The sequence below is a fragment of the Serratia sp. CMO1 genome, from assembly GCF_015689115.1.
Taxonomy (GTDB): Bacteria; Pseudomonadota; Gammaproteobacteria; order Enterobacterales; family Enterobacteriaceae; genus Serratia; species Serratia marcescens.
Window position 1 is genome coordinate 1,366,770 of record NZ_CP065032.1, and the last position, 54,679, is coordinate 1,421,448.

Consider the following 54,679-nt stretch of genomic DNA (forward strand, 5'->3'; position numbering starts at 1 on the left):
CCAGCAACTCGGTCAGCAGCTTCTGGCTGACGCCGAAAGACAGCAACTGGGGCTGCCTGCATGAGATCGCGCACGGCTATCAGGGGCACTTTATGGGCGACAAATATTTCTCCACCGGGGAGATGTGGAACAATATTTATGCCGCTTGCTATCAGGACGTGATGCTGGGGGAACGCAAATACCAGGAGGGGTGGCTGTATAACTACGGCAACGCGGCCGGCGTCGAGAAGAAAATCATCGATTTGATCGCTCAGGGTACGCCGCTCAACCAGTGGGATCTGCGCTCCAAGCTGTTCTTCGCGATGCTGATGGTCGACAAGGCAGGCAAGAACGCCTTCACGCACTTTAATCAGCAATATCGCCAAAGCTGCAACACGACGGGTTTCGTGCCGTCGGAACATGCCTTGCTGGATCTGCTGTCGGCAAGCTTCGCCGCGGCCGGCGAGCAAATCGATGTGACGCCGTTCGTCGAGCTGACCGGCGGCGTGATCACCCAAGCGCAGCGCGACCGCAACGCGTTCAGCCACGCCAAGGCGGTGTATCCGCTGTATCAACTGGTGGACGCGCAGAGTTTGCCGGCGCTGCAGGCGCAGCTGAAACTGGATTCCTCGCTGCGGCTGGTCGATTCTTGTCAGCTCAAGGCGAGCGGGCTGAAAGGCGACGTCACCCTGAGTCTGGATATCGATGATTTTGCGCAGATCTACGGTGAGGATCTTGTTCTGATGGAAGGGGCGCGCTATGCCCACAAAATCCGTATCGACGCGCCAACCCTGGCCCTGACTGCGCTGCCGATCGGCGTGTATACCTTGCGGTTGCCGACCGGCAAAGATCGCAAATATCGGCCGACGGCGGGTTACCTGACGGTGAAGCAGGGGAAAAACGCGGTGACGCTTCGTTTCGAGCGCAAAGCCGCTTCGCCGATCGTTTCGCAGGAGATCAACCTGTTGGGCCTGAGCGATGCGGTCTTCGCCACCGTGGTCGTCGATCGTGCCAAAGGGGCGCTGGTGGTTGACGTGACCAGCACCACGCCGCACGCCTACTTCCCCGGTGAAACCTATGCCCGGGTGACGCTGCGCGATCGGCAGGGCGCGGTGCGCTTCAGCAAGGAGATTCAGGGCACTCAGGCTACGTTAAGTCATGACGAGCTGCCGTTTGCCGAGGGCGATGACATCGAGATTTACCATGTGGAGCCGAGCCGGGTGCGTTTGAATCCGGCGGCGGCCGGCGTCATCGATAACAAAAACAAAACCAACGTACTGCGCATTGAAACAAGCGGGCTGAAAAACCCGGCCTTGCCCGGCGATCCCGAACAGGCGCTGCTGGCGCGCCTGGAACAGGCGGCGCAGCGTTTGCGCCACCTGCTGCCGGCTTACTACGCGCCGTCGTCGTCGTTCAAGGATGATATTTATCTGGCGATCGGCGCCTTTGCCGAGCCGCAGCGCGAGTCATTGTTGGCGACCTATCGGGATTGCCTGCCGGCCGACAATACGCCGCCGGGCGCTCACGTCGGCAATGCGTTTACCGTGGCGTGCAAAGGGATTGGCGATCGCCAGTTCCTGACCGGCGCCATCGATCTGGTGAAGAAAACCGTTACCGTCACGCTGGCGGCGGGGATTGCTCACCACTACTTTGCCGACAGCTACGCCTTCCTCAGCGTGACGGATGCGGACGGCAACGTCTTGCTCAGCTACGACGTCATCGGCAGCCAGAATCAACCGGCGAAAACTTGGGTGTTGCCGTTGTCAGGCTACGGCGGTGAGGTGATCCATCTGCGGCATGAAGAGCCGGACAACCGTCTGGCGATCGTCAACGAAATGCAGCACCTGCGGTTGGCGGAGAAGGGCAAGCAACAGACCTACTGCATTACGCCGGTCGGTTTGAAACGCATCAACGACTGAGCCACATCGGCCCCGGGGCGGCGAGTGTCGTCGCCCCGGTTTTTTCTCTGCGCCATCCCGCCATTGCACTCTTTTTGTTCCCCGCTGCGCGCCGCTGGTGCAGCCCGTTCGCCGCCGTCGTCATAAGTTTTAATTATAATTTATTGAAATCATGAGATTAAAAACTGGCACGCCGGTTGCTCTGTTGAATCCCATCTTGTGTACCAGATGGAATTCAGTCGATGAGCGAACCTGTTGAAGCGTGCGGTTTTACCCTCAGTGAATGGCAGCACCATTATCAAACCCGTCCGGCGGGCGAGCGCCTCGCCTGCGTCAGTGCGACGATCGAAACGTTGGTCGCCGGCCTGAACCCGGACGATAACGCCTGGCTGTATCTCGCCACGCCGGCGCAGCGCGAGCAGCAGTATCAACAGCTGGCGCAACGGCTGGCGGCGGTCGCCGGCGATCTCAGCCGCCTGCCGCTGTTCGGCGTGCCCTTCGCCATCAAAGACAATATCGACGTCGGCGGCTGGCCGACCAGCGCCGCCTGCCCGGCGTTCACCTACCAGGCCGCGGCGGACGCTACCGTGGTCGCCCACCTGCGCGCCGCCGGGGCGATCGCCCTCGGTAAAACCAACCTCGACCAGTTCGCTACCGGGTTGGTGGGCACCCGCTCACCTTATGGCGCGGTGGTCAACAGCTTCGACAGCCGCTACGTCAGCGGCGGTTCCAGTTCCGGCTCCGCCTCGGTGGTGGCGCGCGGCCTGGTGCCGTTTGCGCTGGGCACCGACACCGCCGGTTCGGGACGCGTGCCCGCCGGGTTCAACAACATCGTCGGGCTGAAGCCGACCAAGGGGCGGTTATCCAACCGCGGCGTGGTGCCGGCCTGCCGGTTGAACGATACGGTGTCGGTCTTCGCGCTGACGGTGGCCGACGCCGCGCAGGTGGCGGAACTGGCGAGCGGCTTTGACGCGGCAGACCCGTATTCCCGCCCCGATCCGCATACCGCGCCGGCGGATATCCCCGCCGCGCCGCGTTTCGCCGTTCCCGCCCAGCTGGAGTTTTTCGGCGACGTGCAGGCCGAGCGGGCGTTTCACCAGGCGCTGGCGCAGCTGCGGGCGGGCGGCGCCACGCTGGAACCCCTCGATTTCGCGCCGTTTCGCACCCTGGCGGAACAGCTGTATTACGGCCCCTGGGTGGCGGAGCGCACGGTAGCCATTGAGCAGGTGCTGGAAGCGAACCCGCAGGCCATCGATCCGGTGGTGCGCGGCATCGTCGGCAACGGCCTCGGCTACAGCGCCTGCGACGCCTACAAGGCGGAATACCTGCGCGCCGAGCTGGCGCGGCAAATCGCCCAGCGGCTGGCGCCGTTCGACGCGCTGGTGGTGCCGACCGCGCCCACTATCCGCACCCTGGCGGAGATGGCGCAGGAGCCGGTGCTGTTCAATTCGCAGTTCGGCACTTACACCAATTTCACCAACCTGGCCGATCTGAGCGCGCTGGCGCTGCCGGGGCCGCTGCGCGAAGACGGTCTGCCGGCGGGCATCACTCTGATTGCGCCCGCCTGGCATGACCGGGCGCTGGCGGCGTTTGGCCTGCGTTGGCAACGGCAAAGCGCCTTGCCGCTCGGGGCCATCGGCCGGGCATTGCCGCCGCAGCCTGTGCCTGCGCCGTCCACAGTGCATGTGCGTCTGGCGGTAGTGGGCGCTCACCTCAGCGGCATGCCGCTCAACGTCCAACTGACGCAGCGCGATGCGGTGCGGGTGGAACAAACCGTCACCGCTCCCTGTTACCGCCTGTACGCGTTGGCAGATACCGAGCCGCCGAAGCCGGGGCTGGCGCGCGCGGCGCAGGGGGCGGCGATCCGCGTTGAGCTGTGGGACATCCCGCTGGCCCGTTTCGGCGAGTTTGTGGCGGAAATTCCGGCGCCATTGGGCATCGGCACGCTGCTGCTGGCGGACGGCCGACGGGTGAAGGGGTTTATCTGCGAAGCCTGGGCGCTGGAAGGCGCCACGGATATCACTGAGTTTGGCGGCTGGCGTGATTATCTCGCCAGCGTTGAGGGGGCATGAACATGTTTACTACCGTACTGATCGCTAACCGCGGCGAAATCGCCTGCCGCGCCATTCGCACCCTGAAACGCCTGGGCGTCACCAGCGTGGCGGTCTACTCCGACGCCGACCGCAATGCGCCGCACGTCGCCGAGGCCGACAGGGCGGTGGCGCTCGGCGGCGACAAGGCCGCCGACAGCTACCTGCGCATCGACAAGATCCTCGCGGCGGCCGCCGCCACCGGCGCGCAGGCGATCTACCCCGGCTACGGCTTTTTGTCCGAGAGCGCCGAGTTTGCCGATGCCTGCGAAGCGGCGGGCATCGCCTTTATCGGCCCGACGGCGGCGCAGATGCGCGAGTTCGGCCTCAAGCACCGGGCGCGCGAGCTGGCGGCGTTGGCCGGGGTGCCGATGACGCCGGGCACCGGCTTGCTGGAGAGCGTTGAGCAGGCGGTTACCGCCGCCGCGCGCATCGGCTACCCGGTGATGCTGAAAAGCACCGCCGGCGGCGGCGGCATCGGTCTGACGCGCTGTGACGACGAGGCGGCGCTGCGCGACGCGTACGACAGCGTCAAACGGCTGGGAGAGCAGTTCTTCCGCGACGCCGGCGCCTTTATCGAACGCTTCGTCGATCGGGCGCGCCACGTCGAGGTACAGATTTTCGGTGACGGCCAGGGGCGGGTGGCGGCGCTCGGCGAGCGCGACTGTTCGCTGCAGCGGCGCAACCAAAAGGTGGTGGAGGAAACCCCGGCGCCGCACCTGCCGGCGGCGACTCGCCAGGCGCTGCATCGGGCGGCGGTGGCGCTGGGCGAGTCGGTGAATTACCGCAGCGCCGGCACCGTAGAGTTTATCTATGACGCCGCGCGCGACGAGTTTTACTTTCTGGAAGTGAACACCCGCTTACAGGTCGAGCACCCGGTCACCGAAATGGTCACCGGCCTGGATCTGATCGCATGCATGCTGCAGGTGGCGGCGGGCGACGCGCTGGATTGGGCGGCGCTGCAACGCGCGCCGCAGGGCGCGGCGATCGAAGTGCGTCTCTACGCCGAAGATCCGCTGAAAAACTTCCAGCCCAGCCCTGGCGTGCTGACCGAGGTGCATTTCCCTGACGACGTGCGCCTCGACGGTTGGGTGGCGACCGGCAGCGAAGTGTCGGCGTTTTACGACCCGATGATCGCCAAGCTGATCGTGCACGGCGCCGATCGGGCGCAGGCGCTGGAAAAACTGCGCGTGGCGCTGGCGGCGACCCGTTTGCACGGCATCACCACCAACCTCGACTACCTGCGGCAGGTGATCGCCACGCCGCAATTTCAGCGCGGCGACGTCTGGACGCGCCTGCTGGACGATGTGCGTTTCCAGCCGCACTGCCTCGAAGTGCTGCAACCCGGCACCTACAGCAGCGTGCAGGATTATCCCGGCCGCCTCGGCTATTGGGACATCGGCGTGCCGCCGTCCGGCCCGATGGACGACTTCGCGTTTCGACTGGCCAACCGCATCGTCGGCAACCACCCGGCGGCGGCCGGGCTGGAGTTTACCCTGCAGGGGCCGACGCTGCGCTTTCACTGCGACGCCACCATCGCGCTGACGGGCGCGAGCTGCCCGGCCGAACTGGATGGCGAGGCGGTTGCGTATTGGCGGCCGATCGCGGTGCGGGCCGGGCAGGTATTGACGCTGGGGCGCGCCACACACGGCTGCCGCACTTATCTGGCGGTACGCAACGGCTTTGACGTGCCGGTGTATCTCGGCAGCCGCTCCACCTTCGCGCTGGGCCAGTTCGGCGGCCACGCCGGGCGCACCTTGCGCGTGGCGGACATGCTGGCGATCGCCCAACCGGCGCTGGCGGCCAGCACCACGCCGGCGCCGATCGCCGCGCCGCAGGCGATGGACGACAGCCTGATCCCGCACTACGGCGACCAGTGGCACATCGGCGTGCTGTACGGGCCGCACGGCGCGCCGGACTTTTTCACCGCTGAATCGATAGAGGCCTTCTTCGCCACCGACTGGCAGGTGCATTACAACTCCAACCGCCTCGGAGTGCGCCTGGCGGGGCCGAAGCCCGAGTGGGCGCGGGAGGACGGCGGCGAGGCCGGTTTGCATCCTTCCAACGTGCACGACTGCGAGTACGCCATCGGCGCCATCAACTTCACCGGCGACTTCCCGGTGATCCTGACCCGCGACGGGCCCAGCCTCGGCGGCTTCGTCTGCCCGGTGACCATCGCCAAGGCCGAACTGGGGAAAGTGGGGCAGGTGAAGCCGGGCGACCGCATCCGGTTCCATCCGATCGGCTTCCGGCAGGCGCAGTCGCTGGAGCAGGCGCAGCTCGGCAGCATCGAAGCGCTGGCGGCGGTGAAGGCCATCACCCTGCCGCCGCCGGATCTCGCCCCGGCGGATAGCATTTCCGCCGCGGTGCTGGCGGCGCTGCCGGCGGCGGACGGGCGCCCGGCGGTGGCGTATCGCCAGGCGGGGGACGGCTACATCCTGATGGAGTACGGCGACAACGTGCTCGATCTGGCGCTGCGGCTGCGCATACATCTGCTGATGCAGTCGCTGCGGCAGGAGGCGATCCCGGGTGTAGCGGAGCTGGCGCCGGGCGTGCGTTCGCTGCAGATCCGCTACGACAGCCGGCTGATAAGCCAGGCCGACCTGCTGCAGCGCCTGCTGGCGCGCGAACGGGCGCTGGGGGACGTCAGCCGCCTGAAGGTGCCGACGCGCACCGTCTGGCTGCCGATGGCGTTCGAGGATTCGGCCACGCTGGGGGCGGTGGATCGCTATCAGCAGACGGTGCGCGCCTCGGCGCCCTGGCTGCCGAACAATGTCGATTTCATTCAGCGTATCAACGGTCTGAGCCAACGCGAGCAGGTGCGCGACATTCTGTTCGACGCCAGCTACCTGATCCTCGGGCTGGGAGACGTCTACCTCGGCGCGCCCTGCGCGGTGCCGCTCGATCCGCGCCATCGCCTGCTGAGCTCCAAATATAACCCGGCGCGCACCCACACCGCCGAAGGGACGGTCGGCATCGGCGGCATGTACATGTGCATCTACGGCATGGACTCGCCGGGCGGTTACCAGCTGGTCGGGCGCACGCTGCCGATCTGGAACAAGTTTCTCAAAAACCCGCAGTTCACCGCCGGTGAACCCTGGCTGCTGCGCTTCTTCGATCAGGTGCGCTTCTATCCGGTCAGCGAGCAAGAGTTGGACGAGCAGCGCGAAGCGTTCCGTGAAGGGCGCATGCAGGTGCGCATCGAAGAGAGCGAGTTCGACTTCGCCGCCTACACCCGTTTCCTGGCCGACAACGCCGAGGCGATCGCCGACTTCCAGCATCGCCAGCAACAGGCGTTCAGCGCCGAAGTGGCGCGCTGGCGCAGCGATGACGACGAGGCCGAGGCGCAGCTGTTGCCGCCGGAGGAAGAAGACGCCATCGACGGCGATCTGGTCAGCGCCGATCTGAACGGCAGCGTGTGGAAGATCCTGGTGGAACCGGGGCAGGCGGTGGCGGCCGGGCAGCCGCTGATCGTGGTCGAGGCGATGAAAATGGAGCTGGCGGTCACCGCGCCGCGCGCCGGGATCGTTAAACGCATCAGCTGTCGGCAGGGGCGGCCGGTCGGGCCGGGCGACGCCCTGCTGTGGCTGGAAAAGGCGGTCTGAACGGAGGAGCGATGATGCAAATCACCAACGGAGAGCACAAGGCGCGCCCGGAGGGGCTGGCGGAGCGCATTTATCTGCAGCTCAAGGCCGACATCTTCGAGTTTCGCCTGCTGCCGGGCGATCGCTTCAGCGAAAGCGACGTGGCGCAGCGCATGGCGGCCAGCCGCACGCCGGTGCGTCAGGCGCTGTTTCGGCTGGAGCGCGAAGGCTATGTCGAGGTGCTGTTTCGCAGCGGCTGGCAGGTGCGGCCGTTCGACTTCGCCTACTTCGAAGAGCTGTACGACCTGCGCATCGTGCTGGAACAAGAGGCGGTGAAACGGCTGTGCGAACGCCCGGCCGGGGAAACGCCGGACGCGCTGGCGGCGCTGAGCCATTTTTGGACCGCAGCGCCGCGCCTGGCGGACGGCAAGGCGGTGTCGCAGCACGATGAGCAGTTTCATCAGGCGTTGGTGGCCGCGGCGGGCAACGGCGAAATGGCGCGCATTCACCGCGAACTGACCGAAAAGATCCGCATCATTCGCCGGCTGGATTTCACCCAGCAGGCGCGGGTGGACGCCACCTACCGCGAGCACGCCGCCATTTTGCAGGCGATCCTGCGGCGGCAAAGCGGGGCGGCGCAAACGCTGCTCGGCGAGCACATCGCCGTCAGCAAGGCAGAGGTACGAAAAATAACGCTGCACATGTTGCACCAGGCGCGGGCTCAGCAGCCTGCGCGCTCGGCGCAACAATTTTGATTTCACACACATCGGGAGTTTGAACTATGCAACGTCGTCGTTTTATCAAAGCTTTTGCGCTGTCCGCCGCCGCGATCGGTATGGGCCTGGCCTGGAGCGCGCAGGCCGCCGACACCATCAAGGTCGGCATTCTGAGTTCGCTCTCCGGCACCATGGCGATTTCCGAGACGCCGCTGAAGGATGTGGCGCTGATGACCATCGACGAGATCAACGCCAAAGGCGGGGTGCTCGGCAAAAAGCTGGAGCCGGTGGTGGTGGATCCGGCCTCCAACTGGCCGCTGTTCGCCGAAAAGGCGCGCCAGCTGCTGAGCCAGGACAAGGTGGCGGCGGTGTTTGGCTGCTGGACCTCGGTGTCGCGCAAGTCGGTGCTGCCGGTGTTTGAGGAGCTGAACGGACTGCTGTTCTACCCGGTGCAATACGAAGGCGAAGAGATGTCGCCGAACGTGTTCTACACCGGCGCGGCGCCGAACCAGCAGGCGATCCCGGCGGTGGAATACCTGCTGAGCGAGGACGGCGGCGGCGCCAAGCGCTTCTTCCTGCTGGGCACCGATTACGTCTATCCGCGCACCACCAACAAGATCCTGCGCGCCTTCCTGCACAGCAAAGGCGTGCAGGACAAGGATATCGAAGAGGTCTATACGCCGTTCGGCTACAGCGATTACCAGACCATCGTCGCCAACATCAAGAAATTCGCCGCCGGCGGCAACACCGCGGTGATCTCCACCATCAACGGCGATTCCAACGTGCCGTTCTACAAAGAACTCGCCAACCAGGGCGTCAAGGCCACCGACGTGCCGGTGATCGCCTTCTCGGTCGGCGAGGAAGAGCTGCGCGGCATCGACACCAAACCGCTGGTGGGCAACCTGGCGGCCTGGAACTACTTCGAATCGCTGGATAACCCGACCAACAAACAGTTTGTCAGCCAGTGGAAAGCCTACGCCAAGGCGCACAATCTGCCGAATTACGCCACCGCGGTGACCAACGATCCGATGGAAGCCACCTACGTCGGCCTCCACATGTGGGCGCAGGCGGTGGAAAAGGCCGGCACTACCGACGTCGATAAGGTGCGCGCCGCGATGGCCGGGCAAACCTTCGCCGCGCCGTCGGGCTTCACGCTGACCATGGACAAGACCAATCACCACCTGCACAAACCGGTGATGATTGGCGAGATCGAGGGCAACGGGCAGTTCAACGTGGTGTGGCAGACCGAAGCGCCGGTGCGCGCGCAGCCGTGGAGTCCCTATATCGCCGGCAACGACAAAAAACCGGATTACCCGGTGAAAGGCGGCAAGTAACGTCACTCAGCGCCGGCGCGGCTCGACGCGCGCCGGCCCAACAGAAGAGGCAGCTGATGCAATCTCCGTTTTTATCCTCTCTGCGCGCCGGGCTGTGGCTGTTGTGCGCCTGGCCCCTGCTGGCGCAGGCCAGGCCGGCCGATGAGTTCGCGGCGGCCAATCGCGCGCAGCAGGCCAAACTGCTGCAGGCGTGGGCGGCCGAGCCGGACGCCGCGCGCCTGCCGTTGCTGCAGGGGCTGCAGCAGGAAACCGTGGCGATCGACGAGGCGAAGCGCGCCTTTATCCGCCAGGGCGATCGCTATCTGCCGCTTGAAGGTGAGGCGGCCCCGGTTGGCGAGCCGAAGAAGGTGTGGCTGAACAACCGGCTGCGCATTCTGATCGCCAATGCGTTGTCGGCGCAGCGGCTGGTCAGCGCGGACGCGGCGGTGCGGCTGCAGGCGGCGACCGCGCTGCAGCGCGAAGCGCAGGGCGAGCAGCTGCCGCTGTTGACCCGGCGGCTGGCGCAGGAGAAAGACCCGCAGGTGCGCGACGCGCTGAGCATTGCGCTGGCGAACCTGCAATTGGCCGACGCCAGCCCGCAGGTGCGTTTCAATGCGGTGCGGCTGCTGGGGGAATCGGGCGAGCCGGAAACCCGCGCGCGGCTGCAGGCGTTGACCGACGCGGCCAATGAGCCGGACGCCGCGGTGCGCGCCGAGGCGCAACGCAGCCTGCAGCGCGTGCAGCACCGCCTGATGATCGGCGATCTGCTCGGCCAGGCGTTCAGCGGCCTGTCGCTCGGTTCGATCCTGCTGCTGGCGGCGCTCGGCCTGGCGATCACCTACGGCCTGCTCGGCGTCATCAATATGGCGCACGGCGAAATGCTGATGCTCGGCGCCTATTCGGCCTATCTGGTGCAGGGGGTGTTTCAGCAATTTGCGCCGCAGTGGCTGGCGCTCTATCCGCTGGCGGCGCTGCCGGTGGCGTTCGCCATCACCGCCGGGATCGGCATGGCGCTTGAGCGTACGGTGATCCGCCACCTGTACGGCCGGCCGCTGGAAACCCTGCTGGCCACCTGGGGCATCAGCCTGGTGCTGATCCAACTGGTGCGGGTGCTGTTCGGCGCGCAGAACGTCGAGGTCGCCAACCCGGCGTGGCTGTCGGGCGGCGTGCAGCTGTTGCCGAACCTGGTGTTGCCGTGGAACCGCATCGCGGTGATCGCGTTCGTGCTGCTGGTGCTGGCGTTGACCTGGCTGCTGCTGAACAAGACCCGGCTCGGCATGAACGTGCGCGCGGTGACGCAAAACCGCGCGATGGCGGCCTGCTGCGGCGTGCCCACCGGGCGGGTGGACATGCTGGCCTTCGGGTTGGGATCCGGCATCGCCGGGCTCGGCGGGGTGGCGCTGTCGCAGTTGGGTAACGTCGGGCCGGAGCTGGGGCAAGGTTACATCATCGATTCGTTCCTGGTGGTGGTGCTCGGCGGCGTCGGCCAGCTGGCGGGGACGGTGGCGGCGGCCTTCGGTCTCGGCATCGTCAACAAGATCCTCGAACCGCAGATCGGCGCCGTGCTGGGCAAGATCCTGATCCTGGTGCTGATCGTTCTGTTTATTCAAAAGCGTCCGCAGGGGCTGTTCGCCCTTAAGGGCAGGGTGATTGACTGATGAGCCAACCATTGACCGTAACCGGCGTGCAGAAAGCGCCCCGGCTGGCGTTGAGCATCGGCGGGTTGGCGTTGCTGGCGCTGCTGGTGATGCCGTTCATGACGCTGTTGCCGGCGGATCATCCGCTGGCGGTGTCCACCTATACCCTGACGCTGGCGGGCAAGATCCGGTGCTACGCGGTGGTGGCGGTGGCGCTCGATCTGGTGTGGGGCTATGCCGGGCTGCTGTCGCTCGGCCACGGGCTATTCTTCGCGCTCGGCGGCTACGCCATGGGCATGTACCTGATGCGGCAGGCGGCGGGCGACGGGCTGCCGGCGTTTATGGCGTTCCTCTCCTGGAATGAGCTGCCGTGGTTCTGGAGCGGCACCCAGCATTTCGCCTGGGCGCTGTGCCTGATCGTGCTGGTGCCGGGCCTGTTGGCTTTCCTGTTCGGCTACTTCGCCTTTCGCTCGAAAATCAAAGGGGTGTATTTCTCGATCATGACCCAGGCGCTGACCTATGCCGGCATGCTGCTGTTCTTTCGCAACGAGACCGGTTTCGGCGGCAATAACGGCTTTACCGGTTTCACCACGCTGCTCGGCTTTCCCATCACCGCCGCCGGCACGCGGGTGGCGCTGTTCCTGGCGACGGTGCTGCTGCTGGCCGCCAGCCTGGCCATCGGCTTTGTGCTGGCGCGCAGCAAGTTCGGCCGGGTGCTGACCGCGGTGCGCGATGCGGAAAACCGCCTGACCTTCTGCGGCTACGATCCGAAGGGCTTCAAGCTGTTCGTCTGGACGCTGTCGGCGGTGCTGTGCGGGCTGGCCGGCGCGCTCTATGTGCCGCAGGTCGGCATCATCAACCCCGGCGAAATGTCGCCGACCAACTCGATCGAGGCCGCCATTTGGGTCGCCCTCGGCGGGCGCGGCACCCTGGTGGGGCCGCTGCTCGGCGCCGGCATCGTCAACGGCGCCAAGAGCTGGTTCACCATGGCCATTCCCGAATACTGGCAGTTTTTCCTCGGCCTGATGTTTATCGTCGTCACGCTGTTTCTCCCGAAAGGAGTGATTGGCCTGCTGCGTCGGAGGAAAAGCTCATGAAGGCGATGCAAGTGACCGACGAACTGTTTACCCACCCGCTGCCGGCGGATAAATACCGGCAGCAAACCGATCCGGTGCTGCAGCTCGACAATATCAACGTCAGCTTCGACGGTTTTCGCGCGCTGACCGATCTGTCGCTGCGCATTGGCGTCGGTGAACTGCGCTGCGTGATCGGCCCCAACGGCGCCGGCAAGACCACGCTGATGGATGTGATCACCGGTAAGACCCGGCCGGACAGCGGCAGGGTGTTTTACGATCAGACCGTCGATCTGACCCGGCTGGCGCCGATGCAGATCGCCCACGCCGGCATCGGCCGCAAGTTTCAAAAACCGACGGTGTTCGAGGCGCTGACGGTGTTCGAAAATCTGGAGATCGCCCAGAAAACCCGTAAGTCGGTGTGGGCCTGCCTGCGCGCCCGCCTGAGCAGCGAACAGCGCGACCGCATCGACGAGATGCTGAAGACCCTGCGGCTGGGGCATGAACGCCACCGGCCCGCCGGGCTGCTGTCCCACGGGCAGAAACAGTTTCTCGAGATCGGCATGCTGCTGGTGCAGGAGCCGCACCTGCTGCTGCTCGACGAGCCGGCGGCCGGCATGACCGACGCCGAAACCGACTACACCGCCGAACTGTTCCGCGAGCTGGCGGGCAAGCATTCGCTGATGGTGGTGGAGCACGATATGGGGTTTGTGGAGACCATCGCCGATCGCGTGACGGTGCTGCATCAGGGGCAGGTGCTGGCGGAAGGATCGCTGGCGCAGGTGCAGGCCGATGAGCGAGTTATTGAGGTATATCTGGGGCGCTGAGGAGGCGTAATGATGCTGCAGGTAGAGGAATTGAATCAATATTACGGCGGCAGCCACATTCTGCGCGGCCTGTCGTTCGAGGCGCGCATCGGCGAGGTGACCTGCCTGCTGGGGCGCAACGGCGTGGGCAAGACCACGCTGCTGAAATGCCTGATGGGGCTGGTCCCGGCGCGCAGCGGCAGCGTCCGTTGGCGGGGCGAAGCCATCACCGGTAAAAAGCCGCATCAGCGGGTGCAGGCGGGCATCGCCTATGTGCCGCAGGGGCGGGAAATTTTCCCGCGCCTGACGGTGGAGGAAAATCTGCTGATGGGGCTGGCGCGTTTTTCCGGCGCCGACGCGCGCGCGGTGCCGGATCCGATCTATGAACTGTTTCCGGTGCTGCGTCAAATGAAGGATCGGCGCGGCGGCGATCTCTCTGGCGGGCAGCAACAGCAGCTGGCGATCGGCCGGGCGCTGGCCTGCCGGCCGCAGCTGTTGATCCTCGACGAACCGACGGAAGGGATCCAGCCTTCGGTGATCAAGGAGATCGGCGCGGTGATCAAACAGCTGGCGGCGCGGGGCGATATGGCGATCCTGCTGGTGGAGCAGTTCTATGACTTCGCCGCCGATCTGGCGGACAGCTATCTGGTGATGTCGCGCGGCAGCATCGTGCAGCGCGGCGCCGGCAGCAATATGGAACAGGACGGCGTCCGCGGGCTGGTGGCGATTTAACGTTGGGTCAGCTGAAAAAGGATTGGCTGAGCGGATCGCGGGAATGATGCAGCACTCTGATGATATTCACCTCCCGCCTGTGCTGTCGAAAATAAATCAGGTGGTTGGCGACGGGCAATACCCATAGGCCGGGGCCGATTGCATCGATGTTTTTGCCGAGTTGGTGGTGGCTAAGGTTATCGAAAGCCTGATGCAGGCGGCGCAGATAATCTTCGGCCACCTGCAAGCCAAAGTGCGCCAACCCGTAAAAATAGATCTCTTCCATATCGTCCAACGCTTTTGGACGAACGGTTACTCTCCTGCGCATCCTTTTGCTTTGCCCCGTATTCTTTCCATGAACACATCACGATCCCATTCGACGGCTTCGCCGCTGTTCTCTCCTTCGGCGATCAAGCGCCTAAGCTCTTCCAGTTTTGAGGCGGCGGTACGTTCGCGCAAAGTGCGCACGGATTCGCGGATGACTTCGCTGGGCGTTCGGTAATCGCCGCTGGCCACCAGGTCTTCGACGAAGCTACGCAGTTCGTCACCCAGATCTACCGTTAGTGTTCTGCCCATTGTTCCTCCTCACTTTCGGCTATGCTGCGTCATTGTAAGATTAGTTCTTACATTGTGCACGTCAAACTATCAGGATCTCAATAGCGGTCCCGTCATGAGGACGGGAGCCACCCGTTTATTCATTAAGGATAACCATGAACGAAATCACTGTGTCACGCCTCGGTTGCATCGTCCTGTCTCTGTTTCCGGCCCTGTGGGGGCTGTTTAGCCTGTTGAACAATACGGCGGATTTCGCCGGCACCGCGCGCAATGCGGTGGGGCCGCTGCTCGCCATGCAGGATACTTATCAAACGCCGGGGCTGATGTGGCGCGCGATCCGCGCCGACTGGGCCTGCATGTTGGGGTTGGCGGTCATCACTACGCTGGAAGCGCTGGCCGGCCTATTCGCGGCCGCGGGCGTGGCGCTGATGATCGGGCGATTGAAAGGCCCTTATGCCGCCTTCGCCAAGGGCAAAGCCTGGGCGATGCTGGGGGCGCTTTGCGCAATTGCGGTGTGGGGCGTCGGTTTTATGGTGGTCGCCGGCGACTGGTTCATGGCCTGGCAGGCCAAGAAGGATCCGCTGGCGGTGCAGCTGGGGGCGCTGATCTACCTGGCGCCCAATGCGTTTGCCTTGCTGTTCCTGATGCTGCAGCGGGAGCCGCGCTAAACGACGGCGGAGCGGGGCGCGGTTACAGCGCCTTGCTCATATACCAGATGCCTATCGAGCCCTGGGCGCTGGTGTAGCAGGTCTCGCCACAAATGCTCAATCCCTGACGCTGATAAAAACGTTGGGCGCGGGTGTTGCGTTGCAGCACTTCCAGCCACAGCGTTTTTTGCCGGCGCTCGATGGCCCGCAGCTGCACCTGTTCGTACAGGCGCTGGCCATAGCCATTGCCGGCATGGCCCGGCAGGAAATAGATTTTCTGCAGCTCTGCGCCGCGGGTTTGCGTTGGCGCCAGCAGGCTGTCGACGTTGAGCCGCGCATAGCCGACGAGGGCGTCATTCTCATAGGCCAACAGCCAGCACACGTCGGGATCGCGCAGCGTCCGTTCCAGTGCGGAGACGGAAAAATCCTCCGCCAGAAAGGCTTCCAGCTCGTGCGGGTAGCGCCACAGCTCACCGAAGTGGGCGCGATAGGTGCGGATGCCGATATCGCGCACCAGGGTTAAATCTTCCAGCAATGCCTGACGAACGGTGAACATCAGTGCCCCTTTGAGTAAGAAAAATTACAGCCGTTGTTCCAGATGCCGGTGAGGCACCATCGCCTGATGCAGAATGGCGAGAACGGTGATGCCGGCAGGGCGGTTGCGGTAGTAGATCCTATGGCTGGCGTAAGGAAAACTGCGTATCTCTTCGCCCAGATCGTGGAAGTGAGCTTTACCCGCTTCCGGCATATCTGCCAAATGATGCATGACCTCTCTCAACTGCTCAAGATAGCGGCGAGATTGCGCTTGGCCCCAGTGCTCGATGGTGAAATGACGAATAGCCAGCAGATCTTGTTGGGCCTGCGGGGTGAGGCGAAACGCGGGCATCTCAGTCTGTTTCATCGGTGAGCAGACGGTTGAAGAAGGCATCGCCGTCTACCGCCTTACCGGCGTCTTCCTCGGCGGTAGCCTGCGCGATTTTTTGCTGCAGTGCGCTTAATTTGAGATCTTCCAGCGCCTGGTAATCTTCTACAGACATGACGACGGCGACCGGTTTGCCGTTGCGATTGATTTGCACCGGTTCACGCTGCGCCTTGAGCAGCAAATCGCCGAATTGGGTTTTGGCCTCGTTCGCGGTGAGTGCGTACATTTAATCGCTCCAGTTAATTAAATCGTTCGATTTAACCATTATACGGCGCGATGAAAAAATCACCAATGCTATTCCGGCGGGCAGGTTTCGTTGGACAGATGCCGCGGCGTTTCACGGCGAAAACCGAGGCCGATGATGCGGCCGAACAGGCGCGGCAGCCAGCGGCTGTTGCCGACGCGGGCGATCAGGCGCGAGCCGCCCGCCGCGCGGCGTTCGCCCGGTTTGCGCTGGCTCATTTTGATCTGCAGAAACTGGATGGCCCGGGTGGGAAATTCGCGCCGGCGCTGCACGCTCAGCAGATGCTTCAGCTGCAGCCGATGCTGGCGCAGCGGCGGGATCAGAGCGTTGGCGGCGGCCACCGCGTCCTGAATCGCCAGGTTGACGCCCACGCCGCCGATCGGCGACATGGCGTGCGCGGCGTCGCCGATGCACAGCACCCCCGGTTTGGCCCAGCGATCCAAACGATCGATGCGAATGCTCAGCAGTTTTACCTGATCCCACTCGACGATCTCCTGCAGGCGATCGTCCTGAAATGGCGCCACCTCGGCGAGGTGCAGTAAAAATTTCTCCAGCCCGCTGCGGCGGATCGCGTCGAAGCTGCCTTTGTCGATCGAATAGCCGCACTGCCAGTAGTCGCCGCGATCGATCATGATGAAGTTCTGTTTCGGCCCGGTATGGCCCATCGACCAGGCCGGATCGCCCGGCTGCTTGCTGAGCTTCATCCACACTACGTCGCGCGGCGCGCCGAAGGATCGGCTGCTGAGCGCCGCCTGTTCGCGCACCACCGAGTTGCGGCCGTCGGTGCCGATCACCAACTGGCTGCGCACGCGGATCGGGCCTTCCGGCGTGTCGGCCAGCACGCCGCACACCTGGCCGCGGTCGTACAGCAGCTGGTGAACCTGCGTCGAGGTCAGCAGCCTGAAGTTGGGGAAGGCGGCGGCCTGCTGGGCCAAAAAGTTGAGGAACTCCCACTGCGGCATAAAGGCGATAAATTTGCAGCGCGTCGGCAGGCGGGTGAAATCCGCCAGCTTGATGTCGCGCCCGGCGACTTCGGCGTGCAGGGACTCCGCACGCTGGTGCGGCAACGTCAGCAGTTCGTCGAGCAGACCCAGCTGGTGCATGACTTCCAGCGTCGACGGGTGAATGGTGTCACCGCGAAAATCGCGCAGGAAGTCGGCGTGCTTCTCCAGCACCGTCACATCGATCCCCGCCCGCGCCAGCAGATAGCCGAGCATCAGCCCGGCGGGGCCGCCTCCCACGATGCAGCAGGTGGTGGCGTAAGGTGTGATTGGTGATGACGACATGACGGTTGACCCCGGATAGCGGCCCGCATCCCGCGAGCCGCAAATGAATATGCAATTTTGATAATGATTATCAATATCAAGTTTGACTGTCAACCCGCGGCGCAGTGTGGTCAAAGGGCGCGGACAGATGGCCGACGCGGAACACTTGACCGTTTTGCGGCCGCGCCTGCGGCGGTTCACGCCAGACATCCAGCCGCACTAACCGCCACTCGGCGGGATCGAACGCCACGATGGAGGCCAGCGCGCCGGGCGCCGCCTGCTGTTGCCGACGCAGCGCAGGCAGATCGCTGTAGGGGGCGATGGCCCTTTCCTGACAGGTCGCCCAGGCGGCCTCGGCCAGATGAGGACGATCGAAATGCGCCAGCCACGGCAGCCAGTGATTGACGCGCGGCCAGCCGAACGCCTGGCTGAGGCCCCTGAAACCCTCGCCGATCAGGAAGTCGCTCATGCCGGCGCCGCTGTTCCACAGGTAGAAGGGAGCGTAGAGATTCTCGGCGCTGCCTTCGCTGCGCTGCGCGTACAGATAGGCTTTGACGATCAGCTGCGGGCAGGCGTCGAGCCGGTGGCCGACATCGGCGATGCGGCGGCGGACGATCGCCATGTCGTAATCGGCGGGCAGGGTGAAACGGTATTGCATCGCGAGCATAAGGATTCTCCTGAAAGACATTGACCGGGAGAGCGTGACACGCCATCTTTATTAGTAAAATCGGTATTATTTTGATTGATAGTTCAGAAAATCAGGATGGTCAGCATGGGGCGAATCACGTTCGATCTCGAGGATTTGCGCAGCTTCGTCACCGGCGTCGAGCTGGGCAGCTTCGCGAAGGCGGCTGAACGGCTGGGGCGTTCGACGTCGGCGGTCAGCGCCCACCTGAAAAAGCTGGAGCAGCAGGTCGGCGCGCCGATCCTGCGCAAGGCCGGACGCGGCATGGTGATGACCGAGGCGGGGGAGACCCTGCTCGGTTACGCGCGCCGCCTGCTGGAGCTCAATGACGAAGCCGCCGCCGCGGTGCGCGGGTTGGATCTGCAGGGCACGGTGCGGCTGGGGCTGCAGGAGGATTTCGGCGAGACGTTTCTGCCGCAGGTGTTGGGCAGCTTCGCGCGCGCCAATCCGAAGGTGCGCATCGAGGCGCGCATCGCGCGCAATGCCGAGCTGATCGACTGGGTGCTGAAAGGCCAGCTGGATCTGTCGCTGGCGTGGGACGGCGGTTTGAGCACGCCGTTTCATCAGGCGCTGGGGCAGCGGCAGTTGCACTGGATCGCGTCGCCCGGCTTCGCGCTGGCGCCGTGGCGAGAAGGGGACGAACCCTTGCCGTTGGTGATGTTCGACGCGCCCTGCCTGATGCGCAGCGCGGCGACGCAGGCGCTGGATCGCGCCGGCATTCCCTGGCGCATCGCCTTTAGCAGCCGCAGCCTGAACGGCGTGTGGGCGGCGGTGAGCGCCGGGTTGGGCGTTACGGTGCGCACGGCGGCGGGCTTACCGCCCGGCCTGTCGCCGCTGGCCCCCGATCTGCTGCCCGCTCTCGGCCAGCTCGGCGTGGTGCTGCACCGCGCCGAGGATCAGCCTTCGGCCGCCGTGCAGCGGCTGGCGCAGATCGTGGTCGAGCGGATCGAAACTTAATCTTGGGCGATAGGCTGCTTGCCGCTCAGCTGGCCCCATTCGCTCCAGGCGCCGTCATACAACTTGACCTGCGGCGCGCCGAGCGACAGCAGGCCAAACGCCAGCACCGCCGCCGTCACGCCGGAGCCGCAGCTGGTGATGATTGGGCCGTTGATGTCCACCCCCTTGTCGCTGAAGGTTTGGCGCAGCGCCTCCAATGATTTGAAGCGGCCGTTTTCCAGCAGCTCGCCGTACGGAATGTTGATGCTGCCGGGAATATGGCCGCGGTGCAGGCCGGGGCGCGGCTCTGGCGCTTCGGCATAAAAGCGCGGCGCGGCGCGCGCGTCGAGAATTTGCACCGGCGTGCCTAACGCCTGTTCCACTTGCCGCATATCCACCACCGCGTCGGCGTTGAACCGGGCGTTGAACGTCTGCGGTTCAGGCTGCGCCGGGCCGGTTGCCAGCGCCTGGCCTTGCGCGGTCCAGCCGTTCAGCCCTTCGTCCAGTACGTAAACATGCTGGGCGCCGAAATTGCGGAAGGTCCACCAGCCGCGCGGCGCGGAGAACTGGTTACCCTCATCGTAAATCACCAGGGTATCGCGCTCGCTGATGCCCAGCTTGCCCACCGCCTCGCCAAACTCCGCCGCCGTTGGCAGCATATGCGGCAGCGCGGTGTTTTTGTCCGCCACGTCGTCGATGTCGAAATAGACCGCGCCGGGGATATGGCCGCGTTCGAACTCGGCAAGCATGTCCTTTTTCGGCGTTAGCCCCACCGGCGACATCCGGACGTCGATCACCACCAGATTTTCATCGTTGATATGTTGCGCAAGCCATTGAGGGGTCACCAGAAACGGAGAGTTCATCGTTATTGTTCGCCTGTTGTGAAAACGGATTTTCACTATACACCAGGCCGCGCGGGGATGAAGTATGATGTTCAGTCAAAGGCAATGGGCCGGGAGCGAAGAAATCATGACGGATTGGGCGTTTGGCGGGGCCAAGATCGCACTGTTGTGCGGCGATCTCTTGTTGGTTTACCAACGGGACGACAAACCGGACATTCCGTGGCCCGGCCGGTGGGATCTGCCCGGCGGCGGGCGGGAAAACGGCGAAACGCCGCTGCAGTGCGTGCAGCGGGAGACGCAGGAAGAATTCGGCGTGGCGATCGCCGAACGTCAGGTTGTCTGGCGGCGGCGCTACGACGGCATTCTGCCCGGCTATCCCCCGACCTGGTTCATGGCCGGCGAGATCGCCCCCGCGCAGATCGCCGCCATACGTTTCGGCGACGAGGGACAGCGCTGGCGGATGATGCCGGTGGATCAGTTCATTCATCATCCGCAGGGCATCGACCATCTGCGTCGCCGGGTGGCGGAGTATTGGCGGCGGGGCGGTGGATGACGTTATTTCACCGCGTCGCCAGCCGGTTGATCTGCGCCGGTTCGATGATGCGCAGCGCGCTTTCCCGTCGCGCCACCGCGAGCATCGCCCGCCCGATTCGTTCGGTGCTGCTTACCCGGACGGGAAACAGCCGCAATGCGCCGCGCCACAGCGGCTTGAACAGCCGATAGGCCAGATCGTAGAGGCGGGTTTTGGAGCGAATGCCGTGCAGCGGCACAATGGCGCCGGGACGGAACATCACCGCGTGGAACGGCAGCGCCAGCAGCGCGTTTTCGGTGGCGCCCTTGACCCTGGCCCACATGCTGCGGCCGCGTTCGCTGCTGTCGGTGCCGAGGCCGGAGACGTAGACGAAGACCATCGACGGATTCAGCGTCGCCAGCGGGCGGGCGGCGGCCAGCGTCAGATCGTAAGTCACCGCGCGATATTCAGCTTCACTCAGGCCGGAGGACGAAATCCCCAGGCAGAAGAAACAGGCGTCGTAGCCGGCGAGCTGCGGCGCCAGCGCCGACAGATCACGCAGATCGGGCAGGGAGAGCTGGCGCAGTTTGGCGTGGCTTTGCGCCAGCGGGCGACGGCCGATGCTGAGCACTTCGCTGACTCGCGGATCGCGCAGGCATTCTCGCAGCGCGCCCTGACCCACCATGCCGCTGGCGCCGAAAATAATCACTTTCATGCTCTGTTCTCCCACTGGCCGGCGGCGCGCTGCGTGCGCCAGCGGCTGGGCGTCAGCGCTTCCCACTGAATAAAGGCGCGGCTGAACGAATTCAGCTCTTCGAATCCCAGCACAAAGGCGATTTCGCCCGGTTCAAGGTCGGTTTCCGCCAACAATCGGCAGGCGGTGCGGTGCCGGGTTTTGTCCAACAATTGCTGGTAGCTGTAGCCGTGCTGTTGCAAGCGGCGCTGCAGCGTGCGCGGGCTGAGATAGAGTTCAGCGGCCACGCTGTTGACGCTGGGGCGCTGGCCGCGCATGCTGCGGCCGAGGATCGCCATCACCTGCATCGGTAAGTTTTGCTCGGCGCGCACCTCGGCCAACTCGGCCTCCAGCTCCGGCAGCAGCTGCGCCAACATGTCCTGATCATAAGTGATGAGCGGCTGCCGCATCAGCGCGCGATCGAACACCAGCACGTCCTGCGGCGCATCGAATCGCACCGGGCAGCCGAAGTGGCGCAACAGCGGCGAGTGGGGATCGTGACGGCGTGTCACCTCAAGCGCCTTGGGCTGCAGCGGCAAGCCGGTGCCACGGCGGCACCGGGCGGTGATAGAAGCGAACATTGTATCGATCAATAATTCCGGCGTATGGTCTTCGATCATCGTCCAGCGCGTATGCAGCCGTATACTGTCGCCGTCTTCCTCCAGCATCAGTTCTTCCGGGCACACCAACCGTTTGTAGCGCGCGACTTTGCGCAGCGCTTCGCCCATCGTGGCGGAGTGCAGTGCGGCGACTGACGCGATATCGTAATGCTCCGGCGCGACGTCGCCGCCCAGCCGCAGACCAAAGGCGGGATCGTCGCTCAGTTGGGCGAGGGCGCGCCAGACGGCGAAGAACTGGTGGGAGGTCAGCCGCACTTTTATGCGCCGCTCGCTGAGCAGCCCGGCGGGCAAGCCGGCCAACTGACCGACCCGTTCGAGATCGACACCTAGCGCCGCGAGGCGCACCGCCAGCGCGCTGGAAACCGGAATTTGATCGCTGCTCATGGTTGTTGCCTGCCAGTGGTAAGAGAAGGCATTACTCTAAAACAGCCTGTCCGTGCGCCGATAATCCGATCGCGTCAAGATTTAATCTGATTGCGCCAAACTGTCGGCCGGCATCAGCGCCTGGATGGTGGCGCCGACCCGCTGTACCGCCTGTTCGATCTCCGTCGTCAGCGTCGGCGCATAGTTGATGCGCAGGCAGTTGCGATACTTGCCGGCGGCGGAAAAAATGCTGCCGACGGCGATTTGTACGCCTTGCTGTTCAAGATGGCGGTTCAGCCGCAGGGTGTCGAACGCTTCGTCCAGTTCGATCCACAGCATAAAACCGCCGCGCGGCCGGCTGACGCGGGTGCCGGCCGGGAAGTATTTCAGGATCAGATCGGTCATGCGGTCGCGGTTCTGCTGGTAGCGGGCGCGCATGCGCCGCAGGTGCTGCAGATAGTGCCCCCCGCGGATGAATTCGGCGATCGCCAGCTGCGGCTGGGTGGCGGTGGCGCCGGAGCCGATGAACTTCATGTGCAGCACCCGCTCCAGGTAGCGGCCGGGCGCGATCCAGCCCACGCGCAGCCCCGGCGCCAGCGTTTTGGAAAACGAACTGCACAGCAGCACGCGGCCGTCGTCGTCGAATGACTTGATGGTGCGCGGCCGCGGGTAGTGATAGGCGATGTCGCCGTAGACATCGTCTTCGATGATCGCCGCGTCGTGGCGCTGCGCCAGCGTCAGCAGCCGCTGTTTGTGGGCGTCGGGCATGATGTAGCCCAGCGGATTATTGCAGTTGGGCGTCAGCAGGATGGCCTTGACCGGCCACTGTTCCAGCGCCATCTCCAGCGCCGCCAGGCTGACGCCGGTGAGCGGATCGGTGGGGATTTCCAGCGCCTTGATGCCCAGACCCTTCAGCGTTTGCATGGTGCCGTGGAAGCAGGGCGAATCGACCGCCACGATGTCGCCGGGTTGGCAAACGGCGCGCAGCCCGGCGGAGATTGCTTCCTGACAGCCGGTGGTGATCAGCAACTGATCGGGGCCGATTTGGCAGCCGGAGTCCAGCAGCAGACGGGCGACCTGTTCGCGCAGCGCGGCCACGCCCTGAATGCTGTCGTAATACAGGCTGCGCAGGTCGCCGTGGCGGGCGGCGTTGCGCAGGGCGACGATCAGCGGTTTCATCGTCGGTTCGGCGATATCCGGCATGCCGCGCCCCAGCTGGATCAGGCCTTCGCGCGGCCGGCTGCGCACCAGTTCCAGCACCTGCTCCCATTGCGAAATGTCCACCGGCCGCTGCACCGGCGCCGTCATGGCGGGCAGCTCGGCCTGCGCGCGCCGCGTATGCACGAAGTACCCCGACTTCGGCCGCGCTTCCACCAGGCGCTGTTCCTCGAGCAGCCGGTAGGCTTGCTGCACCGTGCTGATGCTGACGCCGTGCTCCTGGCTCAATGCGCGCACCGAAGGCAGGCGATGGCCGGACGGATACAACCCTTGCTGAATGCGTTGGCTGAGAATGGCGGCCAGCGTGGCGTAGCGTGTCATACAGAGGCCTCTCATCGGGGGTAAGGATTAAAAAACCGGTACAGATACTTTCAAAATAAACCATTCAGCGGGTTTTTTGGCGCAGCTGTATGAAAAAAATAGCGCCAGCGTGAATCTGTATTGTTTTTTGCCTGGCGCGCATCATCACTACCAGGCGAAAACATCAGGGGGGATAATAAGATGGCTCTGTTTGATGGCATGACGATGTGGCGACGGGTAGGCTGGTCACGCTGGCGTTGGTATTTGTTGCGTCGCAGAACGCGCAGAGAGTTACTGCTGCTGAACGACAGGCAGCTGGCGGATATCGGCCTGACGCGGGCGGAGGCCTGGAGGGAAGGGTATAAACCGTTCTGGAGAGAATAAGGAAAGTCAATGCTGAAATTATTGGGTAAAGCCTCATCGATCAACGTGCGCAAGGTGTTATGGACCTGTCAGGAGTTGGGGCTGACGCTGGAACGGGAGGACTGGGGCAGCGGTTTTCGCTCTACGCAGGAGCCGGCGTTTCTGGCGTTGAATCCCAACGGCCTGGTGCCGGTGCTGATCGACGGCGAGCGGGTGCTGTGGGAGTCGAACACCATTTGCCGCTATCTGGCGGGGCGGGAAGGGCGCCGCGATCTGCTGCCGCAGGAACCCGGCGCGCGCGCGGCGGTGGAGATGTGGATGGACTGGCAGGCCACCGATCTGAACGGCGCCTGGCGCTACGTGTTCATGTCGCGGGTGCGTGGGCATGCGGATTATCAGGATGCCGCCAGCCTGGCCGCCGCCGAGCGCGAATGGAACCGGCTGATGGGCCTGTTGGACGCACATTTGGCGCAGCACGGCCCTTATGCCGCCGGCGCCGCCTTCACGCTGGCGGACGTGGTGCTGGGGCTGTCGCTGAACCGTTGGCTGATGACGCCGTTCGAGCGGCCGCATTATGCGGCGCTGGCGGCCTATCAGCAGCGCCTGCTGCAACGCCCTGGCTACGTGCAGCACGGTGCTAACGGTTTACCGTGATATGAAATAAACGGTTCATTTCATCTTGTCCGGATACGCCCCGCCGTGTCCGGGCTTTCCTCATTACATCATCCCGTCAACGTTTCATGAACGGCATCACGAATATGAACTTTATTTTCCTGTGTGCTTGTTATTGAAATTTATATTCCATATAAACCCGTTATCAACCGGCGCGTTTCATTGAGCGACGCCTGGTTCTACGCAGAGTTTTGGTCACGGGAGAAAATGATGAAACAGGTACGCGTTGGGTTAATCGGCACCGGTTATATCGGGCGTTGTCACGCTATCGCCTATGCGCAGGCCGCCACGGTCTTTCCTCTGAAAGGGGACCTGGTGCTGGAGATGCTGGCGGAAGTGACGCCCGAGCTGGCGGCGCAGCGCGCCGCCGAATTCGGCTTTGCGCGCTCGACCGGCGACTGGCGGCAGCTGGTGGCCGATCCGGCGATCGATGTGGTGGACATCTGTGCCCCCAACTTTTTGCACAAAGAGATGGCGCTGGCGGCGATCCGCCACGGCAAGCACGTGTATTCGGAAAAGCCGCTGGCGCTGGACGCCGCCGACGCGGCGGAGATGGTGCAGGCCGCGCGCGCTAAGGGGGTGAAAACGCTGGTCGGTTTTAACTACATGAAAAACCCCACCAGCCAACTGGCGCGCGAAATTATCGCCAACGGCGAAATCGGCGAGGTGGTGCATTTTTACGGTACCCACAATGAGGATTATCTGGCCGATCCGCGCACGCCGATCGACTGGCACTGTCGCCGCGCCAGCGCCGGGCTGGGCGCGCTCGGGGATCTGGCGGCGCACATCGTCAATATGGCGCACTACCTGGTGGGCGATATCGTGGCGGTTTCCGGCGATATGCAGACCGTGATCAAACAGCGCCCGGATCCGCAGGACCCGACGCGCCTGCACCCGGTGGAAAACGAAGATCAGGCCAGTGCGTTGCTGCGTTTCGCCGGCGGCGCGATGGGCACTATCGAAACGTCGCGCATTGCCTGCGGGCGCAAGATGGGGTTGACCTATGTGGTCACCGGCACCAAAGGCACGCTGAGCTATACCCAGGAGCGGATGGCGGAGCTGAAGCTGTATCGGCACGATGAACCGGCGGAGCGGCAGGGGTTCAAGACGCTGCTGGTGGGGCCGAAGCACCCGGACTATGCGGCGTTTTGCATCAGCGCCGGGCACGGCATCGGTTTTAACGATCAGAAGACGGTGGAGATCCGCGATCTGGTCAACGGCATCGCCGCGGGCGATCGCATGTGGCCGGACTTTGAAGAGGGCTGGAAGGTGTCGTGCGTGCTGGACGCGATAGCCGCCTCCGCCGAACAGCGGCGCTGGCTGGAGATCAACCGCGATTGAAAATGAAATGGCGCTCTCCCGTGGACAGCGCCATTAATTTATTATGTTGCCAACTTAATAGCTTATTAAGTTAACTTTATAATAAGTTATTGGCTTGATAACTTAGAACGAGAAACACGAACAGCCGAACGCGCCCCAGAAGGCATTCTCGTCCGACACCGGGATGCTGGAGCGGCGTGCGATGTCATGCTGGTGTGCGTGCACGCCGCACGGGCCGCAGCATTGATGCGCCTGGCTCACTACCCCGACGCGGGCCGCCGCCGACGGCGGTGCGGAGCGGTAATGGCCCGGCACCTGGGTGACCGGCGACCACTCCGGCAGCACCGGCAGCGGCGGCGGCGCCAGCGGTGAGAAGCTGCCGGCGGCGTAGACCACTTTGCCGTCCACCACCGTCATCACCGACTCGATGCCTTTGATCTGCTCTTCCGGCACGCTGAAGTAGTCCTGCGACAGCACCGCCAAATCCGCCAGTTGGCCGACCTTGATCTGGCCTTTCTTGCCCTGCTCGGTGGAGAACCAGGCGCTGCCTTGCGTCCACAGCATCAGCGCCGTTTCGCGATCCAGCCGCGCGCTGTCGTCGTACATCGCCATGCCGCCGACGGTGCGGCCGGAGACCAGCCAGTACAGCGCCGTCCACGGGTTGTAGCTGGCGACGCGGGTGGCGTCGGTGCCCAGCCCGACCGGCAGCTCGGCCGCCAGCATTTTCGCCACCGGCGGCGTATGTTTGGTGGCTTCGATGCCGTAACGGTCGGCGAAATACTCCCCCTGGAACGCCATGCGGTGCTGGACTGCAATGCCGCCGCCCAGCGCCTTGACGCGCTCGATATTGCGCTCGGTAATGGTTTCGGCGTGGTCGAACAGCCAGTGCAGCCCGTTGAACGGAATATCGCGGTTCACCTTCTCGAACACGTCCAGCATGCGGCTGATGGATTCGTCATAGGTGGCGTGCAGGCGGAACGGCCAGCGGTGCTCGACCAGATGGCGCACCACCCGCTCCAGCTCGTCTTCGGTGCCCGGCGGCAGATCCGGGCGCGGCTGCAGGAAGTCTTCGAAGTCGGCGGCGGAAAACACCAGCATCTCGCCGGCGCCGTTGTGGCGATAGAAGTCGGTGCCCTGGCCCGGTTTGAGCATGTCGGTCCACAGCTCGAAGTCTTCCAGTTCCTGCTTCGGCCGCTGGGTGAACAGGTTATAGGCGATGCGGATGGTCAGCTGCTTTTTCTCGTGCAGCTCGGCGATCACCTGATAATCCTCCGGGTAGTTCTGGAAGCCGCCGCCGGCGTCGATGGCGCTGGTGAGACCGAGGCGGTTCAGCTCACGCATAAACTGGCGGGTGGAATTGACCTGCTGCTCCAGCGGCAGCTTCGGCCCTTTCGCCAGCGTGGCGTACAGGATCATGGCGTTGGGTTTGGCGATCAGCATGCCGGTCGGGTTGCCGTTGGCGTCGCGCTGGATCTCGCCGCCCGGCGGGTTCGGCGTGTCTTTGGTGTAGCCGACTACCTTCAGCGCTGCCCGGTTGAGCAGCGCGCGATCGTAGAGATGCAGAATAAACACCGGCGTGTCCGGCGCTGCCTGGTTGATTTCGTCCAGCGTCGGCATGCGGCGTTCGGCAAACTGGAACTCGGTCCAGCCGCCGACCACCCGCACCCATTGCGGGCTCGGGGTGCGCAGCGCCTGTTCTTTCAACATGCGCAGCGCGTCGGCCAGCGAGGGCACGCCTTCCCAGCGCAGCTCCAGGTTATAGTTCAGGCCGCCGCGGATCAGGTGCAGGTGTGAGTCGTTCAGGCCCGGAATGGCGGTGTGGCCGTGCAGATCGATCACCTGGGTCTCCGGCCCGGCGTGCTGCATGACTTCGCTTTCGCTGCCGACCGCCAGAAACTTGCCGTCGCGGATGGCGACCGCCTGTGCGGTAGGATTTTGGCGATCGACGGTGTGAAACTTGCCGTTGGTGATGATCAATGAAGCGTGGTGGTTCATAACATTCTCCCGGCGAACCGCCTAGCGGCGGGTCAGCCATTGATGAAAAACGCGAGTCACGATAGGCATCCACAGGTACACCACCAGGGCGACCACGGTGGCGTCATTGAGAAAATGGCCGAGCAGCGAGCCGTCCAGCTGCGGCAGCACCCGTCCCCAAAACCAGGGCACCAGATTGGTGGATGGAAAGATCACCAGCAGGGTGATGATGAATTGCTTCCACTGGGGCGGCTGGCGCACGCTGGGGTTGGGCGGGGTAAACCAGAACTCTGCGCCGGGGCGGATCTCGATATGGTCGTTCTCCAGCAACAGCGGAGTGACTTCTTCGATGTATTGCTTGCGCTGCGGCGAGTTGAGCCAGCGGTAGAGATTGTCGAGATTATCGAAGCGGACCAGCACCGTATAGGCCTGTTCGTCGCCGGAAGGGCGAATCACGTTGACGCCTAAATGGCCGGTGAAGCCCGCGGCGTCGGGCATGATGCGGTTCAGCCAGGCCTCATAGGCCTGTTCGTTCCCCGGCGCCAAACGGTGGGTGATCACCAGCGTGACATGCTGCGGATGGGCCATAAAACCGACTCCTGAAAATACCCCGGCGCGAGGCCGGGGCAAGGGGAATTATTTCACCGTGCGGGCCGGTGCGTGGTGCACCATGGTGTAAGCGTAGTCGACGCCCATGCCGTACGCGCCGCTGTGTTCGCGCACCAGCGCCATCACCGCGTCGTAGGTGTCTTTGCGCGCCCAGTCGCGTTGGTACTCCAGCAGCACCTGCTGCCAGGTCACCGGTACGGCGCCGGCTTGCACCATGCGGTCGATCGAACGTTCGTGCGCATCGACGGAGGTGCCGCCGGAGGTGTCGGTCACCACATACACTTCATAGCCGGCTTCCAGCGCCATCAGCGCCGGGAAGGTCAGGCAGACTTCGGTCCACAGCGCGGAGATCACCAGCTTTTTGCGGCCGGTGGCTTCCACGGCTTTGACGAAGGCCGCGTCTTCCCAGGAGTTCATCGAGGTGCGTTCAATCGGGGTGATTTCAGGGTGCACCGCCAGCAGTTCCGGCCAGATATAGCCGCTGAAGCTTTCGGTTTCGACCGAGGTGAAAAGGGTAGGGACGTTGAAAATCTTGCCTGCCTTCGCCAAACCAACAACGTTGTTTTTCAGTTGCTGACGATCAATATTAGCCACGCCGAAGGCCATTTGCGGTTGATGGTCGATAAAAATCAGTGCGGAATTGTCTTTATCAAGCAGTTGAAACTTGGACATAATTTACCTTCCCAGTGATATTTCGGTTGAACATCTGATGAGTGTAACGCCGATAAAACCCATGGTAGGCAGAGGGCGATTTCAAAGATACCGCAGAATTTTTGCCGACTTGTTGAGTTTTTTTATACACGGGAGAAAGCATGAGATTAAACCTGGAAGCGCTGCTGATTTTGGACGCGCTGGACCGGCACGGATCTTTCGCCGCCGCGGCCGCCGCACTGTTTAAAACCCCTTCGGCACTGAGCTATATGGTGCAAAAGCTCGAGAACGATCTCGACATCACCCTGCTGGATCGCTCCGGCCATCGGGCGAAGTTCACCGATACCGGCAAGCTGATGCTGGAAAAAGGGCGGGTGCTGCTGCGCGCGGCGCAGGATCTGGAACAGCAGGCGCGCTATGTGGAGAACGGCTGGGAAAGCGAGATTACGCTTGGGATCGACGCCTCCTTCCCGTTTGCCCGCCTGTTGCCGCTGATCAACGAGTTTTATCGGCAGCATCACCATACCCGGCTGCGTTTCAGCCACGAGGTGCTGGCCGGTTCCTGGGAGTCGCTGGTTTACGGTTGCGCCGACATTATCATCGGCGCCATCTGCGAGCCGCCGTCACGGGTAGGCTATGCGTTCAGCAGGCTGGGGCAGCTGGATTACGTGTTCGCCGTCGCGCCGCAGCATCCGCTGGCGGCATTGCCGGAACCGTTGCCGAAGGACGAAATCCGTCAGCACCGGGCGGTGGTGGTGCGCGACACTTCGCGTGTCAACGCGCCGCAGAGCCTGAATCTGCTGGAAGAGCAGGATACGCTGACGGTCTTCGGTTTCGACGCCAAACTGCAGGCGCAGCTGGCCGGGCTGGGCTGCGGCTATCTGCCGCGCGCCTTGGCGGAACCTTACCTGAACAGCGGCGAACTGGTGGCGAAACGCGTCGAATCGGAACGGTGCAGCGATATCGCCTACTTCGGCTGGCGGGAAAGCGCCAGCGGCCTGGCGGCCAAGTGGTGGCGCGAGCGGCTGCAGCGTTACGCGGATGACGGTGAGGCTTACCCAGCGGCGCAGTGAGGGCCGCTCGATAAGGATAAATCCCCCAATAAGGACATAGGGAATGAAAAAGACACTAAGCCTGTTGGCGTTGTTGCTGCTGAGCGGCTGCGGCGCCGGGGCCGGCCATCAGACCGGCACCCCGTTGCCGCAGACCCCGGCACTGGCCGCAACGCAGCTCAGTTACCCGGAGCGGGTGCATAACGCGGTGAGCCGCGAGCTGCGCTCGCCGGAGCACGCGCGCGGCCAACGCTGCACCATCAGCATACGGCTGCGGCCGGACGGCAAGCTGGCGAGCAGCAAGATCGTGAGGGGCGATGCGCCCCTGTGCGCGGCGGCCAGCGCGGCGGTGCAGCACGCGCAGTTTCCGCCGATGGCCAACGCCACCGAGTACGCGCTGTTCAACGCCGTGGTGCTCGATTTCGTTCCCTAAAGGGATGTGACCGACGGGCCGCTTGCGCGGCCCGTTTTTTCTCGTCTCGCCGTTTGCGTATTCACGCTTTTCCGCCAATAGTGTTTTCCGGGCATGCATTAAGATGATTTTTCATTGGCCGGCCAACGGGAGAAAAAGGCATGAAAGGCGAGCATCATTATCAGGTGGCGGTCACCTGGCAAGGGAACCTGGGGGCAGGCACGGAAGATTACCGCGCCTATGGGCGCGATCACCTGATCGGCGCCGCGGGCAAGGCAGACATCGCCGGCTCAGCCGATCCGGCCTTCCGCGGTGACGCGACGCGCTGGAATCCGGAAGATTTGCTGGTGGCATCGCTCAGCGCCTGTCACAAATTATGGTATCTGCATCTGTGCGCCACCTCGGGGATTTCGGTGCTGGCCTATCAGGACGATGCCGTGGGGGTGATGCGCGAAGACGCCGCGCGCGGCGGCTTTTTTACCTCGGTGACGCTGCGGCCGCAGGTCACAGTGCGCGATGGCGACGATCTGCAGCTGGCGCAACAGCTTCACGAGAAGGCGCATCACCTGTGCTTTATCGCCAACTCGGTGAATTTCCCGGTGGCGTGTGAGCCGCATGCCGCGTACGCAACCCGCTGAATTTTCACTTAGCTTTGCCATTTTCGTTATTTTGAACGTCGTTACGGCTCACGGATACTGGGGGGAAACTCCCCAACCGCGAGCCGCAGCATGTCCCACGCCCACTATTTGCACCCCGAACAACGCGACCGCATCCGACGGCTTTATCAGCGTTGGCACTGGCGGCTGGAACTGCCCACCTGGGGGATTATGGCGGCAGTGTACGGCGGCTGGTTCGGCGTGGCGCATTATTGGCAGGCGCTGGGTCCGTGGCTTGGCGCACCGCTGCTGATCCTGCTGACCACCGGGTATATGTCGCTGCAACACGAGCTGATCCACGGCCATCCGACGCGCTGGCCGCGCGTCAATCAGCTGTTCGGCCTGTTGCCGCTGGCGGTGTGGTATCCCTACGGGCTGTATCGGGATTCGCATCTGCGCCATCACCGCAACGACCACCTGACCGATCCGCATGAAGATCCCGAAAGTTACTACTTCAGCGCCGCGCAGTGGCGGCGTTATCCCCGCCTGCTGCCGCTGTTGGCCGCGGTGCGCAATACGCTGATCGGCCGGGTGCTCCTCGGCCCGGCGCTGGACATCGTCACCACGCTGTTCGGCGCAGTGAAGACGCTTGCAGCGGGCGATCTGCGCGCCTGGGCGATGTGGCTGGCGCACCTGTCGCTGTTGGCGGTGCAGCTGTACTGGCTGCAGATGCAGGGCATCGGCGCGGCGTTTTACCTGTTGGCCATCAGCTACCCGGCGCTGGCGCTGACCAAGGTAAGATCGTTTTTTGAGCATCGCGCCGTGGACGCACCGCAGGCACGTTCTATTATTAATGAGGCGGGCTGGCCGTGGCGGCTGCTGTTTCTCAATCTGAACTACCATTTAGTGCATCACGATTTGCCCGGCCTGCCCTGGTATGGCCTGCGCGAAGTCTACCTGGCGGAACGCGAGGCGTATCAGCGCCGCAGCCAGGGATTCGTCGCGCAGGGTTATGGCGAGTGGCTGCGCGATTACGCGCTGACGCCGATCGACGTCGGCGTGCATCCGCTGAGCGCCGGCGAACGGCGGGAGGAACGCGGTGCCCGGCCGAAGAAAAAATTTATTGCGCGCTGGAAGCGCGTTTCTCAGGATTTTCCAACCGAACTGGCCCATGAGCCGGAAAACATATAACCAGAGGAAAAGTATGGCAATCACCTTATCACGCGGACGTTCCTTTGCCGTCGCGCTGGCTCTGCTGGCCGCCAGCGGTCTGGCGCAGGCGGCCGACTCGGTGCGCGTCGGCTCCAAGATCGATACCGAAGGTTCGCTGCTCGGCAACATCATCGTGCAGGTACTGGAAGCCAACGGCATTAAAACCACCAACAAGCTGCAGCTCGGCACCACCAAGGTGCTGCGCGGCGCCATCACCTCCGGCGAGATCGACATCTACCCGGAATACACCGGCAACGGCGCATTTTTCTTCTCCGATGAGAAAGATCCGGCGTGGAAGAACGCCCAGGCCGGCTTCGAGAAGGTGAAGCAGCTCGACTACGACAAAAACAAAATCGTCTGGTTGGACGCCGCGCCGGCCAACAACACCTGGACCATCGCCATTCGTCAGGACGTGGCGGACGCCAACCATCTCAAAACGCTGGCGGATCTCGGCAAGTGGATCAACGGCGGCGGCAAGTTCAAACTGGCGGCCTCGGCGGAATTTATCGAACGGCCGGATGCGCTGCCGGCGTTCCAGAACGCCTACGGCTTCAAACTGAATCAGGATCAGCTGCTGTCCCTGGCCGGCGGCGACACGGCGGTGACCATCAAGGCGGCGGCGGAGCAGACCTCCGGCGTCAATGCGGCGATGGCCTACGGCACCGATGGCCCGGTGGCGGCGCTGGGGCTGCAGACGCTGGCGGACCCGAAAGGCGTACAACCCATCTACGCGCCGGCGCCGATCGTGCGCGAAGCGGCGCTGAAGGCGCACGCCAATCTGCCTGAGCTGCTGAAGCCGGTATTCGCCTCGCTGGACGGGCCGACGCTGCAAAAACTCAACGCGCAGATCGCTGTGGAAGGCCAGGACGCCAAACAGGTGGCGGCCGCTTACCTGAAAGAGAAAGGGTTTGTTAAGGGATAATGCCGAGGTACCCCCTTTGCCGTCGGGAGAGGGGGTAAACCGAGGGAGCCGGAGCGTTTCTTTGACTATCGCCGTAAAACATCGCGTCTTGTTGACGCTGTTCATGCTGTTGCTGCTGGCCACCTTCGGCCTGCCGTTCCTCAGTTATGCCCCCAATCGTCTGCTGTCGGGTAAAAGCCTGTCCTTATTCTCCCTGTTGCACGGCCCGGCGCTGTGGCTGCTGTTGCCGCTGGCGGCGTTGGCGATCCTCAGCCTGTTGCCGCCGACGCGGGGACGGGCGCTGCTGACGGCGCTGGCCGCCTGCGGGGTGCTGACGCTGGCGTTCTGGATCAGCGGGCAGGCCGCCGGGCGTCTGGCGCAGGAGGGATCGCGCCTGGCGCGCACCTCCTGGGGCAGCGGCTGCTGGCTGACCATGGCGCTGAGCCTGCTGATCGCCGCCGACGCCATGACGCGCCTCACCGCGTCGCATCTGCGGCGGATGCTGGGCAACGCGCTGGTGCTGGTGCCGCCGGCGCTGCTGCTGTTCGGCCATCAGCTCGATCAGCTGTCGCTGCTGAAGGAGTACCATAATCGGCAGGAGGTGTTTGACGCCGCGTTGTTCCAGCATCTGACCATTCTGCTGGCGACGATGGCCCCGGCGCTGGCGATCGGCGTGCCGCTCGGGGTGCTGTGCTTTCGTTCCGAACGCTGGCAGCGGCCGATTTTCTCCGCGCTGAACATTATCCAGACTGTGCCGTCCATCGCGCTGTTCGGCCTGCTGATCGCGCCGTTGGCGGGGCTGGCGACGGCGGTGCCCTGGCTGGCGGAGCACGGCGTCAGCGGTATCGGCATGGCGCCGGCGATCGTGGCGCTGGTGCTGTACGCGCTGTTGCCGCTGGTGCGCAGCGTGGTGGCGGGGCTGCAAAGCGTGCCGGCCGGCGTGATTGAGTCCGCCACCGGCATGGGGTTGACGCGCGGGCAGATCTTCCTGCGCGTGCAGCTGCCGTTGGCGCTGCCGCTATTCCTGACCGGCGTGCGCATTCTGGCGGTGCAGACCGTCGGCATGGCGGTGGTGGCGGCGCTGATCGGCGCCGGCGGTTTTGGCGCCATCGTTTTTCAGGGGTTGCTCAGCAGCGCGTTGGATCTGGTTCTGCTGGGGGTGATCCCGGTGGTCATGATGGCGGTCATCGTCGATTCGCTGTTTAAATTTTGGGTTTCAATCCTGGACGTATCGCGCCGATGATTCACTTTGAGCAAGTCAGTAAAATTTTTCAGGGCAAGCCGGCGGTCGACGATCTCACGCTGCACATCGCCGAGGGTGAATTCACCGTGTTGATCGGCACCTCGGGTTCCGGCAAGTCCACGACGTTAAAAATGATCAATCGCCTGATCGAACACGATCGGGGCAAGATCCTCTTTGCCGGCGAAGAGATCCAGTCGTTCAAACCGCAGGATCTGCGGCGGCGCATGGGCTATGCGATCCAATCGATCGGTCTGTTCCCGCACTGGACGGTGGAGGAGAACATCGCCACCGTGCCGCAGCTGCTGAAATGGCCGCGCGCGCGCATTCGCGATCGGGTTACCGAACTGTTGGAGCTGCTGCATCTGGAGCCGGATCTGTTTCGCCGCCGCTATCCGCACCAGCTGTCCGGCGGGCAGCAGCAGCGGGTGGGGGTGGCGCGCGCGCTGGCTGCCGATCCCGAGGTGTTGCTGATGGACGAACCGTTCGGCGCGCTGGATCCGGTCACCCGAGCGGCGCTGCAGGCGGAGATCGCGCGCATCCATCAGCTCTCCGGCCGCACCATTGTGCTGGTGACGCACGACATCGACGAGGCGTTGGGCTTGGCGGATCGCCTGGTGTTGCTCGATCAGGGGCGGGTGGTGCAACAGGGCACGCCGCTGACGCTGTTGACTGCACCGGCCAACGACTTCGTGCGCGATTTCTTCGGGCGCAGCGATCGCGGCATCAAGCTGCTGTCGCTGGGTACGGTGGCGGAGCGGGTGCGGCCCGGCGTCGCCGGGGGCGAGCCGATCGCTGCCGCCATGAGTCTGCGCGAGGCGCTGTCGGTGTTTGTGGCGCGCGGCAGCGACTGCCTGCCGGTGGTTGATGAACGGGGCGAAGCGTTGGGGGTGTTGCATTTCAACGATCTGATCGCCGGGCAGGCGCTGTCATGAGCGGGCGCATCGGGCGCCTGCTGCGCGATCCGTTGCCCTGGACGCTGGCGCTGCTGTTGGCGCTGGTGTTCGGCATGGATCATCTGCGCGGCTTGTTCGCCGCCTGGTTCCCCGATCTGGAGCGGCCCATTTATCAGCAGGACAGCTTTATCGCGCTGGTGGGGGCGCACCTGTCGCTGGTGGCGATCTCCAGCCTGATCGCGGTGGCGATCGGCGTGGCGGCGGGCGTGGCTGTGACCCGACGCAGCGGCCGGGAATTTCGTTCGCTGGTGGAAACGGTGGTGGCGGTGGGGCAGACCTTCCCGCCGGTGGCGGTGTTGGCGGTGGCGGTGCCGGTGATGGGCTTCAGCGAACAGCCGGCGATCATCGCGCTGGTGCTGTACGGCCTGCTGCCGATCCTGCAGGGCACGCTGGCGGGCATCGAATCGGTGCCGCCCGCCACGCGCGAGATCGCCCGCGGCGTGGGGATGAGCGCCTGGCAAATACTGTGGCGGGTTGAACTGCCGCTGGCGGCGCCGGTGATTGTCGCCGGGATCCGCACCTCGGTGATCATCAACATCGGCACGGCGGCCATCGCTTCCACCGTCGGCACCAAGACGCTCGGCTCGCCGATCATCATCGGCCTGAGCGGGTTTAACACCGCCTATGTGATCCAGGGCGCGGCGGTCGTGGCGCTGTTGGCTATTATCACCGATATGCTGTTCGAACGTTGGGTGCGTTATCTCACCGCCTGGCGTCAGCAGACGCTGGCGGCCACTTCGGCGGGGTAAGGGGGAAATGATGCAGGTGTCTCTACCGATGTACGGCGTTGGCCGGGAGCAGGCCGAATCCTTCTGGCAGGTGTTGCGCGACAAGCTGCTGCGGCTGGGGTTGCCGGCGGCGCCGGAACGGCTCAGCTGGCCGGACGATCTGGCGCAGCACTGGCGGCGCGAGGATCTTCTGCTCAGCCAAACCTGCGGTTATCCGTTGGTCAGCACCTTGCCGCAGGTGCAGCTAATCGGCACCTACCACTACCGGGTGGAAGGGTGCGACGGGCCGAATTACCGCAGCTGGCTGGTGGTGCGCGCGGACGATCCCGGCGAGCGGCTGGCGGATTTTCGCGGCCGAACGGCGGCGTATAACAGCACAGATTCCCAGTCCGGCTACAACGGCCTGCGCGCGCTGATCGCGCCGCTGGCGCTGGACGGGAAATTCTTCGGGGCGGCTATCGCCGCCGGCGCGCATTATCAGTCGCTGAAGCTGATCCGCAGCGGGCAGGCGGATATCGCCGCCATCGATTCGATCAGCATGGAACTGCTGCGCCGCGCGCAACCGCAGGCGCTGGAGGGGCTGAAAATCATCGGCCGCACGGCGGCGGTGCCGGGCCTGCCGTTGATCACCGCAGCCGGCACGCCGCCGGAACAGGTGGAAATCCTGCGCGCCGGCGCTCGCGCGATGCTGGATGAGGCGGTCAGCGACCGCCTGCTGATCGGCGATTTCAGCCTGGTGCCGCGTTCGGCCTACCAGATTATCACCGTGCTGGAACAGCAGGCCGCCGCGCAGGGCGTGACGGCGCTCTAGCCGCCGTTACAGCAGGCCGCCGCCGTCGATGTCGATCACGCTGCCGGTGACGAAGCCGTTCTCCATCGCCAGCAGATACCCCGCCGCGACGTCAGCCGCCTGGCCGACCCTGCCGACCGGCAGGCTGACGCTTACGCGCTCGAACAGCGCCTGACGCTGTGCGGCGCTCATGCCGTCGTAGGCTTCGGTGGCGGTGATGCCGGGGCTGACCACGTTCACCCGCCGCGGCGCCAGCTCCTTCGCCAGCTGTTTGCCGACCGCTTCCAGCGCGGCGTTGATGGCGGTTTTGACCAACTGACCGTTGAGGTATTTACGCGACAGCTGGCCGGAGGTCAGGGTGATCGAGCCCTGCGGCGCCAGCGTCGGCAGCGCCGCCTGCACCGCGCGCAAACTGCCCCAGAATTTGACGTTGAAGTCGGCCTGCGCCTGTTCAAGGGCAGTCTCCGCCAGCGGCTTCGCGTCCACCAACGGCCCGGCGGTGATCACCAAATGATCGAAAGCGCCGACGGCGGCGAACAGCGCATGCAGCGACGCGTCATCGGTCAGATCGGCCTGCATCAGGCGCAGCGCGTCGTTCTTCTCCCCGGCGTGAGGGAGACGACGCGAAGCCAGCACCACTTCAGCGCCGCGCGCCGCCGCCGCGTAGGCCACCGCGGCGCCAATGCCGCTGGTGCCGCCCAGGATCACCAGCTTTTGTTGTTTCAGGGGGGAGTCGGGAATCGTCATGTTAAGGCCTCTTTTTAGGTAAGTTTCAACGGGATCTATCTTTCCTGATTGAAAATGAGGAAAAAAGCCCGCCTAATAGCAAACACTTGTAAATTAATATTAATAATTGATTGGGCTAAAAAGAGAGGGAGCAGATGACCTCATTTGTCGATCTCGAGGTGTTTGTCCGCACGGTGGACGGCGGCAGTTTTTCCGCCGCGGCGCGCGCGCTGGACATGACGCCGGCGGCGGCCAGCATCGCGGTGAAAAGGCTGGAGCAGCAGCTGGGCGCGCGGCTGTTGGTGCGTTCCACCCGCAGCCTGAGGTTAACGGAGGAGGGGGCTCGCTATCTCGACAGCGCGCGCCTGGCGCTGGGCGCGTTAGCCGAAGGAGAGCAGGCGATCCGCGAGAAGCATCAGGGGCTGTCCGGGGTGCTGCAGATTTCCGCGCCGTCGGATTTTGGCCGTAATTTGCTGCTCGGCTGGCTGGATGAGTTCCGCTTGCAGCATCCGCATATTCAGCTGCAGCTTCTGATCAACGATCGGCAGGCCGACCTGTTCCGCGAACCGGTGGACGTGGCGTTGCGCTTCGGGCCGCTGGCCGACTCTTCGCTGGTGGCGCTGCCGATCTTGCCGCAGCATCGGCGGTTGATCTGCGCCAGCCCGGATTATCTGCGGCGGCACGGCGCGCCGCAAACGCCGGCCGATCTGCTTCGGCACAGCATTCTGGTGTATCAGCCCAGCGGCAAACGGCAGGTGGAATGGCGACTGTGGCGCGGTGAGGAGCTGGTCGAGCTGCCGCTGAACGGCAGCTATTTTACCGATGACGGCGAGGTAGCGCGGCGCTGGGCGCTGGCCGGGCACGGCGTGGTGCGCAAGTCGGCGATCGACGTGGCGGCGGATATTCGCGCCGGGCGGTTGGTGCAGCTGTTGCCGGAATGGCGCAGCGACGCGGTGCCGATCAATCTGGTCTGCCCGCATCGTTCGCAGGTGTCGGAGCGCGTCAGGCAGCTGCAGCGTTTTTTACAGCAGCGCTGCCAGCGCTGGATGGACGATCACTTGGCCTGAAGGGTTTCGGTTTGCGCCGGCGTAGCGGCGGCATCCCCGGCAGGCGCGCTTTCTTCGTGCGGGGTGGTGGAACGGGTGTAGATGTTCAGCCCGGCGAGGAATACGCCGCCCAGAGAACCGAAGGCGCACAAGGCGATGACGATGACGAACGCTTTTTTCAGCATAGGAATAATTTCGCAGGTTGCTTGGAACAGCGGGAATTATAGCCCCTTCGCCGGGTGAAACAAGAATCGTTTTTAACGGCGGCCCGCAGACCGCCCTTTGTGATCATCGCCGTTCGCAGTCGATGGCCTGCACGTTGGCCGGACGGGCGAACAGGTATTTTCCCAGCGTCACCAGCACCACCGCCGCCACGATGATCACCAGCGCCAGCCACTCGCGCGGCGCCAGCGATTCGCCGGCAAAACCGATGCCGAGCAGCACCGCCACCACCGGGTTGACGTAGGCGTAGCTGGTGGCGACCGCCGGGCGCACGTTCTTCAACAAGAACATATAGGCGCTGATCGCCAGCATCGAACCAAAGACGATCAGATAGCCCAGCGCCAGAAAGCCGCCGGTGCTCGGCATCTGAGTGAGGCGCTCGCCGCTCAGCTGGCTGGCTGCCAATAACACCACGCCGGCGACCAGCATCTCCGCCGCGCCGGCCATCGGCCCGGCCGGCAGCGAGATGCGCGATCCCAAGACCGACCCAAAGGCCCAACTGGCCGACGCCAACAAAATCAGCAGCGCGCCGGTCGGGTTGCCTACCAGGTTGTTGCCGGTGTTGAGCAGCACGATGCCCACCAATCCGAGCACGATGCCGGCCCATTCCAGTTTGGTGTTGCGCATGCCCCACAGCAGGCTGAAGCAGAGGGTGAACAGCGGCACCGTCGCCACCATCACCGCGGCGATGCCGGACGGCACATGTTGGTGTTCCGCCACCGTCACCAGGCCGTTGCCCACCGCCAGCAGCAGAATGCCGATGGCGCCGGCGGCCAGCCACTGCTTCAGCGTCGGCAGCGCGTGGCCGCGCCAGGCCAGGAAACTGAACAGCACGATACCGGCGATCAGAAAACGAATGCCGGCCATCATCAGCGGCGGCCACTGCGCGACGCCGAGGCGAATGACGAAATAGGTGGAACCCCAAACGATATATAACGTGAACAACGCCCCGATCAACGGCAGGACGCTACGGCTTTGTTGGCTAAGCATAGGATTGTATTTTGCGGGAGTGATTATTATTAGAACGCTCAGTAAACCCGATCGGGCAACCGATAAGCAATGGCCTTCGGCATTATTTTTCCGGCGGCTGAAAGCCGTTCAATGGCCTTGCTGTTTCCACTGCAGCCAGCTGACGGCCGGCAGGTAAATCGACCAGCCGACGGCCAGCAGCAGCAGCATGAACTCGGGCGGCACGCCGGGCAACAAGGCGTCCAGCTTCCAGGACACGGCGTAGGCGAAGGGGCCGACGGCGGCGCCCAACACCGCCAGCGGCCAGGGGGCCGCTCTGACGACGTCCAGCAACCAATACCACCAGCAGCCGAAGCCGATCCACAGCGCGATGGTCCAGAGCGGCAGGCCGTGTTGCCCGCTGTAGTGCAGCACGCCGCTGTAGCTCCACAGCCCATCCATGCCGATACCGCCCAGGGCGGCCAGGGCCGCGCCTTTGCGGCGGGCGGCAGGGGTAAAGATCAGCGCCAGCGCCGCGCCGGCCAGCAGTATGCCGTTGAGCCGATCGCGAGTCAGCAGCGCCAGCAGCCAGCAAACGCCCAGTCCCAGCGTCGCCAGCCAGAATCCGGCATGCGGCTTCTTCATCGTTCAACTCCCGTGGGGTTACTCTGCCGCTGCGCTAAGCGCCGACGGATTTGCCAGAGCGGGCGCGAGGCCCGCTGTTTGCCTGAATGTTCGTTAGTTCAACCTTAGAAGGGAAGGTGCGGGGTGCACAAGCAGAATAATCTGTACCGGTTGAAAACGTGGGCAAAAACCGGTGTTACAGGCGTGAAATCCGGTAGGCGCAGCGGCGCGAGCCGGCCAAAATGTGTTCGGCGCGCTCCACCTGCGCCTGCAGCACTTCGGTGAAGATGCTTAATTCCGCCCGGCAGAAACCCTGGCAGACGGTGGCGGCGGCGCAGATCGGGCAGTGGTTTTCCACCAGCAGATAGGAACCGTCCTCCTCCTGGCGCCATTCGGCCATATACCCTTCGCGGCAGCGGATCTCGGTCAGGCGCGCCACGCGTTCGCGCAGTTCGGTGGCGCCGATCATCGCCTGCTTGTAGTTGATGCGGTTTTCCTGCTCGCGGCTCTCGATCAGCACGTCGATCGCCTGTTCGCCCAGCTTGTCGCGCACGGTGCGCAGCAGCTGCACCGTCAGATCCGCATGGGTATCGGGAAAGCGCGCGTTGCCGGCCGAGGTCAAATGCCACAGCTGCACCGGGCGGCCCACGCCGCGCGTTTCCGCCACCGCTTCGACCAACCCCTCTTTCGCCAGCTTGACGAACTGCTGGCGGGCCGCCTCACCGGTGGTGCCGAGCACCTTTCCTGCGTCAGAAGCTAGCTGCGGGCCGCGGGTTTTCAATAACGTCAGCAAGCGGTCACTGACCGATTGTGCGGTGCTGCCGCTATTTTCCAAGTTTATTCTTGACATATTTCTCCGCCTCGCCCTAACTTATTCCAAGATAACTCTTGTTAAATTTAACGCAATCTTATGACCAACTCAATGCCATTCCTCTGAAAACAGGACGACAACCGTGATAACCCATGACGATAGCCGCTGGAGTGACCTTTTCTCCGGCAAAAATGCGGCCAGTGCGATCGCGCTCTCGCTTGGCGTGGCGCTGCATGCCATAAATATTCTGGTCGCCACCACCATTCTGCCCTCGGTGGTGCAGGATATCGGCGGGCTGGATCTCTATGCCTGGAACACCACGCTGTTCGTGGTGGCGTCGATCCTCGGCTCCGCGCTGTCGGCCCGGTTGCTCAGCGGCTATGGCGCACGCAGCGCCTATCTGGTGGCTTCGCTGTTCTTTATCGCCGGGGCGGCGCTGTGCGCGCTGGCGCCGAGCATGCCGGTGATGCTGATCGGCCGCACGGTGCAGGGCTTCGGCGGCGGGCTGATCTTTGCGCTCTCCTACGCGATGATCAACCTGGTGTTCGAGCAGCGATTGTGGCCGCGCGCCATGGCGCTTATCTCGGCGATGTGGGGCATCGCCACCCTGGTGGGGCCGGCGGTGGGCGGCATTTTCGCCGAGCTGCACGCCTGGCGTTGGGCCTTCGGCATTCTGCTGCCGATCATGGCGCTGTACGCTGCGTTTACCTTCCTGATCCTGCCCAAGGGCAAGGCGCAGCAGGCGGCCGCGCCGTTGCCGACTGCGCAACTGCTGTTGCTGACCGTGGCGGTGCTGGTGGTGTCCGCCGGCAGCCTGGCGCACAGCGCCTGGATCAACCTGGCGGGCATCGCGCTTTCGCTGGTGCTGATGGCCTGGCTGATGAAGCGTGAAGCGCACGCGCGCGCCCGCCTGTTGCCGCATGGCGCATTGCGGCGCGGCTCATCGCTGGCGGCGTTGTACATCACGACCGCGTTGCTGGTGATCGGCATGACCAGCGAAATCTTCGTGCCCTATTTCCTGCAGCTGCTGCACGGCCAGTCGCCGCTGATCTCCGGCTATATCGCCGCCGCCATGGCCGCCGGCTGGACGCTGTCCGAGATCCTCAGCTCCGGCTGGCGTGGGGCGGGCATTCGCCGGGCGATCGTCAGCGGGCCGCTGTTTGTGCTGGTAGGCCTGCTGGCGCTGGCGATCCTGATGCCGACGCCGTCCGGCGGCCACTGGCAGGCGCTGGCGCCGATCGTCATTGCGCTATTGCTGGTGGGATTCGGCATCGGCTTCGGTTGGCCGCACCTGCTGACGCGCATTTTGCAGGTGGCGCCTGAAGCGGACAAAGATATCGCCGGCGCTTCAATTACCACGGTGCAGCTGTTCGCCACCGCATTCGGCGCGGCGCTGGCCGGGATGATCGCCAATCTGGCGGGGCTGAACGATCCGGGCGGCGCGACGGGCGCGGCATCGGCGGCGCGTTGGCTGTTCCTGGCGTTCGCGCTGGCGCCGCTGCTGGCGGTATTCAGCGCCTGGCGCTGCGCGGCGATCGCGCCGCCGGGGGCCGAAACGGGCAATTTTGTACAAACCCCGCCCTCGCGCGAGAGCTAGAACGCTTCTCCTCACCTGGTGATGTTCGCGGTGATCCAGGCGTTATTCCTGCGCGACATTTTAAAATCCGCTTGCTATATCTCTAATTTGAGATTATTTCTCTTATATGGGATTTTTAAGCGGAGTATGAACGATGGATAACGGTTTGGAGACGGCCGACCTGAGGTTGGCGCAGCGGCTGGCGGATTTGCGCCAGCAACGGGCGTGGTCGCTGGAGGAGTTGGCGCAGCGCACCGGCCTTAGCCGGGCGACGCTCTCGCGGGTGGAGCGCGCCGAGACCAGCCCGACGGCATCGTTGCTGAACCGGCTGTGCGCCGCCTACGGGTTAACCATGTCGCGCCTGTTGAGCGAAATCGAAGACGAGCCGCCGGAGCTGCTGCGGCCGCCGCAACAGCCGGTGTGGGTCGATCGCGCCAGCGGTTTTCACCGTCGCTCTGTTTCCCCGCCTGCCGCGCTGTATAAGGCCGAGTTTATCGAAGCCCGGCTTGATGCCGGCGCGCAGATCGATTACGACCTGCCGTCGATTCCGGCGCTGGAACATCACCTTTGGTTGCTGTCCGGGCAGTTGGAATTGACCCTGGAAGGGCGCGTTTTCCGGCTGTCGGCCGGCGACTGCCTGCGTTACCGCCTGTTCGGCGCCTCCCGTTTCCATGTCCCCGGCGAGGAGCCGGCCCATTACACCCTCGTTATCTGCAGGCCATAGCCATGATTGAATTGCAACAGTGGGACGCCGGCGCGGCGCAAAGCGCCATTGTCGACTTGGCCGAGATGCTGCACGCCAGCGTGGCGCACGGCGCCAGCATCGGTTTTGTCATGCCCTTTACGCTGACGCAGGCGCAGGCGTTTTGGCAGGGGTTGCTGCCGGCCATCGCGCGGGGAGAGCGTGCGATGCTGGTGGCGCTCGCGAACGGCCGGCCGGTCGGCACCGTGCAGCTGTTACTGGCGATGCCGGACAACGGCCGCCACCGCGCGGAAGTGGTCAAGCTGATGGTGCACCCGCAGGCGCGGCGGCAGGGCGTCGCCCGGCTGTTGATGCAGGAAGTGCAGGCGCTGGCGGCGCGTCATCGCCGCAGCCTGTTGGTGCTGGATACCCTGAGCGGCAGCGCGGCGCAGGGGCTGTACCGTCAATTGGGGTTCGAGGCGGCGGGCGACATCCCGCAATACGCCCGCGCCAGCGACGGCGGGGCGTTGGAGGCCACCTGCTATATGTACAAACTGCTGTGACTCTTCGGATACTATTAAGTGAAGTCGATAGCTTGGACGCACTGACACTGATGGCGGAGTTGTCGGTGCAGCTGGCTGAGATCACAGGCGATAGCGGTACGTCCTCGTTTGATCCTGCTTCTATAGAAGCGGATGGAGGTTGTTTTATGTTGGTACGCAATGCTGCCGATGTGGCCGTAGCTTGTGGGGCGCTGCGTCGATTAACTTCTGGTGTTGCAGAGTTAAAACGAATGTATGTACGTGAGCCTGGCAATGGTATTGGTCGTAAATTATTGCAGGCTCTGGAACAACAGGCTCGATGGTTGGGGTATCGTCAACTGTGGCTGGAAACCCGAAGCGTGAACTTGCGTGCCATCAAGTTTTATCTGGCTCAGGGGTATCGGATACGCGAAAACTATGGCCGTTATCGAGGTAACCCACAGGCGGTCTGTTTCGAGAAAGTTCTGTAATGATGTTGCAAGTTTCTATAGCCATTTGACATTGAAGATCCGTGCCTTGCCTGCTTAGGTTACGTTCAGATTACATCAAAGAGCGGATGCTGCTGCGCTGTTCGGGCGATTAAAATCGAGAGAATTAACGGATTGGCTACTCTGACATTGCTGAAAGTATGTGAAAGTGCTCGTTTCACCGAGAAGCGTTATTGGATTAACTCACAGGGCGGTGCCGATACCGATTTCTCACATTTCTGGTGCCCGCAACCCAGAATTTGAGCATCCGCATTTCTTCATCTTCATGCCGCCGAACTAACGTTCCCATTGGTTCGGCGGCATGCTCCGCTAATCCCTTTTTGACAAAATATTAGGTTATATGGGGCATTTCTCCCTATTCCTGAGTCAGCGCCCGCGCCAGGCCTTGATCGCCTGTTGGCGCACCTGCAGCTTCTGTTGCGGCGTCAGCTTGTTGTAGTCGCGAGCCAGGCCGCTTTCCCAATCGCCGTACAGCGGGTTGGGCAGCACGATGAATTCGGTGCCGAACTTGCCCTGATTCTCGCTGACGAACGCCCGGCGCTGCGCATTGTCCTGGTGGTAAGTCGCGGCGCCGAAGTCGTTCAGGTTGTCGCCTGCGTATACCACGATGTCATAGCCGGCTTGTTTGATGGCGTCGAAGCGCGCCTGCTTATTGGAGGTATCGGTGCTGAGCAGCACGGTTTTTTCCGACATGCCGGTGAATCCGAGCTTCTGCATGTTGGCCACCGTGGCGGCGTATTCGCTCTGCTTGCGGTTCGAGACGTAGAACATCGTCCCCTGGTGGGCGTTAACGTAGCGGGCAAACGACACTGCGCCCGGCACCGCGCCGGCCTGTTCGGCCTGCGTCCATTGGGCCCAGGTGGCGCCGTCGTACGGCTGGCCGTGCTGCGCCTGCCAGCCGGAGTAGGCGCTGTTGTCCAATAGAGTTTCATCCAGATCGACCACCACCGCCTTTTTGCGGCCCGGCGCGGTCTTGGCCTGATCGAAGGCGCGTTGCGCGCTGTTGAATGCCTGATGCGCCAGCGCCTGGTATTCGCCGGACTGTTGGAACCAGTTCACCGCCAGCACCGACTGATCCGCCAGCCGCTGCTGGTCCTGGGCGTCGGTGTGCGGCTGTTGCGCACAACCGGCCAACGTCAGCAGCGCGACGCCAACCGCCGCGCCGAGGGTGAGTTTCCTTGTCTGTTTTCCTGCCATCGTTATCTCTCTCGGTTTTATTTTTGTGGGCTGTCCAGCAGCATATCCATCTCAAACTGGCGCAGGGGATCCTGCCGCCAGCCAAGATGCGTAAAGAAGGGGGCGGCCACCTCGGGCACAAAAACGTTGGCGGTCAGCGGCAAAGGGGCGAACTGCGCTTGCAGGGCGGCCAGCAAGGCGCGGGCATGCCCCTGGCCGCGGTGCTGCGGCGGCACGTAGATCAGGCGCAGCCAGCAGTGCTCGGCGCCGGGCATCACCACGGCGTAGGCCTGACGATTGAGCGTATAGGCTCGCGGTGTGCCCGGCAGCTTGAACAGCGATTCGGGGGCAATCAGCCAGGGCAGGTCGGTGGCGCCTTCCGCCGTCAGGCGGTGGCTGACGGTCAGCGGATCGACCGCCTGCAGCGCCGCCGTGCCTGGCGGCACTTCCGCCGGCGCCTGATGGCCGGTCAGGGTGCGCACGATGCGCAGCCCGGCGCGGTGATACAGCGCCAGCGCGGCGTCGTTGCCTTCGATCACTTCCAGCGACAGCCGATGGTCGCCGCGTTGGCGGGCATCCGCCACCAGCCGCTGCATCAGCGCCTTGCCCAGCCCCTGGCCGCGCATCTCCGGGCGCACGGAAAAAGCCGCAACCCGGCTGTGACGGCCACGGCGGGCGATCAGCGCCACCGCCACCGGTTCATGGCGGTGGGTGACGATCAGGCTGTCGTTCAGGCTGAGATCTTCGGCGCCGAAGCGGGCGGCGAAGGTCGATCCGTCGAGCACGAAACGCACGATGTAGTTTTCAAAACAGTGGTTGAGGATGTTGGCCAGTTCGTCGCTGCTGTAGCGCAAGGCGTTGTGGTAGTCGAAGCGTCCGTCGTTATGCATGGCTGATTCCGCTCGGGGGAAAGCTATACATGTAGACCCGTTTGTTTTGCAAGGCAAGCGGGGGGATTCGCTGGCGGGGCAAATAAAAACAAAAAAGCCGGACGCAGCCGCCCGGCGAAATAAAACTCTGGGTATCAAGTGACGCTAAAGTTTGCAGTGGTGGTTATTCATTCATCACATCAGAACTGGTAGGTCAGGGCGACAACAACGACGTCGTCGTTTTTCAGACCCAGTTTGTTGTCGTCATCAAGCTGGTTGATTTTATATTCGACATAAGTGGACATGTTTTTGTTGAAGTAATAGGTCGCCGCTACGTCGAAATATTTCACCAGATCGACGTCGCCGATGCCTTCAATATCTTTGCCTTTCTGCTGAACGTAACCCAGCGATGGGCGCAGACCGAAGTCGAACTGATATTGCGCGACCAATTCAATCCCTTCCGCTTTATTGGCGAAGCCGCTAACGGAGGTCGAGTTATTATTGATGGTGGCGGTGCCGGAAATAGGCGCGATATTGCGGCTCTGCGAATAAGTCGCGGCCAGGTAGACATTGTTGTTGTCGTATTTCAGACCGCCGGCCCAGATATCGGCCTTGTCGCCTTTACCGAAGGTGCCCGCCTTTTGCGTGGCGGTGCGGTTGGAAGAGGCATAGGCGGCGCCCACGCTCAGACCGTCGATGATTTCATAGCTGGAGGAGAGACCCCAGCCGTCGCCGTTCGCCTTGCTGGCGGAGCGGCCGTCGTTTTCGTTCTTGCCCTGGTACTGCACGGCAAATTTCAGGCCGTCAACCAGACCGAAGAAGTTGTTATTACGGTAGGTGGCGACGCCATTGGTACGGCCGTTCATAAAGTTGTCGGTCTTGATATAAGCATCATCGCCGAATTCAGGGATCATATCCGTCCAGGCGCCAACGTCGTAAATGATGCCGTAGTTGCGACCGTAGTCGAAGGAGCCGAGATCCTTATATTTCAGACCGGCGAAGCCCAGACGCGTTTTGGTGTCTTTGGTGCCGTCGGATTCAGAATGGTTGGCGGCGATCTGATATTCCCACTGGCCATAGCCGGTCAGCATATCGTTAATCTGAGTCGCGCCTTTAAAGCCGATACGGACGTAGGTTTTATCACCATCGTTGCCGGCATCATCAGAGAAATAATGCAGGGCTTTCACACGACCGTAAAAATCGAGCTTGTTGCCGTCTTTATTGTAGATTTCTGCTGCCTGTGCCGCTTGCGCAAGTAAAAGTGCCGGAATAATAACGGCCAGAAGATTACGTTTCATGGGTTACCCTGCTTTATTCGATTGAAAGACGCTTATCATCAGTTGCATTGCTGTTTTACTGTGCCGCCTGATTGTTGGCGGCGGAGAATTTTTACCGTAGTAATGTGATCTATTTATGACAAAAAATTCATTTTCATGTCGAACGATTAAAAAAGTCGCGCAAAGGGTGAATTTTTTCTTCAGCCGATGGTCGGCGGCTGGTCTACAGTTACCGATACCTTGTTCCGCTGCGGGAGGAATCATGCACGATACTTATACTTTGTTCGGTACGCAGGGCTGCGGCTCGACCATCGTGGCCGCCGCGTTGGCGTTGACCGCTTTCCCCTGGGGCTATGAGGAGGTGGATTACACGCAGGACGGCCCGGAGCGCGATCGCCTGCTGGCGCTGAACCCGCTGGGCCAGGTGCCCACCTTAGTGCTGCCCAATGACGAAGTGATGACGGAGAGCGCGGCGATTATCCTGCTGCTGCACGATCGCGCACCGCATGCCGAACTGGCGCCGCCCGGCGGTTCGCCGCTGTTGCCGCGTTTTCTGCGCTGGCTGCTGTTCATCAACGCGGAGATTTACCCCACCTTCACCTATGCCGACCATCCGCAGCGCTGGCAGCCGCAGGCGGCAGGGGCGGAACAGCTGAAAAACGCGGTAATGGATTATCGCGAGCGTTTATTGCGGCAGTTGAACGCCGCCGCAGGAGCGTCTGGCCCGTGGTTTCTCGGCAAGAGCTTCAGCGCGCTGGATCTGTACCTGGCGGTAATGTGCAACTGGCGGCCGGGCCGCGCGTGGTTCCGGCAACACTGCCCGCGACTGTACGCCATTGCCGAACGGGTGGAACAGCGGCCGGAGCTGAATGCGCTGCTGAGCGCCCATTTCGACGGCGTTGCCCCGCTGGAACCGTGACATCGCCCCGCCGCCCGGCGGGGAACCCTCCCGTTTTTCTGAACTGAGACTGCCGAAAATCCCGATTTTCACTCGCCTCGCTGGCGGGTAGCGTAAGGCTATCCGCAACTGACAGGAGAGTGTGATGCCATCAAAATCCCAGGCCGGGCAACAGGCGTTCGGCGATATCGCCCCCAAGCTGGCGCAGCTCAGCGACAGCGTCTTGTTTGACGATGTCTGGCAGCGGCCGGCGCTGAGCCCGCGCGAACGCAGCCTGATCACCGTCGCCGCGCTGGTGGCGCTTAACCGCGTGGAACAACTGCCGTTTCACCTGCAACTGGCTCAGCGCAACGGCGTGGCGCATCAGCAGCTGGCTGAGCTCATCACCCACCTGGCGTTCTATGCCGGCTGGCCCGCGGCGGCGTCGGCCGTGGCGCGCCTGCGCGAGCTGGAACCGGAGGCGCCCCATGCCGTTTAGCCGCATCGCCCTGCATCAGGGCAAGTCCGCCGACTATCTGCAAACCTTGTCCGACAGCCTGCATCAGGCGCTGGTGGAGGCCTTCGAGGTGCCGCCGACGGACAGGTTTCAGGTGATCGATCAATACCGCCCCGGCGAGCTTATCTACGATCGCGACTATCTCGGCGGGCCGCGCAGCGCGGATTTCGTGCTGTTTTACATCACCGCCGGGCGGCCGCGCGACAGCGACACCAAGCGGCGTTTCTACCGACGGCTGGCGGCGCTGCTGGCGGAAAAGCTGCGGCTGAACCCCGAGGATGTGATGGTGGTGATCGCCACCACCCAGTTGGACGAGTGGTCGTTCGGCGGCGGGCGCGCCTCAATGATCGATCCGCAGGCGTAACTCGGGCTGACGTCGTCGGCGGTCTGTGGGACAATAGCGCCATCATTTCGTTTAGATAAGAGTTGAATGGCGCTCTCCTCCGCAGTTAAAGATCAGATTGGCCAGTGGTACAAAGCCCTGCAGCAGCAAATACCGGATTTTATTTCCCGCGCGCCCCAGCGCCAGATGATCGCCGAAGTGGCGAAGACGCTGGCCGGCGACTACCCGCGCCATCTGGCGATCGAGGCGCCGACCGGCGTCGGCAAAACGCTGTCTTACCTGATCCCGGGCATCGCCGTCGGGCGGGCGGAGAGCAAGCCGCTGGTGGTGAGCACCGCCAACGTGGCGCTGCAGGACCAGATCTACAGCAAAGATTTGCCGCTGCTGAAGAAGATTATCCCCGATCTGAAATTTACCGGCGCCTTTGGCCGCGGGCGTTACGTCTGCCCGCGCAACCTGGCGGCGATGAGCACCGACGTTAGCCAACAGGGCGATCTGACGCTGTTCCTCGACGACGAACTGGCGCCGTCCAGCGGCGAAGAGCAGGCGCTGTGCCAGAAACTGACCAAGGCGTTGGCCCGCTTCGAGTGGGACGGGCTGCGCGATCACTATCAGCAGAGCATCGACGATCCGCTGTGGGCCAAGCTGAGCACCGACAAGGCCAACTGCCTGGGGCGCAACTGCCATTACATCCGTGAATGCCCGTTTTATATCGCCCGCAAAGAGATCGAGAGCGCCGACGTAGTGGTGGCCAACCACGCGCTGGTGATGGCGGCGCTGGAGACGGAATCGGTGCTGCCGAACCCGAAAGAATTGCTGCTGGTGCTGGACGAAGGCCACCATTTGCCGGAGGTGGCGCGCGATGCGCTGGAGATCGACGGGGAAATCACCGCGCTGTCGACCAACCTGCAGCTGGACATGATCGTCCGCCAGGTCGAGCAGTGCATGACGCAGTACCGGCCGAAGAATCCGCCGGGGCTGGCCAACAGCGAACGGCTGAAGAACCATTGCGAGGAGCTGCGTGAGCTGGTGCAGATCTTCGAGCATCAGGTCAGCGCCTATCTGCCCGGCGACAGCGTGGCGGCCGAGCACCGTTTTGAAATGGGCGAGCTGCCGGCGGAGATGGTGGAGAGCTGCGCGCGGCTGTTTAAACTGACCGATGCATTGCGCGGGCTGGCGGAGTTCGTGCTTAACGATCTTACCGAGCAGACCGGCAAGCACGACATCATGCGCCTGCACCGCGCCATCTTGCAGATGAGCCGCACGCTGGGCTATCTGGAGGCGATGAGCAAGCTGTGGCGGCTGGCGGCGCTCGACAAGTCGTCCAACGCGCCGATCTCCAAATGGGTCACGCGCGAACTGCGCGATAACGTCACCCATCTGTATTTGCACTGCGTCGGCATCCGCGTCAGCGATCAGCTGGAGAAGCTGCTGTGGCGCAAGGTGCCGCATGTGGTGGTCACCTCGGCCACGCTGCGTTCACTGAACAGCTTCGCGCGTTTGCAGGAGATGAGCGGGCTGAGCGAGAAGGCCGGCGACCGCTTCGAAACGCTCTCTTCGCCGTTCAATCACGTCGAACAGGGCAAGATTGTCATTCCGCAGATGCGCTATGAACCGGCGCTCGCCAACGAGGCGGAGCACCTCGAGGAAATGGCGCGGTTTTTCCGCGCCGAGCAGGCGAGCGGCAAGCACAAAGGCATGCTGATCCTGTTCAGCAGCCACCGGGCGATGCAGACTTTCCTCAGCTACGTGACCGATCTGCGGCTGATGCTGCTGGTGCAGGGCGACCAGCCGCGCTACCGGCTGGTGGAAGAGCACCGCAAGCGGGTGGAGAAGGGCGTCGCCAGCGTGCTGGTGGGGCTGCAATCGTTCGCCGAAGGGCTGGATCTGAAAGGCGAACTGCTGACCCAGGTGCATATTCACAAAATCGCGTTTCCGCCGATCGACAGCCCGGTGATCATCACCGAAGGCGAGTGGCTGAAATCGCTGAAGCGCTATCCGTTCGAAGTGCAGAGCCTGCCGAGCGCCTCGTTCAACCTGATCCAGCAGGTCGGCCGTCTGATCCGCAGCAACCAATGCTACGGCGAGATCGTGATCTACGATCGCCGGTTGCTGACCAAAAATTACGGTTCGCGGCTGTTGGCGTCGCTGCCGGTGTTCCCGATCGAGCAGCGCGCGGTGCCGGAGGCCGACAAGGCGCATCTGGCGGCGCTGAAATCCGCCGCCGATGCGGCCAAAAAAGAGAAGAAGCGCGGCAACCCGTTCGCCCGCAAGCGGCGGCGTTAATCAGAGCAGCGGCGGCAGGCGGCGCTTGACCGGCGTGGTTTTCACGATCGAGGTGTTGCTCTGCGCATGCTCGGCCAGCCGATCGAGAGTGTGGTCGAGCTGCGCCATCGAGTGCGCCACCAGCCGCACGATAAAGCAGTCTTCGCCGGTCACCTTATCGCATTCGACCACTTCCGGGATCGCCTGAATCAGCTGCTCGACCTTCTTCAGCATGCCCGGCAGCGGCTTGATGCGCACCAGCGACTCGAAGGCGTAGCCCACCGCCTGCAGATTGACGTTCAGGGTATAGCCCTGGATCACGCCGTTTTCCTCCAGCCGCCGCAGTCTTTCCGACGTGCTTGGCGACGACAGGCCCACCTGCGCGCTCAGCGTCTTCAACGACGCGCGCGCATCTTCCGCCAGAATGGTCAGGATTTGGCGATCGATATCATCCATAACGCCTCCGTTAGGTGTTTTATTTATTATAGCTGCGAGAAAAAGGCAGTTAAGCATATTTGCCTTTTTTATGCTATGGAAAGCCGCCCTGGGAGGCCGCAAGCTATGTCTCTGGGCAAGCTTCGAGGAACGCAGAATGAATGCAGAGATAAAACGCGGATCGCTGGAGATGGCGGCGGCGATGTTGATTTCCGGCTCTATCGGCTGGTTTGTGTTGATGTCCGGCCAGCCGGTTATCAACGTGGTGTTTTGGCGCTGCGCGGTAGGCGCGCTGGTGCTGCTGGCGGTGTGCGGCGTATTGGGGCAGCTGCGACGCGATGCGCTGACGCGCGCCACGCTGCTGCTGGCGATCGCCGGCGGCGTCGCGCTGGTGATCAACTGGCTGCTGCTGTTCGCCGCCTATTCCTATGCGTCTATCTCTATCGCCACCGCGGTGTACAACACCCAGCCGTTTATGCTGGTGGGGCTGGGGGCGCTGTTTCTGGGGGAACGGCTGACCGCCCGCAAGCTGCTGTGGCTGGGGCTGGCGTTCGGCGGCATGATGCTGGTGGTGCTGGCGCAGCCGCGGCTGGCGGGGGAGCAGAGCCATTATCTGGCCGGCATCGCGCTGGCGCTCGGCGCGGCGTTTTTCTACGCCCTGATGGCGCTGGCGGCCAAGCGGCTGAAGGGCACGCCGCCGCATCTTATTGCGCTGATCCAAGTGACGGTGGGGGCGGTGATGCTGCTGCCGCTGGTGGATTTTCATGCGTCGGCCAGCGTTGGCCAGTGGGGGATGCTGGCGACGCTCGGCGTGTTGCATACTGGCCTGATGTACGTGCTGATGTACGGCGCGTTGCAGAGGCTGCCGACCCACCTGATCGGCTCGCTGTCATTCATCTATCCGATCGCCGCCATGCTGGTGGATCGCCTGGCGTTTGGCCACCGGCTGTCTGCGTGGCAGCTGCTGGGCGCGGCGATCATCCTGCTGGCGGCGGCGGGCATGAACCTGCTGGGCGATCGGCGAGCGCGGCTGCTGCCGGCCTCGGACGGCCGGCGCGCCGGCTGATGCTCAGTTCGGTTTTTTCAGCCGACGCCATAAAGTGGTGCGGCTGATCCCGAGCAACCGGGCGGCGGCTGCGTGGTCGCCCCCGCACCGCGCCAGGGCTTCGTGGGCGGAGACGGGCGCCGCCGGCGTCTCGGGCGGCGGGGCCACCGCCAGCTCCGGCAGCAGCCACTGCAGCGTTTCGCCGCTCGGCGCAGCGCCGGTGCTCAGCATCAGCGCCACCCGTTCCATCATGTTGCGCAGCTCGCGCAGGTTGCCGGGCCAGGCGTAATGACTGAGCGCGGCGTAACAGCCGGGCAGGGCGGCGCGCAGCGGCTCCGTCAGCGGCACGTCGAGCGCCGCCAGCGACTGTTTCAGAAAGTGTTCCGCCAGCATCGCAATATCGTCGCCGCGCGCCCGCAACGGCGGCAGCTGCAGCCGCAGGGCGCTCAGGCGGTAGAACAGATCGGCGCGAAAATCGCCCTGTTGAATCGCCTGCTCCAGGCGGGTGTGGGTGGCGCTGATAACGCGAAAATCGACCTTTACCGGCTGTTGCCCGCCCACCCGGGTGATGGTTTTTTCTTCCAGCGCCCGCAGCAGCCGGGTTTGCAGGTGCAGCGGCATTTCGCCGATCTCATCCAGAAACAGGGTGCCGCCGTTGGCGGTTTCCAACAGCCCGCGTCGGCCGCCGCGCCGTGAGCCGGTAAAGGCGCCTTCCTCATAGCCAAACAGTTCCGCCTCCAGCAGCGATTCGGCGATGGCGCCGCAGTTGATGGCGACGAACGGCGGCGTCGCGCCGCGCCGGGAAAAGTATTCGCGGTGGATCGCCTGCGCCGCCAGCTCTTTGCCGGTGCCGGTTTCGCCTTCGATCAACACCGCCGCCGGCGATCGGGCGTACAGCATGATGGTGCGTCGCGTCTGTTCCATCTGCTGGGAATCGCCCTGTAAATCGCTCAGCCCATAGCGCGGCTGCAGGGTATTGCGTGCGGCGTAGTCGCCGCCGCGTTTGGCGCCGCCCAGCATCAGGCGCGTCACGTCCAGCGCGTCGCTGAAGGCGGCGCGCAGGGTGGCGGCGGAATAGAGAAAAAT

Annotated in this window: 58 protein-coding genes (2 of these 58 only partly in view); 34 read left to right on the forward strand and 24 right to left on the reverse strand. The window is 63.5% G+C overall.

What is annotated here, in order from left to right; genetic code table 11:
- The 9 genes from IT763_RS06460 to urtE form a co-directional block, all read left to right on the forward strand.
- Positions 1-1,898 carry the 3' portion of a putative mucin/carbohydrate-binding domain-containing protein gene (locus IT763_RS06460; protein ID WP_206195269.1) on the forward strand. The gene continues 670 nt to the left of window position 1, outside the view, so 1,898 of the gene's 2,568 nt are visible here — the last part of the coding sequence; its start codon lies off the left edge, out of view; the stop codon is at positions 1,896-1,898.
- A 221-nt stretch (positions 1,899-2,119) separates the two neighbouring features.
- Positions 2,120-3,949 (forward strand): allophanate hydrolase, encoded by a 1,830-nt coding sequence (gene atzF / locus IT763_RS06465; protein ID WP_206195270.1) that lies wholly within the window; start codon positions 2,120-2,122, stop codon positions 3,947-3,949.
- Positions 3,950-3,951: 2 nt separating this feature from the next.
- Positions 3,952-7,572: an urea carboxylase gene (uca, locus tag IT763_RS06470; RefSeq protein ID WP_206195271.1), complete on the forward strand. Its 3,621-nt coding sequence runs from the start codon at positions 3,952-3,954 to the stop codon at positions 7,570-7,572.
- Between the two features lie 14 nt (positions 7,573-7,586).
- Entirely contained in the window at positions 7,587-8,306 is a 720-nt protein-coding gene (locus IT763_RS06475) for a GntR family transcriptional regulator (RefSeq protein WP_028128266.1), read from the forward strand.
- 26 nt (positions 8,307-8,332) lie between these two features.
- Positions 8,333-9,601 carry an urea ABC transporter substrate-binding protein gene (gene urtA, locus IT763_RS06480; RefSeq protein WP_033640971.1) on the forward strand — a complete coding sequence of 423 codons (1,269 nt, stop codon included), beginning with the start codon at positions 8,333-8,335 and terminating at the stop codon, positions 9,599-9,601.
- 56 nt (positions 9,602-9,657) lie between these two features.
- Positions 9,658-11,238, forward strand: coding sequence for an urea ABC transporter permease subunit UrtB (gene urtB, locus IT763_RS06485; RefSeq protein WP_206195272.1), 1,581 nt, complete (start codon positions 9,658-9,660; stop codon positions 11,236-11,238).
- A complete protein-coding gene (gene urtC / locus IT763_RS06490) occupies positions 11,238-12,314 on the forward strand; it encodes an urea ABC transporter permease subunit UrtC (protein WP_206195273.1) in 1,077 nt (358 codons plus the stop codon). The genes urtB and urtC overlap by 1 nt, the downstream gene beginning before the upstream one ends.
- On the forward strand, positions 12,311-13,117 hold the full coding sequence (urtD, locus tag IT763_RS06495; protein WP_019454685.1) for an urea ABC transporter ATP-binding protein UrtD: 807 nt from the start codon (positions 12,311-12,313) through the stop codon (positions 13,115-13,117). Before urtC ends, urtD begins: the two co-directional genes overlap by 4 nt.
- Before the next feature lie 12 nt (positions 13,118-13,129).
- Positions 13,130-13,828, forward strand: coding sequence for an urea ABC transporter ATP-binding subunit UrtE (urtE, locus tag IT763_RS06500; protein ID WP_028127913.1), 699 nt, complete (start codon positions 13,130-13,132; stop codon positions 13,826-13,828).
- 7 nt (positions 13,829-13,835) lie between these two features.
- On the opposite strand, the gene IT763_RS06505 is transcribed toward urtE, so the two are convergent.
- Positions 13,836-14,135 carry a type II toxin-antitoxin system RelE/ParE family toxin gene (locus IT763_RS06505; RefSeq protein ID WP_042783942.1) on the reverse strand — a complete coding sequence of 100 codons (300 nt, stop codon included), beginning with the start codon at positions 14,133-14,135 and terminating at the stop codon, positions 13,836-13,838.
- Positions 14,120-14,383 carry a type II toxin-antitoxin system ParD family antitoxin gene (locus IT763_RS06510; RefSeq protein WP_049299497.1) on the reverse strand — a complete coding sequence of 88 codons (264 nt, stop codon included), beginning with the start codon at positions 14,381-14,383 and terminating at the stop codon, positions 14,120-14,122. The genes IT763_RS06505 and IT763_RS06510 overlap by 16 nt, the downstream gene beginning before the upstream one ends.
- Positions 14,384-14,517: 134 nt before the next feature.
- Between IT763_RS06510 and IT763_RS06515 the strand changes: the two genes are divergently transcribed.
- The gene (locus IT763_RS06515) at positions 14,518-15,030 is read left to right on the forward strand and encodes a DUF2165 family protein (RefSeq protein ID WP_016928579.1); all 513 of its coding nucleotides are present in this window, start codon (positions 14,518-14,520) and stop codon (positions 15,028-15,030) included.
- Between the two features lie 22 nt (positions 15,031-15,052).
- On the opposite strand, the gene IT763_RS06520 is transcribed toward IT763_RS06515, so the two are convergent.
- The 5 genes from IT763_RS06520 to IT763_RS06540 all read right to left on the reverse strand — a co-directional run bounded on the left by IT763_RS06520 (position 15,053) and on the right by IT763_RS06540 (position 18,107).
- Positions 15,053-15,565 carry a GNAT family N-acetyltransferase gene (locus IT763_RS06520; protein WP_016928578.1) on the reverse strand — a complete coding sequence of 171 codons (513 nt, stop codon included), beginning with the start codon at positions 15,563-15,565 and terminating at the stop codon, positions 15,053-15,055.
- Between the two features lie 24 nt (positions 15,566-15,589).
- Positions 15,590-15,895, reverse strand: coding sequence for a type II toxin-antitoxin system RelE/ParE family toxin (locus tag IT763_RS06525; RefSeq protein ID WP_028127915.1), 306 nt, complete (start codon positions 15,893-15,895; stop codon positions 15,590-15,592).
- Between the two features lies 1 nt (position 15,896).
- Positions 15,897-16,157, reverse strand: coding sequence for a type II toxin-antitoxin system Phd/YefM family antitoxin (locus IT763_RS06530; RefSeq protein ID WP_016928576.1), 261 nt, complete (start codon positions 16,155-16,157; stop codon positions 15,897-15,899).
- 68 nt (positions 16,158-16,225) lie between these two features.
- Positions 16,226-17,461 carry an FAD-dependent oxidoreductase gene (locus IT763_RS06535; protein ID WP_028128268.1) on the reverse strand — a complete coding sequence of 412 codons (1,236 nt, stop codon included), beginning with the start codon at positions 17,459-17,461 and terminating at the stop codon, positions 16,226-16,228.
- 76 nt (positions 17,462-17,537) lie between these two features.
- Positions 17,538-18,107 carry a DUF4865 family protein gene (locus IT763_RS06540; protein WP_206195274.1) on the reverse strand — a complete coding sequence of 190 codons (570 nt, stop codon included), beginning with the start codon at positions 18,105-18,107 and terminating at the stop codon, positions 17,538-17,540.
- Between the two features lie 105 nt (positions 18,108-18,212).
- On the opposite strand from IT763_RS06540, the gene IT763_RS06545 reads away from it, so the two are divergent.
- Positions 18,213-19,082 carry a LysR substrate-binding domain-containing protein gene (locus IT763_RS06545; protein WP_016928573.1) on the forward strand — a complete coding sequence of 290 codons (870 nt, stop codon included), beginning with the start codon at positions 18,213-18,215 and terminating at the stop codon, positions 19,080-19,082.
- Here the strand turns inward: IT763_RS06545 and sseA are convergent.
- Positions 19,079-19,924, reverse strand: a complete 846-nt coding sequence (gene sseA / locus IT763_RS06550) for a 3-mercaptopyruvate sulfurtransferase (protein ID WP_206195275.1) — start codon at positions 19,922-19,924, stop codon at positions 19,079-19,081. The genes IT763_RS06545 and sseA overlap by 4 nt on opposite strands.
- Positions 19,925-20,030: 106 nt before the next feature.
- On the opposite strand from sseA, the gene IT763_RS06555 reads away from it, so the two are divergent.
- The gene (locus tag IT763_RS06555) at positions 20,031-20,456 is read left to right on the forward strand and encodes an NUDIX hydrolase (RefSeq protein ID WP_206195276.1); all 426 of its coding nucleotides are present in this window, start codon (positions 20,031-20,033) and stop codon (positions 20,454-20,456) included.
- A gap of 7 nt (positions 20,457-20,463) precedes the next feature.
- Here IT763_RS06555 and IT763_RS06560 read toward each other — a convergent pair whose 3' ends face one another.
- From IT763_RS06560 to IT763_RS06570, 3 genes are all read right to left on the reverse strand, one after another.
- On the reverse strand, positions 20,464-21,129 hold the full coding sequence (locus IT763_RS06560) for an epimerase (protein WP_206195277.1): 666 nt from the start codon (positions 21,127-21,129) through the stop codon (positions 20,464-20,466).
- The gene (locus IT763_RS06565) at positions 21,126-22,151 is read right to left on the reverse strand and encodes an AraC family transcriptional regulator (protein ID WP_206195278.1); all 1,026 of its coding nucleotides are present in this window, start codon (positions 22,149-22,151) and stop codon (positions 21,126-21,128) included. Before IT763_RS06565 ends, IT763_RS06560 begins: the two co-directional genes overlap by 4 nt.
- An 81-nt stretch (positions 22,152-22,232) precedes the next feature.
- The gene (locus IT763_RS06570) at positions 22,233-23,669 is read right to left on the reverse strand and encodes a PLP-dependent aminotransferase family protein (RefSeq protein WP_016928568.1); all 1,437 of its coding nucleotides are present in this window, start codon (positions 23,667-23,669) and stop codon (positions 22,233-22,235) included.
- Between the two features lie 180 nt (positions 23,670-23,849).
- On the opposite strand from IT763_RS06570, the gene IT763_RS06575 reads away from it, so the two are divergent.
- From IT763_RS06575 to IT763_RS06585, 3 genes are all read left to right on the forward strand, one after another.
- Positions 23,850-24,032, forward strand: coding sequence for a DUF1127 domain-containing protein (locus IT763_RS06575; protein WP_004939404.1), 183 nt, complete (start codon positions 23,850-23,852; stop codon positions 24,030-24,032).
- A 9-nt stretch (positions 24,033-24,041) separates the two neighbouring features.
- Positions 24,042-24,665, forward strand: a complete 624-nt coding sequence (locus tag IT763_RS06580) for a glutathione S-transferase family protein (RefSeq protein WP_193842657.1) — start codon at positions 24,042-24,044, stop codon at positions 24,663-24,665.
- A 228-nt stretch (positions 24,666-24,893) separates the two neighbouring features.
- Positions 24,894-26,024 (forward strand): Gfo/Idh/MocA family protein, encoded by a 1,131-nt coding sequence (locus IT763_RS06585; RefSeq protein WP_015377116.1) that lies wholly within the window; start codon positions 24,894-24,896, stop codon positions 26,022-26,024.
- A 102-nt stretch (positions 26,025-26,126) separates the two neighbouring features.
- On the opposite strand, the gene IT763_RS06590 is transcribed toward IT763_RS06585, so the two are convergent.
- From IT763_RS06590 to IT763_RS06600, 3 genes are read right to left on the reverse strand one after another with little or no spacing between them, the layout of a single operon-like run.
- On the reverse strand, positions 26,127-27,998 hold the full coding sequence (locus tag IT763_RS06590; RefSeq protein WP_079449515.1) for an amidohydrolase: 1,872 nt from the start codon (positions 27,996-27,998) through the stop codon (positions 26,127-26,129).
- 21 nt (positions 27,999-28,019) lie between these two features.
- A complete protein-coding gene (locus tag IT763_RS06595; RefSeq protein WP_004939393.1) occupies positions 28,020-28,565 on the reverse strand; it encodes an antibiotic biosynthesis monooxygenase in 546 nt (181 codons plus the stop codon).
- Between the two features lie 48 nt (positions 28,566-28,613).
- Positions 28,614-29,258, reverse strand: a complete 645-nt coding sequence (locus tag IT763_RS06600; RefSeq protein WP_004939390.1) for a hydrolase — start codon at positions 29,256-29,258, stop codon at positions 28,614-28,616.
- Positions 29,259-29,398: 140 nt separating this feature from the next.
- Between IT763_RS06600 and IT763_RS06605 the strand changes: the two genes are divergently transcribed.
- The 9 genes from IT763_RS06605 to IT763_RS06645 all read left to right on the forward strand — a co-directional run bounded on the left by IT763_RS06605 (position 29,399) and on the right by IT763_RS06645 (position 37,145).
- Complete coding sequence (locus IT763_RS06605; protein WP_049299504.1) at positions 29,399-30,310, forward strand: LysR substrate-binding domain-containing protein; 912 nt, start codon at positions 29,399-29,401, stop codon at positions 30,308-30,310.
- 43 nt (positions 30,311-30,353) lie between these two features.
- Positions 30,354-30,722: a cell envelope integrity TolA C-terminal domain-containing protein gene (locus IT763_RS06610; protein WP_016928561.1), complete on the forward strand. Its 369-nt coding sequence runs from the start codon at positions 30,354-30,356 to the stop codon at positions 30,720-30,722.
- A gap of 140 nt (positions 30,723-30,862) precedes the next feature.
- Positions 30,863-31,339 (forward strand): OsmC family protein, encoded by a 477-nt coding sequence (locus IT763_RS06615; RefSeq protein WP_016928560.1) that lies wholly within the window; start codon positions 30,863-30,865, stop codon positions 31,337-31,339.
- A gap of 90 nt (positions 31,340-31,429) precedes the next feature.
- Positions 31,430-32,488, forward strand: coding sequence for a fatty acid desaturase (locus IT763_RS06620; RefSeq protein ID WP_206195279.1), 1,059 nt, complete (start codon positions 31,430-31,432; stop codon positions 32,486-32,488).
- 13 nt (positions 32,489-32,501) lie between these two features.
- Positions 32,502-33,431 carry an ABC transporter substrate-binding protein gene (locus IT763_RS06625; protein WP_016928558.1) on the forward strand — a complete coding sequence of 310 codons (930 nt, stop codon included), beginning with the start codon at positions 32,502-32,504 and terminating at the stop codon, positions 33,429-33,431.
- 61 nt (positions 33,432-33,492) lie between these two features.
- Positions 33,493-34,653, forward strand: coding sequence for an ABC transporter permease (locus IT763_RS06630; RefSeq protein WP_206195280.1), 1,161 nt, complete (start codon positions 33,493-33,495; stop codon positions 34,651-34,653).
- Positions 34,650-35,585 carry an ABC transporter ATP-binding protein gene (locus IT763_RS06635; protein WP_016928556.1) on the forward strand — a complete coding sequence of 312 codons (936 nt, stop codon included), beginning with the start codon at positions 34,650-34,652 and terminating at the stop codon, positions 35,583-35,585. Before IT763_RS06630 ends, IT763_RS06635 begins: the two co-directional genes overlap by 4 nt.
- Entirely contained in the window at positions 35,582-36,355 is a 774-nt protein-coding gene (locus IT763_RS06640) for an ABC transporter permease (RefSeq protein ID WP_016928555.1), read from the forward strand. Before IT763_RS06635 ends, IT763_RS06640 begins: the two co-directional genes overlap by 4 nt.
- A gap of 28 nt (positions 36,356-36,383) precedes the next feature.
- Positions 36,384-37,145: a phosphate/phosphite/phosphonate ABC transporter substrate-binding protein gene (locus IT763_RS06645; protein WP_206195447.1), complete on the forward strand. Its 762-nt coding sequence runs from the start codon at positions 36,384-36,386 to the stop codon at positions 37,143-37,145.
- A gap of 6 nt (positions 37,146-37,151) precedes the next feature.
- Here IT763_RS06645 and IT763_RS06650 read toward each other — a convergent pair whose 3' ends face one another.
- A complete protein-coding gene (locus IT763_RS06650; RefSeq protein WP_016928553.1) occupies positions 37,152-37,871 on the reverse strand; it encodes an SDR family oxidoreductase in 720 nt (239 codons plus the stop codon).
- 134 nt (positions 37,872-38,005) lie between these two features.
- On the opposite strand from IT763_RS06650, the gene IT763_RS06655 reads away from it, so the two are divergent.
- Positions 38,006-38,917 (forward strand): LysR family transcriptional regulator, encoded by a 912-nt coding sequence (locus IT763_RS06655; RefSeq protein ID WP_049299508.1) that lies wholly within the window; start codon positions 38,006-38,008, stop codon positions 38,915-38,917.
- Here the strand turns inward: IT763_RS06655 and IT763_RS06660 are convergent.
- From IT763_RS06660 to IT763_RS06675, 4 genes are all read right to left on the reverse strand, one after another.
- Complete coding sequence (locus IT763_RS06660) at positions 38,905-39,081, reverse strand: hypothetical protein (RefSeq protein WP_016928550.1); 177 nt, start codon at positions 39,079-39,081, stop codon at positions 38,905-38,907. The two genes, IT763_RS06655 and IT763_RS06660, sit on opposite strands and share 13 nt — an antisense overlap.
- A 103-nt stretch (positions 39,082-39,184) precedes the next feature.
- On the reverse strand, positions 39,185-40,108 hold the full coding sequence (gene yedA, locus IT763_RS06665; RefSeq protein WP_206195281.1) for a drug/metabolite exporter YedA: 924 nt from the start codon (positions 40,106-40,108) through the stop codon (positions 39,185-39,187).
- Between the two features lie 108 nt (positions 40,109-40,216).
- A complete protein-coding gene (locus IT763_RS06670; RefSeq protein WP_015377128.1) occupies positions 40,217-40,711 on the reverse strand; it encodes a DUF2878 domain-containing protein in 495 nt (164 codons plus the stop codon).
- A gap of 175 nt (positions 40,712-40,886) precedes the next feature.
- Complete coding sequence (locus IT763_RS06675) at positions 40,887-41,540, reverse strand: metalloregulator ArsR/SmtB family transcription factor (RefSeq protein ID WP_049299510.1); 654 nt, start codon at positions 41,538-41,540, stop codon at positions 40,887-40,889.
- Positions 41,541-41,643: 103 nt separating this feature from the next.
- On the opposite strand from IT763_RS06675, the gene IT763_RS06680 reads away from it, so the two are divergent.
- The 4 genes from IT763_RS06680 (at position 41,644) to IT763_RS06695 (ending at position 44,771) form a co-directional block, all read left to right on the forward strand.
- On the forward strand, positions 41,644-43,098 hold the full coding sequence (locus IT763_RS06680; RefSeq protein ID WP_079449509.1) for an MFS transporter: 1,455 nt from the start codon (positions 41,644-41,646) through the stop codon (positions 43,096-43,098).
- Between the two features lie 133 nt (positions 43,099-43,231).
- Entirely contained in the window at positions 43,232-43,801 is a 570-nt protein-coding gene (locus IT763_RS06685) for a helix-turn-helix domain-containing protein (RefSeq protein WP_151254858.1), read from the forward strand.
- A gap of 2 nt (positions 43,802-43,803) precedes the next feature.
- On the forward strand, positions 43,804-44,322 hold the full coding sequence (locus IT763_RS06690) for a GNAT family N-acetyltransferase (RefSeq protein ID WP_016928545.1): 519 nt from the start codon (positions 43,804-43,806) through the stop codon (positions 44,320-44,322).
- 32 nt (positions 44,323-44,354) lie between these two features.
- A complete protein-coding gene (locus tag IT763_RS06695; RefSeq protein ID WP_228009653.1) occupies positions 44,355-44,771 on the forward strand; it encodes a GNAT family N-acetyltransferase in 417 nt (138 codons plus the stop codon).
- A 384-nt stretch (positions 44,772-45,155) separates the two neighbouring features.
- Here the strand turns inward: IT763_RS06695 and IT763_RS06700 are convergent, their stop codons facing one another.
- The 3 genes from IT763_RS06700 to ompC all read right to left on the reverse strand — a co-directional run bounded on the left by IT763_RS06700 (position 45,156) and on the right by ompC (position 48,132).
- Positions 45,156-45,986, reverse strand: a complete 831-nt coding sequence (locus IT763_RS06700) for a 5'-nucleotidase, lipoprotein e(P4) family (RefSeq protein ID WP_206195282.1) — start codon at positions 45,984-45,986, stop codon at positions 45,156-45,158.
- Positions 45,987-46,003: 17 nt separating this feature from the next.
- Positions 46,004-46,855 carry a GNAT family N-acetyltransferase gene (locus tag IT763_RS06705; RefSeq protein ID WP_033640944.1) on the reverse strand — a complete coding sequence of 284 codons (852 nt, stop codon included), beginning with the start codon at positions 46,853-46,855 and terminating at the stop codon, positions 46,004-46,006.
- Between the two features lie 179 nt (positions 46,856-47,034).
- Positions 47,035-48,132, reverse strand: a complete 1,098-nt coding sequence (gene ompC / locus IT763_RS06710) for a porin OmpC (protein ID WP_004939326.1) — start codon at positions 48,130-48,132, stop codon at positions 47,035-47,037.
- A 241-nt stretch (positions 48,133-48,373) separates the two neighbouring features.
- Here ompC and IT763_RS06715 point away from each other — a divergent pair, with 241 nt between their 5' ends.
- From IT763_RS06715 to dinG, 4 genes are all read left to right on the forward strand, one after another.
- On the forward strand, positions 48,374-49,030 hold the full coding sequence (locus tag IT763_RS06715; RefSeq protein ID WP_033640943.1) for a glutathione S-transferase family protein: 657 nt from the start codon (positions 48,374-48,376) through the stop codon (positions 49,028-49,030).
- A gap of 124 nt (positions 49,031-49,154) precedes the next feature.
- On the forward strand, positions 49,155-49,487 hold the full coding sequence (locus IT763_RS06720) for a carboxymuconolactone decarboxylase family protein (RefSeq protein WP_033640942.1): 333 nt from the start codon (positions 49,155-49,157) through the stop codon (positions 49,485-49,487).
- Positions 49,477-49,869, forward strand: coding sequence for a tautomerase family protein (locus IT763_RS06725; protein WP_016928540.1), 393 nt, complete (start codon positions 49,477-49,479; stop codon positions 49,867-49,869). The genes IT763_RS06720 and IT763_RS06725 overlap by 11 nt, the downstream gene beginning before the upstream one ends.
- 66 nt (positions 49,870-49,935) lie before the next feature.
- Entirely contained in the window at positions 49,936-52,134 is a 2,199-nt protein-coding gene (dinG, locus tag IT763_RS06730) for an ATP-dependent DNA helicase DinG (RefSeq protein WP_015377137.1), read from the forward strand.
- On the opposite strand, the gene IT763_RS06735 is transcribed toward dinG, so the two are convergent.
- A complete protein-coding gene (locus IT763_RS06735) occupies positions 52,135-52,569 on the reverse strand; it encodes an Lrp/AsnC family transcriptional regulator (protein WP_164052673.1) in 435 nt (144 codons plus the stop codon).
- A 136-nt stretch (positions 52,570-52,705) separates the two neighbouring features.
- Between IT763_RS06735 and IT763_RS06740 the strand changes: the two genes are divergently transcribed.
- Complete coding sequence (locus tag IT763_RS06740) at positions 52,706-53,614, forward strand: DMT family transporter (RefSeq protein WP_117287001.1); 909 nt, start codon at positions 52,706-52,708, stop codon at positions 53,612-53,614.
- Positions 53,615-53,617: 3 nt separating this feature from the next.
- Here IT763_RS06740 and prpR read toward each other — a convergent pair whose 3' ends face one another.
- Positions 53,618-54,679, reverse strand: partial view of a propionate catabolism operon regulatory protein PrpR gene (prpR, locus tag IT763_RS06745; RefSeq protein ID WP_206195283.1) — the 3' portion only. It continues 525 nt past the right edge of the window; only the last 1,062 of its 1,587 coding nucleotides appear in the window; its start codon lies off the right edge, out of view — the gene reads right to left on this strand; it ends in the stop codon at positions 53,618-53,620.

Excerpts from the sequence above, each read along its gene's own strand:
- IT763_RS06555 (WP_206195276.1), top strand. The coding sequence starts at position 20,031 with ATGACGGATTGGGCGTTTGGCGGGGCCAAGATCGCACTGTTGTGCGGC.
- IT763_RS06575 (WP_004939404.1), top strand. The coding sequence starts at position 23,850 with ATGGCTCTGTTTGATGGCATGACGATGTGGCGACGGGTAGGCTGGTCA.
- IT763_RS06545 (WP_016928573.1), top strand. The coding sequence starts at position 18,213 with ATGGGGCGAATCACGTTCGATCTCGAGGATTTGCGCAGCTTCGTCACC.
- IT763_RS06570 (WP_016928568.1), bottom strand. The coding sequence starts at position 23,669 with ATGACACGCTACGCCACGCTGGCCGCCATTCTCAGCCAACGCATTCAG.
- IT763_RS06620 (WP_206195279.1), top strand. The coding sequence starts at position 31,430 with ATGTCCCACGCCCACTATTTGCACCCCGAACAACGCGACCGCATCCGA.
- IT763_RS06510 (WP_049299497.1), bottom strand. The coding sequence starts at position 14,383 with ATGGGCAGAACACTAACGGTAGATCTGGGTGACGAACTGCGTAGCTTC.
- IT763_RS06505 (WP_042783942.1), bottom strand. The coding sequence starts at position 14,135 with ATGCGCAGGAGAGTAACCGTTCGTCCAAAAGCGTTGGACGATATGGAA.
- IT763_RS06600 (WP_004939390.1), bottom strand. The coding sequence starts at position 29,258 with ATGTCCAAGTTTCAACTGCTTGATAAAGACAATTCCGCACTGATTTTT.
- IT763_RS06475 (WP_028128266.1), top strand. The coding sequence starts at position 7,587 with ATGCAAATCACCAACGGAGAGCACAAGGCGCGCCCGGAGGGGCTGGCG.
- IT763_RS06585 (WP_015377116.1), top strand. The coding sequence starts at position 24,894 with ATGAAACAGGTACGCGTTGGGTTAATCGGCACCGGTTATATCGGGCGT.
- urtC (WP_206195273.1), top strand. The coding sequence starts at position 11,238 with ATGAGCCAACCATTGACCGTAACCGGCGTGCAGAAAGCGCCCCGGCTG.
- IT763_RS06635 (WP_016928556.1), top strand. The coding sequence starts at position 34,650 with ATGATTCACTTTGAGCAAGTCAGTAAAATTTTTCAGGGCAAGCCGGCG.
- urtA (WP_033640971.1), top strand. The coding sequence starts at position 8,333 with ATGCAACGTCGTCGTTTTATCAAAGCTTTTGCGCTGTCCGCCGCCGCG.
- IT763_RS06615 (WP_016928560.1), top strand. The coding sequence starts at position 30,863 with ATGAAAGGCGAGCATCATTATCAGGTGGCGGTCACCTGGCAAGGGAAC.
- IT763_RS06580 (WP_193842657.1), top strand. The coding sequence starts at position 24,042 with ATGCTGAAATTATTGGGTAAAGCCTCATCGATCAACGTGCGCAAGGTG.
- uca (WP_206195271.1), top strand. The coding sequence starts at position 3,952 with ATGTTTACTACCGTACTGATCGCTAACCGCGGCGAAATCGCCTGCCGC.
- IT763_RS06535 (WP_028128268.1), bottom strand. The coding sequence starts at position 17,461 with ATGTCGTCATCACCAATCACACCTTACGCCACCACCTGCTGCATCGTG.
- urtB (WP_206195272.1), top strand. The coding sequence starts at position 9,658 with ATGCAATCTCCGTTTTTATCCTCTCTGCGCGCCGGGCTGTGGCTGTTG.
- IT763_RS06525 (WP_028127915.1), bottom strand. The coding sequence starts at position 15,895 with ATGCCCGCGTTTCGCCTCACCCCGCAGGCCCAACAAGATCTGCTGGCT.
- IT763_RS06735 (WP_164052673.1), bottom strand. The coding sequence starts at position 52,569 with ATGGATGATATCGATCGCCAAATCCTGACCATTCTGGCGGAAGATGCG.
- IT763_RS06595 (WP_004939393.1), bottom strand. The coding sequence starts at position 28,565 with ATGGCCCATCCGCAGCATGTCACGCTGGTGATCACCCACCGTTTGGCG.
- IT763_RS06740 (WP_117287001.1), top strand. The coding sequence starts at position 52,706 with ATGAATGCAGAGATAAAACGCGGATCGCTGGAGATGGCGGCGGCGATG.
- IT763_RS06700 (WP_206195282.1), bottom strand. The coding sequence starts at position 45,986 with ATGGCAGGAAAACAGACAAGGAAACTCACCCTCGGCGCGGCGGTTGGC.
- IT763_RS06645 (WP_206195447.1), top strand. The coding sequence starts at position 36,384 with ATGTACGGCGTTGGCCGGGAGCAGGCCGAATCCTTCTGGCAGGTGTTG.
- IT763_RS06705 (WP_033640944.1), bottom strand. The coding sequence starts at position 46,855 with ATGCATAACGACGGACGCTTCGACTACCACAACGCCTTGCGCTACAGC.
- IT763_RS06670 (WP_015377128.1), bottom strand. The coding sequence starts at position 40,711 with ATGAAGAAGCCGCATGCCGGATTCTGGCTGGCGACGCTGGGACTGGGC.
- IT763_RS06660 (WP_016928550.1), bottom strand. The coding sequence starts at position 39,081 with ATGCTGAAAAAAGCGTTCGTCATCGTCATCGCCTTGTGCGCCTTCGGT.
- IT763_RS06530 (WP_016928576.1), bottom strand. The coding sequence starts at position 16,157 with ATGTACGCACTCACCGCGAACGAGGCCAAAACCCAATTCGGCGATTTG.
- IT763_RS06560 (WP_206195277.1), bottom strand. The coding sequence starts at position 21,129 with ATGAAAGTGATTATTTTCGGCGCCAGCGGCATGGTGGGTCAGGGCGCG.
- IT763_RS06720 (WP_033640942.1), top strand. The coding sequence starts at position 49,155 with ATGCCATCAAAATCCCAGGCCGGGCAACAGGCGTTCGGCGATATCGCC.
- urtE (WP_028127913.1), top strand. The coding sequence starts at position 13,130 with ATGCTGCAGGTAGAGGAATTGAATCAATATTACGGCGGCAGCCACATT.
- IT763_RS06685 (WP_151254858.1), top strand. The coding sequence starts at position 43,232 with ATGGATAACGGTTTGGAGACGGCCGACCTGAGGTTGGCGCAGCGGCTG.
- IT763_RS06520 (WP_016928578.1), bottom strand. The coding sequence starts at position 15,565 with ATGTTCACCGTTCGTCAGGCATTGCTGGAAGATTTAACCCTGGTGCGC.
- IT763_RS06610 (WP_016928561.1), top strand. The coding sequence starts at position 30,354 with ATGAAAAAGACACTAAGCCTGTTGGCGTTGTTGCTGCTGAGCGGCTGC.
- IT763_RS06515 (WP_016928579.1), top strand. The coding sequence starts at position 14,518 with ATGAACGAAATCACTGTGTCACGCCTCGGTTGCATCGTCCTGTCTCTG.
- IT763_RS06655 (WP_049299508.1), top strand. The coding sequence starts at position 38,006 with ATGACCTCATTTGTCGATCTCGAGGTGTTTGTCCGCACGGTGGACGGC.
- IT763_RS06605 (WP_049299504.1), top strand. The coding sequence starts at position 29,399 with ATGAGATTAAACCTGGAAGCGCTGCTGATTTTGGACGCGCTGGACCGG.
- IT763_RS06590 (WP_079449515.1), bottom strand. The coding sequence starts at position 27,998 with ATGAACCACCACGCTTCATTGATCATCACCAACGGCAAGTTTCACACC.
- ompC (WP_004939326.1), bottom strand. The coding sequence starts at position 48,132 with ATGAAACGTAATCTTCTGGCCGTTATTATTCCGGCACTTTTACTTGCG.
- IT763_RS06565 (WP_206195278.1), bottom strand. The coding sequence starts at position 22,151 with ATGAGCAGCGATCAAATTCCGGTTTCCAGCGCGCTGGCGGTGCGCCTC.
- yedA (WP_206195281.1), bottom strand. The coding sequence starts at position 40,108 with ATGCTTAGCCAACAAAGCCGTAGCGTCCTGCCGTTGATCGGGGCGTTG.
- sseA (WP_206195275.1), bottom strand. The coding sequence starts at position 19,924 with ATGAACTCTCCGTTTCTGGTGACCCCTCAATGGCTTGCGCAACATATC.
- IT763_RS06540 (WP_206195274.1), bottom strand. The coding sequence starts at position 18,107 with ATGCTCGCGATGCAATACCGTTTCACCCTGCCCGCCGATTACGACATG.
- urtD (WP_019454685.1), top strand. The coding sequence starts at position 12,311 with ATGAAGGCGATGCAAGTGACCGACGAACTGTTTACCCACCCGCTGCCG.
- atzF (WP_206195270.1), top strand. The coding sequence starts at position 2,120 with ATGAGCGAACCTGTTGAAGCGTGCGGTTTTACCCTCAGTGAATGGCAG.
- IT763_RS06690 (WP_016928545.1), top strand. The coding sequence starts at position 43,804 with ATGATTGAATTGCAACAGTGGGACGCCGGCGCGGCGCAAAGCGCCATT.
- IT763_RS06650 (WP_016928553.1), bottom strand. The coding sequence starts at position 37,871 with ATGACGATTCCCGACTCCCCCCTGAAACAACAAAAGCTGGTGATCCTG.
- IT763_RS06715 (WP_033640943.1), top strand. The coding sequence starts at position 48,374 with ATGCACGATACTTATACTTTGTTCGGTACGCAGGGCTGCGGCTCGACC.
- IT763_RS06625 (WP_016928558.1), top strand. The coding sequence starts at position 32,502 with ATGGCAATCACCTTATCACGCGGACGTTCCTTTGCCGTCGCGCTGGCT.
- dinG (WP_015377137.1), top strand. The coding sequence starts at position 49,936 with ATGGCGCTCTCCTCCGCAGTTAAAGATCAGATTGGCCAGTGGTACAAA.
- IT763_RS06725 (WP_016928540.1), top strand. The coding sequence starts at position 49,477 with ATGCCGTTTAGCCGCATCGCCCTGCATCAGGGCAAGTCCGCCGACTAT.
- IT763_RS06675 (WP_049299510.1), bottom strand. The coding sequence starts at position 41,540 with ATGTCAAGAATAAACTTGGAAAATAGCGGCAGCACCGCACAATCGGTC.
- IT763_RS06640 (WP_016928555.1), top strand. The coding sequence starts at position 35,582 with ATGAGCGGGCGCATCGGGCGCCTGCTGCGCGATCCGTTGCCCTGGACG.